We start from the raw sequence: 55,309 nt of genomic DNA on the forward strand, positions 1-55,309 counted from the left end.
AATGCGCGAGTTCCTGCGCCGCGGCGGCCGCGACAAGGCCGGTCTCGACGACCTCGCTCGACGCGTCGCGGAGAAGCGCCGCGAACTGGCGCAGAAGCACAACCTCGACGGCACGCTCGCCGAGATCCGCGAGCTGCTCGACAAGGCCGTCCTCGAGGAGCGCAAGCAGCTCGCCCGTGACACCGAGATGGACGACGGCGACCGGGCCCTGGCCGAGATGCAGCTCGACAACCTCCCGCCCGGGCCGGCCGCCGCGGTCGACGAGCTCTCCGACTACACCTGGCAGAGCCCCCAGGCGCGGGCCGACTTCGAGAAGATCAAGGATCTCCTCGGACGAGAGATGCTCGACCAGCGATTCGCCGGTATGAAGAAGGCGCTCGAGAACGCCACCGACGCCGATCGAGAAGCGATCAACGAGATGCTGGGCGATCTCAACGAGCTCCTCGAATCCCACCGGGCCGGCACGGATTCCCCCGAAGACTTCGATGACTTCATGGAGAAGCACGGCGAATTCTTCCCGGAGAACCCGCAGGACATCGACGAATTGCTCGACGCCCTCGCGCAGCGGGGCGCGGCCGCGCAGCGCATGCGCAACTCCATGACCCAGGAGCAGCGGGACGAGCTCGACGCCCTGGCCCAGCAGGCATTCGGCTCACCCGACCTGATGGACGCTCTGTCCCAGTTGGACGGCAACCTCCAGGCCCTGCGGCCGGGCGAGAACTGGGGCGGACTCGAGCGGATGGACGGCGAGCAAGGCCTGGGGCTCGGTGACGGCACGGGTGTCTTCCAGGACCTCGCCGACCTCGACTCGCTCGCGGAGCAGCTCGCGCAGACCCACAACGGCGCGGGTCTCGACGACCTCGACCTGGAGAAGCTCACCAAGCAGCTCGGCGACGAAGCGGGGGTCGACGCGCGCACGCTGCAGCAGCTCGAAAAGGCGCTCCGCGACTCCGGCACGATGAAGCGCGGCAGCGACGGGTCGCTCAAGTTGACCCCCAAGGCCATGCGCGAGCTCGGCAAAGCCCTCCTGCGCGACGTGGCGGCGACCCTGTCCGGTCGCGGCGGCAACCGCGACATCCGCCAGGCGGGAGCCGCCGGAGAACGCTCCGGCGCCACGCGCGAGTGGGCCTTCGGCGACACCGAGCCCTGGGACGTCACGCGCACGATCACGAACGCGCTGACTCGCACCGCGTCCGCGCGCGATGTCGGGTCGGGTGCAGGATCACGCGTCCGTATCGAGATCGGCGACGTCGAGGTCCAGGAGACCGAGGCACGCACGCAGGCCTGCGTCGCTCTGCTCGTCGACACGTCCTTCTCGATGGCCATGGAGAACCGGTGGGTGCCGATGAAGCGGACGGCCCTCGCGCTGCACACTCTCATCACCAGCCGGTTCCGCGGCGACGAGCTGCAGATGATCGGCTTCGGACGCCACGCCGAGGTCATGGAGATCGAGCAGCTCGTCGGGCTCGACGCTCAGTGGGACAAGGGCACCAACCTCCACCACGCGCTGATGCTCGCGAACCGGCACTTCCGGAAGCACCCGAACATGCAGCCGGTGCTCCTGATCGTCACCGACGGTGAGCCGACCTCCCACCTCGAGCCCGGCGGCGACGTGTACTTCAACTACCCGCCCGACCCGCTGACCGTGGCCTACGCCGTGCGCGAGCTCGACAACTCGATGCGGCTGGGCGCCCACACGACTTTCTTCCGGCTGGGCGACGATCCTGGGCTGGCCCGCTTCATCGACTCGATGGCCACACGCGTCGGCGGCAACGTCGTCGCACCGGACGCCGACGACCTCGGAGCGGCGGTGGTCGGGTCGTACCTCGGGTCGCGCCGGTCGGGCGGGCACTTCGGCGGGTTCGACGGCGGCGGGTTCTCGGCCGGCTCCGACTTCGACGGCATGTTCGGGCGCGGCTGGTACTGAGCGCTGCTGCTGCCGCCGCTGTCGCCGCCGCCGCCGCAACGCGTCTCACGGACAACCCAACCTGCCGCGGCAGGGCTACACGTCCGAGCAACGTTTCGCGGCGGCCGTCGCTGCTGGCCGTGCCACCGCTGCCGCTATGCCGCCTTTGCCGCCGCGGCCGCCAGCGCCGCCAGCGCCGCAACGCGTCTCACGGACAACCCAACCAGCCGCGGCAGGGCTACACGTCCGCACAACGTTTCGCGGCGGCCGCCGCTGCCGGCCGTGCCACCGCTGCTGCTGCCGCTGCCGCTGCCGCAACGCGTCTCACGGACAACCCAACCTGCCGCGGCAGGGCTACACGTCCGCACAACGTTTAGCGGCGGCCGCGGCGCCGATCCCGCCGCTTCCGATCCACGTCGACGCCCGCTGCGTCGCACTCGCATGACCGCGCGATGTGGCCACCTCACGCACGAGCCCATCGCGGGTGACGCCATCGTGCCTGACGGGCTAGAAGATCGGCCAGGGCACCGCGGGCATGTGGCCGTGCGGCGCCGGGAAGCGCCGCTTCGTGAGCAGTCGATCGCAGCGGCCCGCGAAGGCCACGAGCTCGTCCCCGTCGAGCAGCTCGCCGAGGACCCCGCCCAGCCCGCCGGCCAGATCGTCGCGGACGCGCTGGACCCCGGCGAGCTCGTCGTCGTTGAGGTCATCGCCGAGCCAGCCCCACAGGACCGTGCGCAGTTTGTGCTCCACGTGGAAAGTCAGCCCGTGGTCCACCCCGTGGCGGTGCCCGTCAGGCATGGGCAGGATGTGCGCGCCCTTGCGGTCGGCATTGTTGACGACCACGTCGAAGACCGCCATCCGCCGCAGCGCAGCGCTGTCCTCGTGGATCAGGCTGACCGGGCGGTCGTACTCGTCCTCGCCGTCGAACACGGTGCGCCAGCCCTCTTCCGGGACGTCTTCCGGCGCGACGAGGTTCACGGGATCCTGCTCGACGTCCTGCTCCTGGAAGAGCTGCACCATCCCGACGCCGAGCGGGCCGTCACGGAGCCACGTGCGCGGCACGACGTTCCACCCGAAGGCCTCGGAGACGAGGTAGGCGGCCGCTTCGCGGTTCGCCAGGTCGCCGTCGGGAAAATCCCACAGGGGTTTCTCGCCCGCCGACGGCTTGTAGACGACGACCGTCTCGCCGATCGTGGCGAGGAAGGTCGCGTTCGAGGCCGTCGTGATCCTGCCCGTGATCTCCAGCGGGAGCTCGTCGAGCGCCCGGACGTCGACCTCGGGTGGCATCAGAGGTCGTCGGGAAAGAGGTGGATGTGGCCTTCAGGATCGATCGGGGTTCCGCAGACGTCGCAGATCGGCCGACCCGCACCCACGACCTCGAGGGTGCGCTTGGCGAATGCCCGCGCCGTGCCCACGGGGATGCGCACCAGCATGACCTCGGGCGGCTCGACCTCGAGGGGCTCATCGCTGTCGAAGAACGCCTCGGCGTCGGCCTCGTCGACCTCGATGATCGGGTAGGCCTCGATGACGACCTGAGCGGTGGTCGGGTCCCAGCCGAGGCTCAGGGCACCGGTGCGGAACTCCGGCTCGACCGGCTGCTCGAGCGGATCGTTGTCGACCAGTTCGACGGGGGTCGCCGCAGGGACGCTGACCGGGTTGCCGTCTTGCGCCATCAGTTCGTCGAGGATCTCTTCGATCTTCTCCGCGAGCAGAGCCGACTGCTCTTTCTCGAGGGCGATGCTGACGAGCTGAGCGCCGGCGCGGGCCTGCAGGTAGAAGGACCGGGACCCGGGCTGGCCGACGGTGCCGACGACGACCCGATCCGGCCAGCCGAAGCCATGGACGATGGTAGGCATGAGGCCAGTCTACGAGCGGTCGCCCTGTGCCGGTTCAGGGTTGCCGGCACCGCCGCCGACAAGTGCCTCGGCGGCGGGCGGGGCGGCCTTGAGCCAGGAGAGGTCGCCCGAGTCGGTGTTGGTCGACACGACGTCGGGTCGGTTCGACCCGTAGCGGATGATCGAGACGGATGCCGGTCCGACGTTGATGCGCTGGAAGAGGTCGAGGTGCATCCCGTACGCGTCCGCCAGGACCGACTTGATGATGTCGCCGTGGCTCACCGCCACCCAGACCGCTCCGGCGCCGTGCTCCTGCTCGAAGGCTGCGTCGAGCCGGCGGATCGCCGCGACCGACCGCGCCTGCATCGCCGCCAGCGACTCGCCACCAGGGAACGCCGCGGCCGACGGCTGATTCTGCACGACCTTCCAGAGGTCTTCCTTTGCGAGATCCTTCAGCGCACGCCCCTGCCACTCGCCGTAGTCGCACTCGGTGATGGCCCGCTCGATCGGCGTCGCAGGGTGATTCTGATGGTCGTGCTGAAGTGCCAGGATCGCCTTCGCCGTCTGACGGCACCGTTCGAGCGGACTCGAGACGACCCCGACCAGCGGCACCTCTGCGAGGCGTTCGGCCGTGCGCTGCGCCTGCTTGCGCCCCACCTCGTCGAGCTTCACCCCCGGCGTGCGACCCGCCAGGTGCCGCTGGCATTGGCGGTGGTGCGGCCGTGTCGGACGAGGAGGACTGTGGCCATGACGTTCAGCCTAATCGGCTGGCTGGAGTCGTCAGCCGCGGGGCGGGCTGTTCCGGAGAGCCCTCTGCGCGGCGGCGACGGAGTCGGCCGGGCTGGTGTTGAACGCGATGGCGGCCCCCGCCGCTGAGACGTGGACGAGATTCACGATCGCCTCGAAGAACTCGAGGGCGGGTTCCGGCTTGCGGATGCCTCCGCCGATGACGACGGAATCCCAGACCTGCGAACCCAGAGCCTGCTCGACGGTGGCCAACGCCTGGGCATCCGGGGCCACGAGGCATTCGACCAGGATCACGCCAGCCCGGCTCGCGGCATCGCGCGACGCCTCGAAGGCGGCCTCCACCGCGCCGGCGTCGACTCCTGGCGTCGTGAGCGGATCGAAGCCGATGACGAGAACGCGCAGGTCGGTGGTCGTCATCGTGCTTCTTTCGTCCGTCGACCTAGATGGCGGGCTCGGCGAAGCTGATGACCTGCGACGTCGTCCACGAAGCCCGGTCGCCGAAGGCCGCCGCCCGCTCGGGCGAGGCGATGTAGTCGGCCTCCACGGCGAGGAAGTGGTCTCGGTCGCCCGGCAGACTCACCGCCCAGACGAACTCGTTGGTCTCGGGCAGCGCGTAGCCGAACTCGACGGTGAAGTCGAAGGCACGACGGGCCGGAACGAGCAGCTCGTGCCACCAGGCCAGGAACTCGTCGAGCACTCCGGCCTCGAGGACGTAGCGACGCAATTGGACGGTGCGATCGGGTGTGGTCATGCGGAGGGCGTGGGATTCGAACCCACGAGGGTTTTACCCCCACTTGTTTTCAAGACAAGCTCCATCGGCCGCTCGGACAGCCCTCCCGGCACGCGGTCCCGTGGGATCGCAGCCGCTGCGAGTCTATCGGACGGGCCGTCTCGCGATCCTGCGATCACGGGTCGGCGTGAGATGGCCGATTCTGTCGCGTGGGTTCGCTTGTCTCGACAGATCGGGCCATGTCGTGTGGTCGCGCCGAGCGACATCGCAGTTCGACCGCGGAGGCGCGTCGTCCGCGGGCGGAACGTCGATCTCGGCACTCGAGCTCGCGCGTCCGAAGGCCCGCAGGCCGCGGCGCACGGCCCGCGGTGCGCAGGCGCAGGCCGGCGGGCACGCGGGCACGCGGGCACGCGGGCACGCAGGCACGCAGGCACGCAGGCACGCAGGATCCTGAGGCGCCTGCAGGAGCGCAGGCACGCCCGCCGGAGCGCAGGGGCACCGAGGCCCCCGCGGTCGACAGGCAGCGACGGCTAGAGCGTGGCCAACACGGCGGCGAGGCCGTCTTCGATGTCGGGTCCGGTCACCTCGGACGCGACCTCGACCACGTCATCGGGAGCCTGGCCCATGGCGACGCCCCGGCCGCCTCGAGCCGCCCAGCTGAGCATGTCGATATCGTTGCGGCCGTCACCGACGGCCATGACGTGATCGTGGGGAACTTCGAGAAGACCTCGGACCCGCTCCATCGCCGTGGCCTTCGTGACGCCGAAGGGGGCGATGTCGAGCCAGGCCGTCCAGCCGACGTTGTACGAGACCTTGTGGAGGCCCATGCTCTCGACGATCTCGAGGAATTCTTCGAGGCTGTGGCTGGGCGACAGGACGACGACACGGGTCGCGGAGATCGACAGCAGCTCGTCGAACTCGACCTCGCGGCTGGTGTCGGTGATGGCAGCCTGCGGGAAGGTGCCCTTGTAGAACATGTTGCCGTGCGCGTCTTCGACGGCGTAGCCGGCGCCCTCGAGGCTGCCGCTGATGGTGGTTAGGACGTCGCGCGGGTCGAATTCTTCGATGTACACGGGCGTATAACCGGTCTCGCTGGTGTCGTCGCGGCCGAGGGTGATGGCGCCGTTGGAGCAGACGACGTAGTCGGAGGTCAGGCCGAGACGCTCGAGAACGGGCAGGGTCATGTCGACCGAGCGCCCCGTGGCGATCATGACCTGGTGGCCGGCGTCGCGAAGACGGTGGATCTCGCTGCGCACGGCCTCGCTGATATCGCCCCCTCGGTCATGATCGTGCCGTCGACGTCGAGTGCGACGAGCCAAGCGGCGTCGGGCGCAACACGCGACGCGGACGCGGCGTGGCTGGGAGTGCTCACGCCACCGGCTCCATGACTTCGAGCCCACCGAGGTACGGTCTGAGGGCCTCGGGAACGACCACCGACCCGTCGGCCTGCTGGTGCGTCTCGAGAATGGCGACGATCCAGCGCGTGGTCGCCAACGTGCCGTTGAGCGTCGCCACGGGAGCGGTCTTGCCGCTCTCGGTGCGGTAGCGGGTGTCGAGGCGACGGGCTTGGAAGGTCGTGCAGTTGGAGGTGGAAGTGAGCTCGCGGTAGGTACCCTGCGTCGGGACCCACGCCTCGATGTCGAACTTGCGCGCAGCACTCGAGCCGAGATCGCCTGCCGCCACGTCGATCACGCGGTAGCTGAGCTCACAGGCCTGGAGCATGGCCTCCTGGAATCCGACGAGTTTCTCGTGCTCAGCCTCGGCCTGGTCGGGGTGGATGTAGCTGAACATCTCGAGCTTGTTGAACTGGTGAACGCGCAGGATCCCGCGGTTGTCTTTGCCGGCGGCACCCGCCTCGCGCCTGTAACAGGTCGACCACCCGGCGTAGCGGATCGGCCCCTCCGACACGTCGAGGATTTCGTCGGCGTGGTACCCGGCGAGCGCCACTTCGCTCGTGCCCGTCAGGTAGAGGTCGTCGGCGGGGAGGTAGTAGATCTCGTCGGCGTGTGCGCCGAGGAAGCCAGTGCCCGCCATGACCTCGGGGCGCACGAGCGTCGGCGTGATCAGCGGCACGAAGTCTTCGCGGAGGGCGTGGTCGAGCGCCATGTTCATGAGGCCCAGTTCGAGGCGAGCCCCGATGCCCCGGAGGAAGTAGAACCGCGACCCGGAGACCTTCGTGCCTCGCTTGATGTCGATCGCTCCGAGCTTCTCGCCGAGGTCGGCGTGATCCTGCGGTTCGAAATCGAAACTCACGGGTGTGCCGTGCGTTCGCAGCGTGACGAAGTTCTCTTCGCCGCCGGCCGGGACACCGTCGATGATCGGGTTCGCGATGGCGCGGATGGCGGCGTCGAACTGCTCGTCGGCGACGGTCGAGGCGGCGCTGGCCTCCTTCACGCGACCGGCGAGCGCCTGCGCCTGAGCGACGAGCTCTTTCTTCTCCTCTTTCGGCGCCTTGGCCACCGTCTTGCCGAAGGCGTTCTGCTCGGCGCGCAGGTCTTCGAAGGCGGCGATGGCGGCACGACGGGCGATGTCGGCAGCCTGGGCGACGTCGACCGCTTCTGCGGAGTCGCCGCGCGCGAGCTGACTCTTCTTGAGGAGGTCGGGGGCGTCGCGGAGGAGCTGGGGATCGATCACCCGTCCATCCTAAGGAGTCGCGGTGGCGCGCGCAGAGGGTGCGAGCCGGCTGTGGACAAGTCACGGCTGCCGATGCTTTTACACAACCGGCACACAACGGGGTCCGGCGTCGAATACGGTGAACCCATGAGCACTCCGTCCTCCCCGGCGAGCCCCGCAGCCGCCCGAGCGCAGGCGGAGACCTCGCGTAAGACCGCTGCCGTCGTCTACAACCCGATCAAGGTCTCCCTGCGCGACATCAAGAAGTCGGTCAAACGTCACCAGAAAGAGGTCGGCTGGAACGAGACCCTCTACTACGCGACGTCCGTCGAAGATCCCGGCGGGGGTGTCACGGCGCAGGCCCTCGAGGCCGGAGCCGACGTGGTGATCGCGGCCGGCGGCGACGGCACGGTGCGCAACGTCGCCGAGGCCCTGCGCGGTACCGACGCGTCGCTGGGGCTTCTTCCTTCCGGCACCGGCAACCTCCTCGCCCGCAACCTCAAGCTCAGCCTCGACCACCTCGACTCCTCCATCGCCACGGCGTTCCACGGTGTCGACCGTCCCATCGACGTCGGCGTGGTCGACATCGAGAACGCCGACGGCTCCCGCGACCGCCGCGTCTTCGTCGTCATGGCCGGCCTCGGGCTCGACGCCAAGATGCTGGCCAACACCAACGACAAGCTCAAGAAGCGAGTCGGCTGGCTCGCCTACGTCGACGCCATCGTGCGGTCCCTGCGAGACGACAACCGCATGAACATCCGCTACGACCTCGACGGCACCGGCAAGAAGTCCATGCGGACCAACACGATCATCCTCGGAAACTGCGGCCTCCTCCCGGGCAACCTCATGCTGCTGCCCGACGCCGCGATCGACGACGGCATCTTCGACATCGTCGCGCTCCGCCCCGAGCGCAAGATCGACTGGCTCGGCATCTGGCTCAAGATCGTGTGGGAGAACGGCGTGCTCCGCCGGAGCAGAACCGGGCGCCGGATCATGGAACACACGCCAGAGATCAAAACGGTCCGGTACATGAAGGGCTCCGAACTCATCGTCCGCCTCGACGCCCCCCAAGACTTCGAGCTCGACGGCGACTCCCACGGCATGGCCGTCGCGATCAAGGCCTGGGTCGACCCCTTGGCCCTGCGGGTGCGGGTGCCCGCGTAGGGCTCGGGGCTCGGCTTCGCCCTCGCTGTGTGGCGACCCGAAACGCGCGCCAACCCCTCCCGAAATCGAAGGGGATTTTCGAGTTGCGACGGTGCTGAGGCCGATCGGGGCCCGATTCGCGAGAATCCCCTTCGATTTAAGGAGGTGCGGTAGGGGCGGGACGGACGGATGGCCAGGCGACCGTCGGCCAGGTGCACGCGCAGGCTGCAGGGCGCAACGCACCCCCGCGCGCAGGCCGCAGGGCGCAGCGCACCCCCTCGCGCAGGCAGGGCACACGGCACCGCCCACACCCGCCCGCCGAAGCCCGCTGCTTCACCGCGCGACCATGTCGGACACAAGCCTCCCCGAAACGGGCAACGCCGCAACGCCGCAGCGCCGCGGCACGTCACGTCGTCCGGATCGCGTCGGGTTACCCGGGGCCGACGGCGGACGGCCGCCCGTTGCGACCCGCGGGTCGCGCACGGCGGCCTGACCCTGGCCACGCCGGGCGCCGCGCGGCCAGGCCCGGCCCAAGCCGAACGAACGGTTCAGCTAACCCCGGTGACCCTCCGCCAGGTCGTCCGAGACTCGCTCACAAGATCGCACTGCCGCGCAACCCCCGAAGGAGGCCCGCACCGACGACCTCAGCCCAGCGTGAACGACTGCGGCTCTCCTGTGACGAGGCCGCGCAGCCAATCGCGGGCCTCGACGAACGCGGCGTTGTCGTAGCGGGGCGTGACGGTCACGGGCTGTTTGTCGGCGCGGGGGTAAGAACCGAGGAAGATCACTCTCGGGCTGAACCGCTTGAGGCCGAGCAGGGCATCGGCCACACGTTCGTCGAGGATGTGGCCGTCGAGGTCGATCACGAACCGGTACCGGCCCAAGGCGTCGCCGATGGGTCGTGACTGCAGGAGACTCATGTTGATGCCGCGGGTTGCGAACTGCTCGAGCATGTCGAGGAGGCCGCCGGCTCGGTCGTCGGGCAGCTCGGCGATGATCGACGTCTTGTCTGAGCCGGTCGCCGGCGGCACCGCTGAGGTGCGCCCAACGAGCACGAACCGCGTGACGGCGTTGGGGTTGTCGCCGACGCCCTCGGCGAGAACCTCGAGCGGATAGTGCTCGGTGATGCCGGGCGGGGCGATCGCAGCGTCGGCCAGGACGCCGACGACCTCGTCGCCGTCAGCGGGCGGAAGCAAGGCCGCAGCGGCCGCGACGTTGGAGGTGGCGGGCAAGTGCCCGTGATCGGGCAAGGTGCGCTCGAGCCAGAGGCGCGTCTGAGCGTAGGCGACGGCGTGCGCATTGACGACCCTCACGTCTTCGAGCCGGACACCGGGCCGCGCGACCAGCACGAAGTTGACCGGCACCAGGTATTCGCCCAGGATTCGCAGCCCGGGCACGTTGGCGAGAGCGTCTTGCGTGGCGCTCACTCCGCCGTCGATGCTGTTCTCGATGGCGATCATCGCGGCGATGCTCCGTTCGGCGACGACGTCGGCGAGAGCCTCGCCGACGTTGTTGACGCTGCGCCACGTCTTGCCCGCCGCTTCGGGCACCTGCTTGAGCGCAGCCTCGGTGAACGTGCCGGCCGGACCGAGGTAGCTGTAGGTGGTCACGGGGTCGGACGTCGCGTGGTTCTCTGGCATGGATCAGAGCCTAGGGCAGGATCACGAGGCCCAGGCGGCCGCCGCGACCCCTGTGGATAACTCGGCGGAGCCCTGCGGCGAGTGCCACTATGAGAGACATGACCGATCGTGCCGGCACGTACGCCCAAGACTCCGACCTCATCGACCCCGAAGCGGTCTCCGCTGCCTACTACGACCTCATCCCCGATGTGTCCGACCCCGCCCAGAAGGTCGTCTTCGGCACCTCCGGTCACCGCGGTTCCTCGCTCGACGCGGCGTTCAACGAGGCGCACATCGCGGCGATCACGCAGGCCATCGTCGAGTACCGCGCCGGTCAGGGCATCACGGGGCCGCTCTTCATCGGCCGCGACACCCACATCCTGTCCGGGCCGGCCGAGCGCACGGCGCTCGAAGTCCTCGCCGGTAACGGCGTGACGGTCCTGGCCGACGCCGAGGGCGGCTATGTGCCGACCCCGGTCGTGAGCCACGCGATCCTCGTCTACAACAACGATCCGGCCAACGACGACCAGGCTGACGGCATCGTCGTCACCCCGAGCCACAACCCGCCGCGAGACGGCGGCTTCAAGTACAACCCGCCGCACGGGGGCCGGCCGACAGCGATGCGACGGCGTGGATCGCCGCTCGCGCGAACGAGATCATCGCCGGCGGCAACGTCGAGGTGAAGAAAGACATGGGCAGCCCCGGGCGGCACGACTTCCTCCGCGGGTACGTCGGCGATCTCGCGAACGTCATCGACTTCGACGCCATCAAGAAGGCAGGCATCCGCATCGGGGCCGACCCGCTCGGAGGGGCGAGCGTCGCTTACTGGGCCGCCATCCGCGACGCGTACGACCTCGACCTCACCGTGATGAACCCCGGCGTCGACCCGACCTGGCGGTTCATGACGCTCGACTGGGACGAGAAGATCCGCATGGATCCGTCGAGCGCCTCCGTCATGGCGAGCGTCGTCTCCCGCAAAGACGAATTCGACATCGTCACGGGCAACGACGCCGACGCCGACCGGCACGGCATCGTCACGCCCGACGGCGGGCTGCTGAACCCCAACCACTACCTGGCCGTCGCCATCGACTACCTCTACGCGCACCGCCCCGAATGGCGGGCTGACGCTGCGATCGGCAAGACTCTCGTGTCGTCGTCGATCATCGACCGCGTGGCCGAAGACCTCGGCCGGCGGCTCTGGGAGGTGCCTGTCGGCTTCAAGTGGTTCGTCCCAGGGCTGGTCGACGGCAGCGTCGCCTTCGGTGGCGAAGAGAGCGCCGGCGCCTCGTTCCTCCGCCGCGACGGTTCGGTCTGGACCACAGACAAAGACGGCATCATCCTGGCCTTGCTCGCCAGCGAGATCCTGGCCGTCACGGGAAAGACCCCGTCGGTGCTCTACGGCGAACTCACCGAGAAGTTCGGCGCTCCCGTCTACCAGCGCGTCGACGCGGCGGCATCGAAAGAACAGAAGGCGCGACTCGGCAAGCTGAGCGGCGACGACATCACGGCGACAGAACTGGCAGGCGATCCGATCATCGCCAAGCTGAGCGAGGCACCCGGCAACGGTGCTGCTGTCGGCGGTGTCAAGGTCGTGACCGAAAAGGCCTGGTTCGCGGCGCGGCCGTCCGGCACCGAAGACGTCTACAAGATTTACGCGGAATCATTCGAGGGCCCCGAGCACCTCAAGCGCGTGCAGGAGGAGGCCAAGACGATCGTCGACGCCGCCCTCGGCGCCTAGAGTTCCGCGATCCTCGGTCGGCGGAACACCCGCCGATGGCGCTTCGCTCGAGGCCGCGGACTCGAGCGAAGCGCACGCGGCGAGGGTCTTGCGTGTTGGGTGGGCCGCACTCAGCGAAACGCTCGCCCTCGGCGCGGGCCAGCCGCCCTCGGCGCGGGTCAGCCGCCTGCGGCGGGAGCGTCGGCCGCGGGCGAGGGTTGATTCAGCGCAGAGATAATGGCCGATGCAGCGGGGACGGCAACGCCCGTGCAAGCCGCCTCGCCGGCAGTGCTGGCGGCAGAGGTGCCAGCACTGCCACCCCGACCGCTACTTCCCGGTGACCTTGCCCGGGTTGAAGTTGCCCCTCGGGTCGGCCGAGTCGAGCAGGCCCTGCATGAGGGAGAGGCCGGGCAGCGAGACATCCTGACCGAGCCAGGGGGCGTGCTCGAGACCCACGCCGTGGTGGTGCGAGACCGTTCCTCCCTCGGCGATGAAGGCATCCTGAATGGCTTTCTTCACCACGTCGTACTGGCCGAGCGCGTCGGAGCCGTGTTCGAAGGCGAACGTGAAGTAGAGGCAGGCACCCGAGTGGTACGAGTGCGACAGGTGCGCCATGATCAGGCCCTGGACGCCGACCTTGTCGAACGCGCGGTTGGCGGCGGCGTAGACCTCGGTGTAGAGCGGCAGAAGCTTCGACCAGGGGGCGGACGTCTCCGACACGTCGGCCGCGCCGCCGTGGTCGAGGAAGAAGTCGCGGAGGTACGGGGTGTCGAACTTCTTCTGGTCGTAGAGCACGCCCGGGCCCTTGCCGACACCGATGCCGCCGTGCTTCTTGATGATCTTCGAGACGAGCTTCTCGTTGCGATCGACGTGCTCGTCAGTGCCCTCGTACCCGATGAACGACAGGCACATCTTCGAGAGGTCCCAGCCCTTCACCTTGAGGAAGCGCTGCAGGCCCTGCATGACGAGTGCCGAGACGCCCTTGCTCTCCTTGGAGGTCGCGAACGACATCTCGGTCTCGAACTCGTTCGAGACACGGGTCACCGACGGGGTCGCGTCGCTCTCGGCGATGGCCTGCATCGCCGAGAGGCCGGCCTCCCAGGTCGGGAAGAGGTAGGCGAGGATCTCGCGCTTCTCGGGGATCCGGTGCACCTGGACGGTGACCTCGGTGATGATGCCGAGGCGTCCTTCGGATCCGATGATCATCTCGCGGAGCGACGGGCCGGTCGAGGCCGACGGGACGGCGCGGATCACCACGACGCCGTCGGGCCGGACCATGCGCAGCCCCCGAGTGATGTCGGCGATGTCACCGAACTTGTCCGACTGCATGCCGGACGAGCGGGTGGCGACCCAGCCGCCGAGGGTCGAGTGCGTGAAGCTGTCGGGGAAGTGCCCCATGGTCCAGCCCTTGGCGTTGAGCTGCTCCTCGATGTCGGGGCCCTGGGCGCCGGCCTGGATGCGGGCCAGCCCCGAGTCTTCGTCGATGTCGAGTACGCGATCGAGACGCCCCATGTCGAGGAGATCACGATCCGGTCTTCGCCGGGCAGCGGCTCGAGCGAGCCGACGATGTTGCTTCCGCCGCCGAACGGGATCAGCACGAGGTCGTGCTCGACGGCGGCGGTGACGATCTTGGTGATCTCGGACTCGGTGGCCGGATACACCACGGCATCGGGGGTGCGGGGGAAGACGTTGCCGCGGATCCGGATGAGGTCGCGGATGCTCTTGCCGTACGTGTGGACGACACGCTCGAGGTCGCCGGTCACGACGTGGCCTTCGCCCACGATGAGCGAGAGGGCGGAGGCGACGTCGGCGGTGATGCGCGACGCGGGGATGTCGAGCTCGTCGAACGCGGGGGCCGCGGTGACCTCGTGAGACCAGAGGTCGACGCCGACCATCTTCTTGACGAAGGGCGCGAACGCGGGCTTGTCTTCGTGGTGGAAGGCGACGCCGTCGACGCCCCACCCCCACCATTTCATGTGCTTGACGTCGGGACCGTCAGCGGTGCCTGCCGTCGTCTTCGGCTTGAGATCGGTCACGGGCGGGCTCCTTCGGACGGTGCGGACGACCCAAGGATATCGGCCGAATACTGAGATCTGAGTCGCAGGATCTCGGTGCGGAGCCGGTTCGAGAACGCGATGGCCGTTTCATCGGCTTCGGGTCGCATGGGGTCGCCGAACGCGACACCGACGGGGAGCCGACCGGGCCGCGGCCAATTCGAACCGCGCGGATGTGCGATATTGGCGCCGATGAGCGCGAGCGGGACGATCGGAACGTCGCAGGCGGCAGCGAGTCGAGCCGCACCGGGTTTGAACGGGCCCATCACTCCGTCTTTGGAGCGGGTGCCCTCCGGGAAGACGAGGACGGGGAATCCGCGCTGAAGAAGGGACGCCGCGCTCACGTTCGAGTCGTTCGAGCGGGTCCGCGTCTTCGTCGCTCCGCCGCGCCGGCCGCCGCGCTGGATCGGGAACGCGTTGAAGAAGAGGGAGGTGAGGCCGCGCCGCCACCAGACGTCGAAGAAGTAGTCGGCGGCCGCTCCGGTCGCGAGGTACCTCGAGAGTTTGCGGGGCAGAGCCCCGACGATCAGCGGCGCATCGAGATGGCTGGAGTGGTTCGCGACGAGCACGAAGCCTCCCTCGAGCCCCTTCAGACGCTCTCGCCCGAGAACGGTGACGTCCGTGATCGACCACACGGTCGGCTTCATGACCCAGCGCTGCGCCACGAAGCGAGCCATGGCGTGCACGCGCGAGTTGAAGCGGTCGGAGACGTCGACGGCGGTGTCACCGAGCCGATCGCGCACATCGCCCGCCGTGCCGCTCACGCGGCCCGCGACCGCGGCGAGCCGAGGGTGCTGGGAGGCGGCAGGATCCTGCCCGCTGTCGGGGGCGTCCGCGTCGGGCTCGACAGCGGCGGAAGACTTGGGGATCTCGGGCGGTTCGCTCTGCCGATCGTCCACGATCATGCCTCCACCGGTTTTTTCGACTCGACGAGATGGCGCCGGAGACGCTCCTCACAGCGCTCTTGGGGGCGTGCCGGAGCAACCCGACGAGCACTTTGTACCGAACCGTAGGTATGGAAATCACTTTGCCCCTGTCGACGTCGCGAAGGCACGCGGCCACCAGTTGTTCGGCGTCCAGCCACAGGGAGTTTGGGATGCTCGACGTCTTGATGGCGGCCCGCTGATGGAACTCGGTGCGGACCCAGCCGGGCAACACGGCGGTCACGGTCACTCCCGTGCCCTTGAGCTCGACGGACAGGCCCTCGGAGAACGCCGTCACCCAGGCTTTGATTGCCGAGTAGGCGCCCATGGCGAGCAGCCCTGCGGTCGACGAGACGTTGATGATCCTGCCCGCCCCGCGATCGCGCATGCCTCGCGCCGCGGCACCGGAGAGGACGAGCACGGCGCGGCACATGACGTCGAAGCCGAGGTCGAGTTCGTCCTGGCGGCCGGACGTCAGGGGAACATGCATGCCGAATCCGGCATTGTTCACCAGGACGTCGATCGGACGCGTCGGGTCTTCGAGCCTGGCCGCCACCCGATCGACCGCGGCACGGTCGGCGAGATCGGCAGCCAGGATCTCGACGGATCTGCCGAGGGCCCGCAGCGCGCTCGCGGTGGAGTCGAGTCGCGCCTCGTCTCGAGCGACGAGAACGAGGTCGTATCCACGATGTGCGAGCTGGCGGGCGAATTCGGCACCGATGCCGGATGTGCCCCCGGTCACGAGCGCTACAGCCATGCCGCTTACGATACGGTGCTCACGGGCAACTTCGCGCATCGATCACGGCTGACGCCCGCTCCGGAGGCATACGTTTCATGACCACTCGTCACGACCCGCGGAACGAAGAACCCTTCGACATCCGCGAGTTCACGCGCACGGCGCAGGGCAATTTCCGTGCCGAGCTCGATCTCGAGTCGTACGCGACCGCCCCTCTCGATCCGTCGACCCTCGAGCTCGTCCGCTATCTCGAGCGACTCGAGGCAGCGACCATGGAGCATCTGCGCAACCTCCTCGTCACCGCCACCCACAAAGACGCCCGCGTCACCGCTTTCCTCGTGACCTGGGCTTTTGAGAAGTTCTGGATGGCCGACGCTCTCGACGCCGTCCTGGAGGCGAACGGCCTCGAGCGCACCAAGACGATCCCGGAGGGGACGCCGCGGAGGAGCGCCGACGAGGCGATCCAGCGCAGCGGTCCCATCCGTCGGGCCGTTGCCGCAGTCGGTCTCGGCGCACCGATCGTGGCCGTCCACATGACGACGGGCCTCATCGACGAATGGATACTCGAAACGGCATATAACCGCCTCAGAGAGTCGACGTCCTCCGAGCCCCTTCGGTCGACCATCGAGCGGATCCAGCGGATCAAACAGCGTCACGAGCAATTCTTCGCCGACGAGACCGACTGGCGCCTGCGAGATTCGGCTCGAGCCGTCCGACAGGTTCGGGCCGCTCTGGCGACGGCCGCCTGGCCGATCGGCGCCGTCGAGCGCGCAGCCACCGACCGCGACCTGTTCGAGGAATTCGTCTTCGGTGGCGCCGAGGGCAAAGAGCGGGCCGAATCCGTCGGGCGCAGGATCGCGGGTCTCCCGGGCCTGGACGCGCGCATCGGCCAGACCACCGCACGAAAGCTCGTCCCGTGACAGAGCAGAGCCCCCTCCGGGGACAGAAAGGACGACCCGTGACCGATCTCGGCGACCTCACCATCGATCTCGGGACCTCGCACGTCCTCCTCACCGGCGGCACCGGGTTCGTCGGGCAGGCCATCCTCGAGCGCCTCCTCGCCTCCCACCCGGGCACGACCGTGTCGCTCCTCATCCGCACGAAGGGGAGCACCTCGGGCATCGACCGCCTGCGTCACCTCCTGCGCAAGCCCGTCTTCAAGTCGTGGCGCGAGCGGGTCGGCGACGACGCCGTCGAGACAGCGCTCACCACGCGACTCCGCGTGCTCGAAGGTGGGCTCGACTCGGTGCCGGACCTCCCGACCGACCTCGACGTGGTGATCCATTCGGCGTCGAGCGTCTCCTTCGACCCGCCGATCGACCAGGCCTTCGAGACCAACGTCGGCGGCGCCGTCGGGCTCTACGAGGCCCTCCTCGCCACCGGCACCTCACCGCACGTCGTCCACGTCTCCACCGCGTACGTCGGCGGTCTCCGCAAGGGCGTCTTCCCCGAAGCGGCCCTCACCCACGATGTCGACTGGCGAGCCGAGTTCGAGGCCGCCCGCGCCGCCCGCTCCCGGGTCGAGCTGTCATCCCGACAGCCCGAGGTGCTGCGTCGCTTCATGGCCGAAGCGCGCGCCAAGCACGGTAAGGAGGGGCCGCTCGCCGTCTCGCGCGAGGCCGAGGCCGCCCGCATGACGTGGGTCAAGGCGAAGCTCGTCGACCACGGCAGGATGCGCGCCGAGAGCCTCGGCTGGACCGACGTCTACACCCTGACGAAGGCGTTCGCCGAGCGGGCGGGCGAGCAGATGTGGGCCGCTGCCGGCCACCGGCTGTCCTTCGTGCGCCCGGCGATCGTCGAGAGCGCGCTCCGTCACCCGTACCCGGGCTGGATCGACGGCTTCAAGGTCGCCGATCCGCTGATCATGGCGTACGGCCGCGGCATGCTGCCGGAGTTCCCCGGAGTTCCGGACAGCGTCCTGGACGTGATTCCCGTCGACTTCGTCGTGAACGTGATCCTGCTCGTCGCTGCCAATCCGGCGCCGCCGGCGACCCTCGCGGCGCAGTACTTCCACGTGAGCTCGGGAGCCAGCAACCCGCTGCCGATCCACCGGATGTTCTCCAATCTGAGCGCGTTCTTCACGGCCCACCCCGTGCCCACACCCGACAGCGGGTCGATCGCCGCCGCCGACTGGCAGTTCCCCGGCGGTCGCAAGGTCGAGCGCGCGGTGCGCCTGCGCACGCGCATCAACGACACCCGTGAGAAGGTGCTCATCCGGCTCCCGTCGACGGATCGCACCCGGCAGGCACTCGCCGACGTCGACCAGCGCCGGGGCGACCTCGAGTCGTTGCAGAGCCTGACCGACCTGTACCGGCACTACATCCAGTCGGAGATCATCTTCGACGACCGGAGGACACGAGCGCTGCAGGACGCCCTCGTCGCCACGCAACCGGCCGAGGTCGTCGCCGACATCGGCTTCGACGTGACCGACATCCAGTGGGAGGACTACTTCCAGGGCGTCCACTTCCCGGCGATCACGACGATGACGCGCGCTTTCAGCGTCCGACCGACCTCGTCGACCCGCAAGGAGTCCGAGCTGCCCGAACGCAGCGACGTCGTCGCCGTGTTCGATCTCGAGGGCACCGTCGTCGACTCCAACATCGTCGAGCAGTACCTCTGGGTTCGCGGCGCGGGCTTCGGCAAGGCGGCCTGGCCGGGTGAGGTCGCGAGCCTGCTGACGTCGCTGCCGGGCTATCTCCGCGCCGAGCAGCGAGACCGGGGAGAGTTCATCCGGGCGTTCCTCCGCCGGTACGAGGGCATGCCGGTCGCCCGCCTCGACGAGGTCGTGGCGCGCGGCTTCGCGCAGACGATGCTGCGCCACACGATGCCGTCGGCGCTCGAGCGGATCGCGGCGCACCGGGCGGCGGGCCACCGCACGATCCTGGTCACCGGATCGATCGGCGCACTGACCGCTCCCCTCGCCGGACTCTTCGACGAAGTCGTCGCCGGCACCATGCATGCCCGGAACGGCATCTTCACCGGCTATCTCGCCCAGCCGCCGCTGGTCGACGAGGCCAGGGCAGCGTGGCTCACCCAGTACGCCGAGACCAACGGCTTCGATCTCTCAGCTTCGTACGGCTACGGTGACAGTCACGCCGACCTCGTGTGGCTGGAATTGCTGGGAAATCCGAGCGCGGTGAACCCCGACGCCAATCTCTCGCGGGAAGCGCTCCGAAGAAAATGGAGAATCCGTGATTGGAAGCGCGGGCCGTACGAGCTAACCTCGAAGTACGTGAGCAACGCAACACGCGTCGGCGAGTAGACAACCCCGAAGGGAGTGGAAGAAGAATCATATTCTTCTTCCGACATGTAATGGCATTCGACATCGACAAGTACGCCGCGACCTCTGAGCGCCTCGGCTGGGACGACCTCGATCTCGACCACTTCCGCGAGCAGCCCCTGTCGGCCGACACGCTGCGCACCCTGCGGTACATGGCCGACGTCGAGTACCACACCGTCTGCTACACCCGCGACCTCCTGACGACGCCCTCGCACAAGGAGGGCGACATCTCGACCTTCATGACCATGTGGAACCGCGAAGAGTTCTGGCACGGTGAAGCACTCGGAGCGGTCCTCGAGGTCCACGGCATCACGGTCGACTACGACGCCCTGCGCGCCTCCCGCCTCAAGCTCGGCTGGCGCGACCGGCTCGACCCGATCAAGCAGTCGATGCTGGGCAAGATCGTCGGCAGCGACTTCGTGGCCGTGCACATGTCATGGGGCGCAGCGAACGAGTGGTCGGCCGTCAGCGCCTACAAACGCATGGCCGACCTCGAGACCGACCCCGTGCTCGGCGAGCTGCTGCGGCGCATCGCCAGGCAAGAGGCGCGGCACGTCGCGTTCTACGTCTCGCAGGCCCGTGCCCGCCTCGAGAAGAGCAAGCGCGCGCAGAAGCTCACGCGCCTGCTGCTGTCGAAGTTCTGGGCACCGGTCGGCTCCAGCATCATGGAGCGCGAAGACGTCCAGTTCGTGTTCGGGCAGATCATGTCGGGTGTCGAAGGCCGCAAAGAGATGAAGAAGCTCGACAACAACATCGCCAGCCTGCCGGGAATGAAGGGCCTCACGATCTTCGAGAAGGCCCTCGACGGCCTTGGAGTGGCCGCCTGACCCAGGCTGTGGAAGGCCGCCCGGGCCTGTGGAGAACGCCTCGGCGCTCAGCCCGCTTCCGGTAGCGTCGAAGCCATGGATCCCACGGGCACAGACACCGAGCAGCGCACGCGCCGCGCGCCGGTCGCCGTGCTCATCGGTGGGGCCTTGGCCGTGCTCATCGCGGTCGGGGCGGCCGTGGGAGGCTCCCTCCGATTCAGCGGCCCGCGCTGGTTCCCCGGCATCACGACCACGCCCAGGCCGATCGTCCAGAGCAACTCGCCCCAGCCCGTCGCCAGTCAGACGCCACCACCGGCTCCGACGGCGCACGACTACCCGAACCTCACCTGGCTCGTCCTCCTGATCGCCGGGCTGGCGCTGGCGGCCGTCCTCTTCTTCGTCGTCCGCTGGCTGATCCGCCGCCGACGCGACCGCGTCGAGGGTGTCGCAGCCCCTCTCGAGGGCCTCCCCGTGCTTCTCGACCTGCCCGACGACCCGTCGGTCGAGACGAGCCTGCCCTATCTCCGGCGAGGCCTGAGACGGGCGCTGGCGGCTCTCGACGGCGATCGCTCTCCGGCCGACGCCATCATCGAGGCGTGGCTCGGCCTCCAAGAAGCGGCCGAAGACGCCGGCTTCCAACGCGCCGACTCCGAGACACCGACAGAGTTCACGAGCAGGATCCTGCGGCGCGTCGAGGTCGATCCGGTCGCCCTGTCGACACTCCGGCGTCTGTACCTCGCCGTGCGCTTCGGCGATGCTCGGGCGACCTCGGCCGATGTCGCCGCCGCCCGCGGCGCTCTCGAGATCCTCCAGGCCCACTGGGAGTCCGCCGAGCCGTCCGCCGACGGAGGCACCCCGTGAGCGGCCTGCCGACACCACGCCCGCGGCCCCTCCGGCCCGTGCTGCGTCTTCTCCAACCGCCGCTTCGCCGACTCCTCGTCCTCGTCCTGATCGCGGCCGCGGTCATCGGTGGCATCGTCTGGTACTTCGGCCTGGCCGTCCCGGGGGCCGTCCTCGTCGCCGTGGCCGTCGCAGCGGTCGGCAGCACCTGGATCGCCGTCCAGGAGGCCGACGCGGTCGAGTGGCCCACGAAGCCGGCGCACCGCTCGCCCGGCGCCCGGCGCGACGTCGAGACGCTGAGCTGGTCGATGAAGACCCGCGGCGGTGTGCACGAGAAGACGCTGGCCCGCGCCCGCGAGGCTGCCAGGCACCGACTGCTGTTCCTCTACGGTCTCGACCTCTACGACCCTGCCAACCGCGACGAGATCGAACGACTTCTCGCGCCCGGCGTCGTGCGCGTCCTCTTGACGCCCCGGCACTCCAACCTCGACCTCGTGTCGTTCACCCGTCTGCTCGGGGCGCTCGAAGCGCTCGGAGCCCCCACCGAGAGGCCCTCGTGACCACCACCTCGCCCGCCACCACCCCGTCCAGCGCGCTCAGCATCGCCGAGGTGTCCGACCTCAGCCGGCGCATCCTCGACGAGGTCGGCAACCTCGTCGTCGACATGCGGCGCCCCCTCGAGCTCGCCCTGGCCAGCATCCTGGCAGGTGGCCACGTGCTGTTCGAAGACGTCCCAGGCCTCGGGAAGACGCTGGCCGCGCGCAGCCTGGCGCAGGCATCGGGGCTCGACTTCCGGCGCCTGCAGTGCACGCCCGACCTCCTCCCGGCCGACATCACCGGGTCGTTCCTGTACGCGCCGGCCACCTCCGAGTTCGTCTTCCGCCCGGGTCCCGTCTTCACCGGGCTGTTCCTCGCCGACGAGATCAACCGCACCTCCCCGAAGACCCAGTCGGCGCTCCTCGAGGCGATGGCCGAGGGGCAGGTCACCGTCGAAGGGCAGAGCTTCCCGCTCCCGTCGCCCTTCCACGTGATCGCGACCTCCAACCCGATCGAGTACGAGGGCACCTACGCGCTGCCCGAAGCGCAGCTCGACCGTTTCATGGTCCGGCTCGCCGTGGGCTACCCGAGCCGCCAGAGCGAACAGCAGGTCCTCCTCAACCGGGTCGACCGACGCCGCGAGGTCGGGGCCGTCTCGCCGGTCATCACCCCCAGATCCTCCTGGCCATGCAGGCGACCGTCGAGAGCGTGCACGTCGATCCCGACATCGCCCTCTACTGCGTCGACCTGGTCACGGCCACCCGCGGACACCGCGACGTCCAGGTGGGCGCCTCCCCGCGCGGGGCTCAGGGCCTGATGCTCGTCGGTCGCGCTCGAGCCGTGATGGACGGCCGCGACTTCGTCGCCCCCGAAGACATCAAGGCCGCTGCCGTCCCCGTCCTGGCGCATCGCATCTCGCTCACGCCCCAGGCCTGGGCGAACGGGGTCGATGCCGCAGCCGTCATCGGCGGCATCGTCGGCCAGGTGGCCGGGCCTCCCGCCGTCGGCCTGCGCGAACCTGCCGGTGCCGAAGGGTCGAGCGCCGGCACGGCTGCCGGCACAGGTCCTGCAGCGGGCTCTGGCGCCGGCACAGGTCCGGCACAGGGGTCCCGGTGAGCGATACCGAGCCGGCCGCTCCGCGCGGAGACACGACGACCCTCGCGCCGCGCTGGTCGGTCACTCCTCCGGTGGCCTACGGGGCGTCCGCCGCCGTGCTTCTCGCGGGGCTGGCGCTCGTCACCTCGCATCCTGCCTTCGCTCTCCTCGCTCTTCCGCTGTTCTTGACCGTCGCGCTCGGCGTCGATCGTCGGCCCCGACGCGGAGCCCCGGTGATCGCGACGACGCGTCTCACTCCCGACCGCGACGGCAGTGGTGTCGGGTACGAGATCGCCTTCTCACTGCCCGACAGTGTCGAGGGGGTCGCCGTCCTGCTGGTCGCGGCCGACGACCACGAACATCGGTTCGCCGTCGATCGGTCGAGCGCCGCTCGCCTGCGAGGCACGATTCCCATCACTCACTCGGGGCCGCAAGAGATCATCGCCGTTCACTACTCGCTCCTCGGTGCCGCCGGCGACGCGCTCACCACTCCCGACGAGGGGCCGAGCAGTGCGCGCCTCATCCCCGCGCCCCGTCTTCGCATGGCGAGCCTGCCGATGCCTCACCGCGTCGTCGGAATCACCGGCGCGCACGGTTCGGCGACGCCCGGCGACGGAGGCGAATTCCGCGACGTCGCCCTCTTCGCGCCGGGCGACCGCCTGCGCCGGATCGACTGGAAGGCCACCGCGCGCAGAGCACAGCGGCCCGGAGAACTCTACGTTCGTCGGAGCTTCGCGACCGCCGACGCCATCGTCGTCCTGGTGATCGACGACCGCGACGAGGTCGGCGCCGACGTCACACGCTGGGCCGGCGCGAAGGGCAGCGTCACCACGTCCACCTCCCTCGACCTTGCCCGGGAGGCGGCTTCCTCGCTCGCCAGCGCCTACCTCGCCGCGGGCGACCGAGTGGGGCTCCGCGATCTGGCAGGCACCGCCCGCTCGGTGGAGCCGGGAGGCGGCAGCCGCCACCTCGATCGCCTCCAGTCGACGATCGCGACCACCGCGCCGACCGGAGAACCGGTGCGGTCGGTACGCACTCCGCTCGTCCCCGCGTCCTCCCTCGTGGTCGTCCTGTCGACCTTCCTCGACGAGCAGGCCGCCACGATGGCCGTCACCTGGGCGTCCACCGGCCACCGGGTGATCGCGGTCGACGTCCTACCCGAGCCGAGCCTCGAACACGCCACCCGCGAGGAGCAGACCGCTTTCCGCCTGTTGATGCTCGAACGGACCGACCGCCTCGACGGGATGACCGCGTCCGGCGTCGAACGTGTCCGCTGGCAGTCGGCCGACGGGGGCGCCGTGCCGGCCGTGCAACTGCGAATGCTGAGCCGCCCACGGAGGTACCGGTGAGTGCGGCGGGCCGTCGCGGCGGCGGCGCGGCAGGCGCTGGCGCGGCAGGCGGCGGCGCGGCAGGCGCCGGCACGGCAGGCGCCGGCACGGCAGGCGCCGGCACGGCAGGCGGCGGCGCGGCAGGCGGCGGCACTGCAGGCGCTGGCACGGCAGGCGGCGGCGCGGCAGGAGGCCCGATCGCGTCCCGTGGCGGCGGCTCGGGCGGCAGTGCCACGGGCAGCCGCACGACGAGCCGACGCTTCGGGCGCGCCCAGGGCTTCCCTGTCATCGGGCCGACCGTCCCGGCCGCGCTGCTGACCACCCTGACCGCGTGCGTCGGGCTCGCCGCTTCGTGGTTCGTCATCGGGCTCAGCGGCTGGCTGGTCATCGCCCTGCTCCTCGTTCTCGGAGCCGCCGCCGTTCCGCGGGGGCCGTTCGCCGCGATCCTGTCGGTTCTCCTCGCGGCCGCCCTCGTCATCGACGGCTTCGACGGTTACACGGGCCGCTTCGTCCTCCTGCTCGCTGCCGTACACCTGCTGCTCGTGGTGGGTTCGCTCTCCGCGTGGCTTCCGCTGCGCGCGCACGTCCAACTCACCCTGCTCCGGGCTCCGCTCCTCCGCTACCTCGCCGTGCAGGTCGTCGCCCAGGCGGTGTCGTTCGTCGTCGTGACGTTCGTCGCGCCCGCTGGCGGGGCCGGTCCGGGTGCCGGCGCCGTCTGGCTCGGCATCGTCGGCGCCGCAGCAGCCCTCGCGCTGGCGCTGGTCGTCCTGGTGCCTGCGCTGCTGCGCCCTGCCCGCTAGGGCATCTGCCCCGTGGCCGGAGGTCGTGCGAGGTCTGGTCTCGTGAGCTGCACGGCGCGCGACGCACGAGGCCGCCCGCGGCCTTCACGGAACCCGCCGCCGCAGCTCGCGAGATCCAGGCCACGCACGGCCCTCGGCGCGGCCCGAACGTCGGACCAGGCCGCACCAGGTCTCGGGCCCCCACCCCTTAGAGCGAAGCAGGCACCTTGTAGAACCACACCTTCGCGCCCGGGTGATCTTTCGTGATGGTGGTGTCGAGGTCGCGGTAGTCGTAGTCGAGGTTGTGGCCGACGAGCGACACCTTGGTCTGACCGTCGACGCTGGCGACGCGAGAGACGATCATCACGTGATCCGGGACCCCGTTGTCGTTCCAGTCGAAGTAGGCGAGGTCGCCGACCGAGAGCTGGGAGCGCTGCGTGCTGTCGAGGGGCGTGAAGCCGAGCGACGGCGTCGACTTGAGGAGGGTGTCGAAGGCCGGCGCGTATCCCCACGATTCGCTGTGGGATCCGGACGAGTTGTAGTACCAGGAGTCGGTCTGCTTGAGCCCTCGCGCGAGGAGAGACTGGCTGACGAAGTTCTGGCAGTCGCCGCCGACCGCGTTGAAGTTGATGTACGACGCGTTGTAGGTGGTCGCGTTCCAGTGCGCGAACGCGTACTGCATCTCGCGGTCGACGCCCGTCTGGGTCGACCAGGTGTACGTGAGCGCCGAACCGGGCACCTGCGCGGACCCCTTGAAGACGGCGACGGCTCCGGCGGACGGCTGGTAGTCGACGGCGGCCGGGACGACGGCGGTCACCGTGCGGGCGTTGACCACGGCGACGTCGGTGGCGGCCACCCCGTTGAAGGTCACCTTGTCGACGCCGGTGAGAGAGGTCCCGGTGATGGTGGCCTTCTCGCCGCTGACCAGGGAGCCGGAGGCGGGGCTGACGGATGCGACGGCGGCAGCTGCGGGAGTACCGGAGCCACCGGGAGAACTCGATTTGAGCGGGGATGCCTCGCCCAGGGTGGCCGGGGCGGTGGCGCCGCCGCCACCCGCGGTGCAGCCCGCCAGAAGCGCGGTCGTGACGATCGCGACGGAGACGACCCCGACCAAGCTTTTCTTCATGCAGTGAAACCCCGCTCTTCCGACGGGCGCAAGATTAGCAGGAGCACTTCCGAACGACGGTGAATCCCGGCTCGCCAGATCCGGAACCGGCCCGTCTAGGAAATGCCGTGACAGTCGTGTAAATTTGCACCGCACGCAACAATCTGTAGCGTCCCCTCCGCCGCCACCGCACGGAGTCGACCACCGGAAGCTCTGACAACGCTTCCGGCTCGGCGCCACGAACTGGTCGCCACCGTCCGCCTCTCGAGGCGTCACACCACTACACAGACAGAGAGATACAGATGTCCCGGGTAGCAACCGCCGGTCCAGAAACGGCACCCGTCGAGCAGCAGGGCCTCATGACTCACAGGCAGATCCTGTTCGTCATCTTCGGCCTCATGGCAGGAATGTTCCTGTCCTCGCTCGATCAGACCATCGTCGGCACGGCGATCCGCACGATCGGCGACGATCTCCACGGCCTCGACCACCAGGCCTGGGTCACCACGGCCTACCTGATCTGCTCCACCATCGCGACGCCGATCTACGGCAAGCTGTCCGACCTGTTCGGACGCCGGCCGCTGTTCATCATCGCGATCGTGATCTTCCTGGTCGGATCCGCCGCAGCGTCGTTCTCGACGTCGATGTACATGCTCGCCGCCTTCCGCGGTCTGCAGGGCCTCGGCGCCGGTGGCCTCATGGCCCTGCCGCTGACGATCATGGGCGACATCCTCGCTCCCCGCCAGCGCGCCAAGTACCAGGGCTACTTCCTCGCCGTCTTCGGCATCTCGAGCGTCATCGGCCCGCTGATCGGCGGCCTCTTCGCCGGCGCCGACCAGATCCTGTTCATCACCGGCTGGCGCTGGGTGTTCCTGCTCAACGTCCCGATCGGCGTCATCGCGCTCGTGATCGTCGGCATCTTCCTGCATATCCCCGGTCAGAAGCGGAAAGACAACATCCGCATCGACTGGTGGGGCGCCATCATGGTCATCGTCGCCGCCGCCCCGCTGCTGCTGGTCGCCGAGCAGGGCCGCACCTGGGGCTGGGGCTCGCTCAACGCCTGGCTCTGCTACGTCATCGGCGGTCTCGGCGTCATCGGCTTCATCATCGCCGAGCGCATGATGGGCGACGCGGCGCTGATCCCGCTCAAGCTCTTCAAGAGCCGCACCTTCTCGATGGCCACCATCCTGGGCGTGCTGGTCGGCTTCGGAATGTTCGGTGCCCTGCTGACCGTCCCGCTCTACCTCCAGCTCGTCAACGGCTCGACGCCCACCGAGTCCGGCTTCCAGATGCTCCCGATGATCCTGGGCCTGATGATCTCCTCGATCGCCTCCGGCCAGATCATCTCCCGCACCGGCAAGTACAAGATGTTCCCGCCGATCGGAACCGGTTTCATGATCCTGGGCTTCGCCTGGTTCACGCAGGTCTCGTACGACAAGCCCTGGTGGTACCTCTCGATCGGCATGGTCCTCGTCGGTCTCGGCCTGGGCCAGCTGATGCAGACGCTGACCCTGGCGTCGCAGAACTCGGTCGGCCCGCGCGACATCGGTGTCGCCACCTCGTCGTCGACGTTCTTCCGTCAGATCGGTGGAACGCTGGGGACCGCAGTGCTGTTCTCGGTGCTCTTCTCGCGGCTCGCGACGACCATCCCGAACGGCTTCAAGGACAAGACGCTCGCCGCCAACCTCGCGAAGGCGACGGCCGATCCCAAGGTGCTCGCCGATCCGAACAACTCCGGCATCCTGAAGCTCCTGCAGGAGGTCAAATCGGGCAATGCCTCAGCCCTCGGAAACGCGCTCAACGGCGACACCTCGTTCTTGAACAAGGCGACGCTCGCCCTCAAGGCGCCGTTCCTCGACGGCTTCGCGAACGCGACGGTCACCGTCTTCACGATCGCCCTCTCGGTGGTCGTCGTGGCCTTCATCCTGAGCTTCTTCCTCCGCCCCGCACCGCTCCGCACGCGGTCCGCGATGGACGAACAGGCCCACCAGGATGCCACGGCCGCCGCCGCGAACGACGCCGAGACCCAGCGTGCAGCGCTGGCCGCCCAGGCCGCCGCCAACACGATGGGCTCACCGGTCTCTCCCGACACGGGCAGCATCCGTGTCATCACGCGCGACGACTCCACCGGCACTCCGACGCCGGAGAAGTAGCGGTGCCTCGGGTCGGCCCGGTCGCGCTCCCTCGTGGAGTGCGACCGGGCCGACGGCGTTCCCGCGTCGGCCGGCACCCCCGCCCCGGAGCCCACGGACCTCGAGAGCCCGCCCCTCCTCCGGCGTGATGAACGAACCGAGCACTGGGGAGTTCGACGACAGGTGTGGCGATAAGCCCCGTGGGGCGCGATTTTCCGGGCTTGTTCGCTCCGCGCACGTGGCCCCGTCCGCTGTCGGTGAAACACAAGGACTTTTCATGAACGGCGCAATCGGGATTCAACAATCGAGTGTCACGATGGAAGCATCTCGTAGGCGAAGGACACCCCGATCATGGCTTTGACCCCGTACTCCCCCGACTCGCAGCTTCTGCGAACCACGTTCTCGTACTTCCCGTCCGGCGTCGTGGCGCTGGCCGCCGAAGTCGATGGAGTCCGTGAGGGGCTGGTCGCCTCCTCCTTCACCGTGGGCGTCTCCATGGAACCGCCGCTCGTGCTCTTCTCCGTCCAGAACACGTCCAGCACGTGGCCCACTCTGAAGCGCGCCGAGCGCATCGGCATCTCCGTCCTCGGCGAGACCCACGGTCAGACCGCCCGCCAGATCGCGGCGAAAGACAAGACCACGCGGTTCGAGAACCTCGAACTCGAGACCAGCGAGGGCGGCGCCCTCTTCGTGCACGGGTCTCCGGTCTGGCTCGAGACGAAGGCCTACGCGGAATACCCTGCCGGCGACCACACGCTGATCCTGCTCGAGGTCACCGGTCTGTTCGCCGACGCGTCGCTCGAGCCGCTCGTCTTCCACGGCAGCGCCTTCAAGCAGCTCCTGAAGACGGCGTAACCCCCTGCCGCAACACGTTTTGTGGACAATTCAACCGGCCGCGGCCGGTTGAATTGTCCACAAAACGTCTTGCGGCGCAGAGGCCCGGGCCTAGACGAACTCCGCGCCGGGGAGGCGGCCACGCATGACGGCGATGGCCTCGGGGTTCGAGTCGACCAGCACGAAGCGGCGCCCGAGAGCTCTGGCAACGGCGCCGGTGGTGCCGGATCCTGCGAAGAAATCGAGGACCCAGTCGCCCTCGCGACTCGACGCCTGCACGATCCTGCGCAGCACGCCCTCGGGTTTCTGGGTGGGGTAGCCGGTCTTCTCGCGGCCCGTCGGCGACACGATCGTGTGCCACCAGACGTCGGTCGGCAGTTTTCCGCGCGCGGCCTTCTCGGGCGTGACGAGCCCCGGCGCCATGTAGGGCTCCCGATCGACGGCCGCCGAATCGAAGTGGTACTTCGCCGGATCTTTCACGTAGACGAGGATCGTGTCGTGCTTCGTCGGCCAGTGGCTGCGGCTCTTGGCGCCGTAGTCGTAGGCCCAGATGATCTCGTTCAGGAACGACGCGCGCCCGAACAGCGCGTCGAGCAGCACCTTCGCGTAATGCGCCTCGCGGTAGTCGAGGTGGAGGTACAGCGTGCCGTCTTCGGCCAGCAGTCGCCAGGCCTCGGCGAGACGCGGTTCGAGGAACGACCAGTAGTCGTCGAACCGGTCGTCGTACTTCATGAGGTCGCCGCGGATCCGCTCGTACTGGATGCCTTTGAAGCCGGCCACGGCGCCCGTGCGCGTCCCGCGAACGGAATGCGTCTCGTGCCGAGTCTGGCTGCGGCCGGTGTTGAACGGCGGGTCGAGGTAGACGACGGTGAACGCGCCGTCCGGCAGGGTCGGCAGGATCTCGAGGTTCTCGCCGTGGGCCACGCGGTCGTCGGAGTCGGGGGTCCAGAGCGCGGGCATGCTCCTATTCTGGTCGTCCTTTCGGGTTGGCCGGACCACGCGAGCGTAGGGTGCTGCCATGACCGTCGAAGTCCGTAACGATGAGGCCCAGAAGCAGTACACGATCCTCGAAGACGACCGCCCCGTGGGCTTCGCCGTCTACGAGATCACCGGCAACGAGATCGCCTTCACCCACACCGAGGTCGACCCCAAAGAGCAGGGCAAGGGCTACGCCGCGATCCTGGTGCAGTACGCCCTCGACGACGTCCGCGCGACGTCGCAGCGACGGGTGATCCCGGCCTGCTCGTACGTCGAGCACTTCGTCGAGAAGCACGCCGAGTACGAAGAGCTCACGCGGCGCTGAGCCGCCGGGTGGCGTCGACGCGACGCCTTCTCGGGAGCAGGCGCGACCCCTGACCTTGCTCTCGCTGTGAAAACCGGGGGCGCAGGATCACGGAACGCGTGCGAGCCACTCCGGCGTCGCGAACTTGGTGCGCACGAGCTCTTCGGCCTGCGCGAGCTCGTCGGCCGTGACGTGACCCTCGGTCGCCCCGTAGAGGCCCGCGAACGTCTGCTTCAAGCGCTCGATGACCTCGGCCCGCGGAAGCCCCGTCTGCGAACGGAGCGGGTCGACGCGCTTGGCCGCCGACGTGGTGCCCTTGTCGCTCATCTTCTCGCGGCCGATGCGGAGCACCTGGACCATCTTCTCGCCGTCCATGTCGTAGCTCATGGTCGCGTGGTGGAGGAGGGCGCCGTTGCCGAGCCGCTTCTGCGCGGCCCCGCCGATCTTGCCCTTGGCGCTCGTGATGTCGTTGAGCGGCTGGTAGAACGCGTCGATGCCGAGCGAGCGCAGGCCGGTGATGACCCACTCGTCGAGGTAGGCGTACGAGTCGGCGAAGCTCATGCCCTGGACGAGGTCGCCGGGGGCGTACAGCGAGTAGGTGACGATCGAGTCGGCGTCCATGAACATGGCGCCGCCGCCGGAGATTCGCCGGACGACCTGGAAGCCGTACTTCTCGGCGTTCTCGGGGTCGACTTCGTTCTTGAGCGACTGGAAGCTGCCGATGACGACGGCGGGTTCGTTCCACTCCCAGAAGCGGAGCGTCGGGCCACGGCGACCGGCGCCGACCTCTTCGGTGAGCACCTGATCGAGCGCGAGGTGCACATTTGGCGAAACGGGACCGTCGTGGATGATCTGCCAGTCGTAGTCGCGCCAATCGGTCGCGCGGCTCAGGCTGCGGCGGATGGCGACGGCGATAGCCTCCGCGGTGACGCCGAGCATCGTGGTGCCCTCGGGCAGACCACGCTTGACGGCGTCGACGATGGTGGACGTGTCGGAAGCGGCGTCGAGCCCGTTGACCGCGCGATCGATGGCCTCGAGGGCGTCGTCCGGTTCGAGGAAGAAGTCGCCCGCGAGGCGGAAACCCGTGATCGTGCCGTCTTTGACATCGAGGTCGACCACGACGAGCTTGCCGCCGGGGACCTTGTACTCACCGTGCATGGGGCAAGCCTACGACCGGGGTCCGACGGTCGTGTCTCGGTGCGGCACGACGCCGTTGGAAACCGTGACGCGCTGGTCGCGCGGCGGCTGGACTACGCCGCCGGAAATCGCTGCCCGAGCCAGTCGACGAGGTCGGCGGTGACTTCGTCGCGGTTGGTCTCGTTGAACACCTCGTGCCGGGCTCCGTCGTACACGATGAGTTCGACGTCGCTCAGGTGGCTGCGATTCAGGTAGGCGTCCGCCAGCCTCTCGGCGCTCTTCGTGCCGCCCAGCGGGTCGTCGCTGCCCACCTGGATGAGCAGCGGCAGGTCGCGCTCGAGCTGCTTGGCCGGGCGCCCGTAGAGGCGCAGGGCGTCGCGCAGCCCGAACAGTTTCAGCACGCTGGCCTCGACCACGAGCGGGTCGACCGCCATCGCCGCGGCGACGGCAGGATCCCGGCTGAGCCACTCGAACCCCGTGCTCCCGAGGTGCGCGTGGCGCTTGTTCAGGTCGCCGCCGTTCATACTCGTCGGAGTCCGGTACGCCGTACCGGTCAGCACAAGCCCGTCGAAGTCGCCGGCGTGGTCGTCGACGATGATCTGGGCCATGAGCGAACCCCACGAGTGGCCGAGCAGGATCACGGGTACCCCGTCGTTCTCCTCGCGGACGATCGTCGTCAGGTGCCGGATCGCGGCCATCGTGGCGCGGAGCCCACCGGCACCCAGGTGCCCGAGCTGCCCGCTGCCTTCACCCCACTGCCCCACGCCGGTGCGCCCGTGCCCCCGGTGATCGTCGGCGTACACCGAGTAGCCGGACCGCACCAGATTCTGAGCCAGCTCCTCGTACCGGAGCGCGTACTCGCCGACGCCGTGCGCGATCTGCACGACGGCGCGAGGCTTGGCGGCCTTCCACGCGTAGTAGTGGATCGTGACGCCGTGGCCGTCGACGAACTCGTAGTCGCCGCGGGCGGTCTCGAAGGTAGGCACGGCGCCAGTCTGTCACCCCTTTGGTGGTGGGTTGGGGTTGGCGTGGGGTGGGGTGGCGTGGGTGGGGTGGGTGGGGTGGGGTGGGTGGGGTGGGGTGGGTGCGGTGCGCGGCCCCGTCCTGGCGCTCGTCCGCGAGTTCGGCCGCCCAGAGCGCCGGCCCCGGTCGCGAGATGGCCGGTTCTGTCGGGTCGGCGCGTCCCACCCGACAGAACCGGCCATCTCGCGGCCCGCGGACTGGGCCCCACGGCTTGGCTGTGCGCGACGACGCCGGGAGGCGGTCGCGAGGTCGCACTCGAGCCAACCGGCGCCCCGCCTGACGGGGCGGGGCGCAACGCGGCGCGGCGCGACGGGGCGGCTTCACCCGCGCTGCGGCAGGGTGGCGTGTCGGCCGCCGACGTCGCGGCGGGCGGGGCGGCGACCGCAGGCGACGCGGTAGCGTGCGGCGGGGCGGCCGTCGGCGCCGCGGCAGAGCCGTGCGCTCCGCGCGCCCGCCGCGAGATCGCACTTCGGCCGGCCAACTGGCCGAGCGGGAGGGCGCACAGCAGCGCCACCCGACGGAGGCCGAGCAGCGCTGCTGGATCGGAAGCGGGGCAGAGGCTAGTCGTCGGAGCCGTGGCCGCCAGAAGTACCAGAGCGATCACCGCCGTGGTCGTCGACGCCGGCGTCGCCGCCGTGGCGACCGGAGCCCGAGTGGTGCGCGCCGTCGTCGCCGCGACCGCTGGACGCCGAGCCGTGGTGACCGTGGTCGTCGGTACCAGGGGCGTGTACGCCGTGGTCGTCGGCGCCAGGCGCGTGGTGGCCGTGGTCGTCCGTGCCGGGCGCATGTACTCCGTGGTCGTCCGTGCCGGCGGCGTGAATGCCGTGGTCGTCGGTACGCACGGAGGAAGCCGCACTGGAGGAAGCCGCGCTGGCGGAGGACGGGGTGGCGAAGGGGGCCACGACCGCGGTCACGGCGTGGTGGGACCGGTCGTCGCCCGAACGGGAAGGGGAACGGGAGCCGGAGCCGCGGTGGTGGTGGACGGTCTCGCCGGCGCCGTGGTGGCCGTGGTCGTCGATGCGCGGCGCGGCGGATGAGGACGGGGTCGAGCTGGCCGAGGCGTGGGGCGCGGTGTCGTCGGCGCCCTGCGAGGCGAAGGCGACGCCGGTACCGCCGAGGACGAGAGCCGCGGCGGCAGCGCCGCCGACGATCCACGTCGAGGGGCGGGCGAGAACGGGACGCGACGGCGCGGAGCCGGACTCGGCCGATGCGCCGTCGGCGTGAGGTTCGACGGGACGGGAGAAGATGCGGAGCTTGTTCATGGTGACCTCCTTGTTGGGTGAGGTCACTTTCACAGGGCGGCGCTGAAGTGATCCTGAAGCGATCTGAAGATCTGTTCAGGTGGCGTCGGCCCGGTCGACGGCCGGTAGATCGCGAACCGGCAGGATCACCTCGAAGCGCGCGCCGGACAGCTCACCACTCGTGACTCGGACGGTTCCGCCGTGGCCCGACACGATGCCGCGTACGATCGCGAGGCCCAGCCCGCTGCCGCCCGACTCGCGCGCCCGAGCCTCGTCGAGCCGAACGAAACGCTCGAAGACGCGCTCGCGCTCGTCCGGCTCGATGCCGGCGCCGTCGTCTTCGACCGCGAGGACGACTCGAGTGCCCTCGTCGTGCAGCTCGAAGCGGACCGTGCCGGCGGCATGCCGGGCCGCATTGTCGGCGAGGTTTCGGACGACCTGCGACAGCAACCCGGGATCGCCCCGCAGGCGAGCGGCGGAGACGCCGGACGACTCGACGACCAGCTGCCCCGATGCTCTCAGGCGAGCCGCCTCGGCCAGCACGAGGTCGTCGAGGTCGACGGCGTGGACGACTCCGGCCAGTGCCCCCTCGTCGGCGCGCGCCAGGAGAAGCATGGCGCTCACGAGCTCGGCGAGTCGACCGCCCTCGGTGAGGACCGTATCGGCGAGCTGGCCCGGCGGCAGTTGCTCGGGGTACGACATGGCGACCTCGGCGTGCTGCCGCATCACGGCGAGGGGGATCGGAGCTCGTGGGAGGCGTCGGACACGAACCTGCGCTGCGCGGTGGCCGACGAGTCGAGACGGTCGAGCATGTCGTTGAGGGTCGAGGCGAGTCTCGAGATCTCGTCGGCCCCGCCCGGATCGGGGAGTCGCGTCTGGAGCTGAGAGGCGGTGATCCCGGCCACCTCGCGCCGCATCCGCTCGACCGGCCGCAGGGCTCGACCGACGACCGACCAGGTGGTCGCGGCCATGACGAGAAGCAGGATCGGGATCACGACGGCGAGCGTGGTGATCGTCGCGCGCTCGGTCGCCTCGGCGCCGGCGGTCGATCGCGCTGCCAGGACGAGGTACTGCGCTGTCGGCGAGTCGGCGGCCGCCGGAGCAACGGACGCACCCGCGGGCGTCGCACCGGCTGCCGCCGGGCCAGCCGAGGTCGAGCCACCGGTGGACCGGCCCGCGGCGGCCTCACCGGCGGCGGAAGGACCAGATGACGGCGTGTCCCCGGCGGACCCGACAGCCGCGGACCGGTCGACCGCGCCCGCGGAGAGGCCTGAGCGGTCGGGGTCGGCCGAAGGCACCCACCAGGACGGCCGAAGGAAAGAGAGCGCATCGTCGGAGCCGCCGTCGCCCGAACCTCCGGAGCTCTTGCCCGAACCACCGGAACCGGAATCGCCAGAACCGGAGCCCGAGCCGGAGCCGGAGCCCGAGCCACCCGACGTCGAGTCGTCGGAGCCGGACCCGGCTCCCCGGATCCCGAACCACCCGAGCTCTTGCCCGAGCCTCCCGATGCGGAGTCGTCCGGCTCGCTGCTCGGCACCCCCGACCGGCCGCCCGAAGTCGAGCCGGAGGTCGAACCGGACGACCCGCGGCGGTCGTCGGAGTCGTCGGCCGGGGGCGTGATGGTGACAGTGGGCGCGGGCGTCGACTGATCGGTGGCATCGGAGGACGAGACGAGGTACCGCTGACCGTCGAGCACGAGAGTGCCGCTCTGCGGCGAGGGCGCGGAGGCCTGGTAGAGCCGCACGGAATCGGGATCGCCCGAGATGGCGAGCACGACCCCCGTCGACGCGGAGGCGACGACGACGAAACCGTCTTCGAGCGAGTCGTCGACTGCGGCCGCCGCGTCGGGAGCCGCCCCCGTCTCGAGACGAGCGAGCACGCGCTCCGCGTCGGAGGTGGCCGTCGAGCGGATGCCCTGTTCGAGCACGATCCGCTGGACCGTTGCGAACACGGCCGAAGCACCGACCAGGGTGATGCCGACGATGGCGATCGCAGCGAGCGTGATCCTGAGCCTCAACGAAGCGCGGCGGGGTCGAAACCGCGACGACGGGCGCCCCTCGTCACCCACCGTCGGCCGCCAACCGGTAGCCCGCGCCGCGCACGGTTTCGATGGAGTCTCGGCCGAACGGGCGGTCGAGCTTGTTGCGCAGGTGCCGGACGTAGACCTCGACGATGTTGGGGTCGCCTTCGAAGTCGGTGTTCCAGATGTCGTCGAGCATCTGACGTTTGGTCACGACGACACCCGCGTTACGCAGCAGGAACTCGAGGACGGTGTACTCGCGAGTGGTCAGCTCGATGAAGACGTCGCCGCGCCACACTTTTCGGGAGGCAGGATCGAGACGGAGATCGCCTGCGGTGAGGACGGTCGGTCGTTCACGAGCGCCGCGACGGACGAGAGCGCGGAGCCGAGCGAGCAGGACCGCGAACGAGAACGGCTTGGTGAGGTAGTCGTCGGCGCCGGTGTCGAGGCCCTCGACTTCGTCCCATTCACCGTCTTTGGCGGTGAGCATGATGACAGGGGTCCAGTTGCCGGCCTCGCGCATGGAGCGGCACACGCTGTAGCCGCTCAACCCCGGCAGCATGATGTCGAGGATGACTGCGTCGTACTCGTTCTCTTGGGTGTGCCAGAGGCCGTCGGGGCCGTTGGCGGCGTGATCGACAGCAATGCCCTCGGCCTCGAGCCCGAGCCGGAGGCCCTCGGCGAAACCGGCGTTGTCTTCGACCACGAGCACTCGCACGCTGCCTCCCACCTGCTGTCGTGCGCCCATCATGGCGGTTGGGCGCTGAAGCTGGGCTGAAGCGGCTGGAAAACCCGTCGATGGTGCGCACAATGCCGCCCATCGGGACGATGAGCGGCACGTTGCGCCCGACCAAGGCACCAAGGCGCCGGCAAGCAGCAAGGCAGCAGCAAGGCAGCACCGAGCAGCAGCAGGCCAGCGCCCTAGCGAGCCGAGTAGCCGCCGTCGACGAGGTGGTACGAGCCGGTGATGAACGACGCCTCGTCGCTGAGGAGGAACAGCACCAGCGCGGCGACCTCCGCGTCGGTGCCGAGACGCCCGGAGGCGTGCTGCCCCTCGAGGGCGGTCAGCTGGTCGGCGGACATGGAGGAGCGGACGAGCGGCGTGTCGATGAAGCCGGGCCCGACGGCGTTGGTGCGCACGCCCTTGGCCGTGTATTCGAGCGCCGCGACCTTGGTGAGGCCGACGAGCGCGTGCTTGGAGGCCACGTAGGCGGCGTTCTGCGCGATGCCGACGGAACCGAGCACCGAGCTCATGTTGACGATGGCGCCGCCGCCCGCGGCGACGATGGCGGGCAGCTGGTAGCGGAGGCCGTAGAAGACGCCGCTGAGGTCGACGCCGACGACGCGATCCCACGCGGCGATCTCGTAATCGCCGATGTCGGAGGCCGGAGCGCCGATGCCGGCGTTGTTGACGGCGAGGTGCAGGGCGCCGTAGGTCGACACGGCGAACGAGACGGCCTTGTCGCTGTCGGCGGCGACGGCGGTGTTGCCGGAGAACGCCGCGGCGGTGCCGCCTGCGGCGACGATCTCGTCGACGACCCGTTGGGCGGCGTCGAGCTTGATGTCGGTCACGACGACCGAGGCGCCTTCGGCGGCGAGCGCCTTCGAGATTCCCTCGCCGATCCCGGAGCCTCCGCCGGTGACGATCGCGACCTTGCCTTCGAACGTGCTCATGGTGTTCCTGCAGCTTTCTTTAATCAACAGTTGTTGTCTAAAAAGAAGAGTACGCCCAAATCATTTAGTTAGCAAAGCTAATTTGTTAGGCTAAGCATCAATGACCAACGCAACAGAGCCCGCGACCACTACAGGCGCCGTCCGCACCGTTCCCCACGCCCAACTCGCCACCGATGTGCGGCAGGGCGTCCTCCGGCTGTCACGACGCCTGCGCCAGCAGAAGGCCGACACCGGCGTGAGCGACGCGCAGATGGCCGCGCTCGGGTTCCTGCTGCAGAACGAGCCGCTCACGATCGGCGCCCTGAGCGAGCACGAGGGGGTCACTCCCCGTCCATGAACCGCACCGTCAACGCCCTCGTCGAGCTCGGCTTCGTCGAGCGCGGCACCGACGCCGACGACAAGCGCAAGGTGGTGCTCCGAACGACGCGCGACGGGGCGAGCTTCGTCCTCGAGACGCGCCGACGCCGCGATCAGTGGCTCGTTCCACGCCTGGCCCGGCTGAGCGCCGACGAGAGGCGCACGCTTGCCGAGGCGACCGTGATCCTGCGAGAACTGGCCCGCTCGTGAGCGCCACTTTCCGTTCTCTCGCCGTCCCGAACTACCGGCTCTGGTTCGGAGGCGCCCTCGTCTCCAACACCGGCACATGGATGCAGTCGACCGCTCAAGACTGGGTCGTCCTGACACAGCTCACGAACCACAACGCCACGGCTCTCGGCGTGACGATGGCGCTCCAGTTCCTCCCCCGATCCTGATGATCCCCATCACCGGCCTGATCGCCGACCGCTACGACCGGCGCAGGATGCTGATGCTCACCCAGGGCGCGCTGGGCACCCTCGGCCTCGCGCTGGGCCTGCTCGTCGTGACCGGCGTCGTGCAGCTGTGGATGGTCTGGGGCTTCGCCCTGCTCCTCGGCATCGTCCAGGCGATCGACGCTCCGATCCGGCAGAGCTTCGTCTCCGAGCTCGTCCCACCGGAGCACCTGTCGAACGCGGTGTCGCTCAACTCGGCGTCGTTCAACGGCGCCCGTCTGATCGGCCCGGCCGTCGCGGGCGTGCTCATCGCCGGTGTCGGGTCGGGCTGGGTCTTCCTGATCAACGCCGCCTCCTTCCTCGCCGTCCTCACCTCACTGAGGTTCATCCGGGTCAGCGAACTCCAGTTCAAGCCGAAGGTCGCCCGCGCGAAGGGTCAGATCAAGGAGGGGTTCCGCTACGTCAAGGGGCGGCCCGACCTCGTGGTCGTCTTCGTGATGATCTTCATCATCGGCACCTTCGGCATGAACTTCCCCATCTTCACGTCGACCATGGCGACCCAGGCGTTCGGCGTCGGCGCCGACGGGTTCGGGCTCCTGACGAGCGCCGTGGCGGTCGGATCGCTCGCGGGCGCCCTGTTGTCGGCGCGGCGCGAGCGCCCGCGGATGCGGATCCTGGTGCTCGCTTCGATCTCCTTCGGCGTCACCTGTGCCGTCGCCGCCGTGATGCCCACCTACTGGACCTTCGCAGCCGTCCTGGTGGCGGTCGGCCTCTCGTCGATCACCTTGATGACCACCGCGAACGGCACCGTCCAGCTCGGGGCCGCTCCGCAGATGCGCGGCCGCGTGATGGCGCTCTACATGGCGATCTTCACCGGCGGTACTCCGATCGGCGCACCGATCGTCGGCTGGGTCGCGAACACGTTCGGGCCTCGTGAGGCGATCGGCGTGGGCTCGGCGGCCGGTTTCGCGGCCGCAGCCGTGGCGATCGTCTGGCTCGTCCGGCGGCAGCACCTGCGCCTGCGGCACGACGACGGCCTTCACTTCCGCGTGCGTCACGACGGCGACGGACTCCCGCCCACCGGCCTCATCCCGCTCCCCGGCGCGGCGCAGAAGGCCCAGGTCGCCGCCACCGAGCTGGCCGCCGAAGAGACGCTCGCCCGCAAGTAGGCGTCCGGCGGAGCACCCGGCGAAGCACCTCGAAGCGACGGGGATCGCTGTCGCCGCCGCCGACGGTGACGAGGTGGCCGAAACGTGACCGACTCGGGGTTCCGCAGGGCGACGACCCGGGCTACATTGCTCCCATGACGAACGCTCACGTCATGGTCGGCCGCGAAGCGCCGACTCCTCCGAGCGAACGGATCGTCGCGAAGGAGCGGCACCATGAGCAGGTCAACAGCAGCCGGGATCACGGCGGTATTCGCGGTCGTCGCCGGCGTCTCCGTCTCCGCCTGGGCCGCGTCCACCCTCAATTCGGAGGGGATCTGGACCGAGCACGGGATCGCAACGGGCCACCTCGATTTCACCGTCGCAGCGGTTCTGCTGATCGGGCTCGCTCTTCTGCTGACCGGGCTGATCCTGCTGCTCGCGACCCTCGCCGACTACTGGATCGACAAGCAGGATCTGCGCGACGCCCAGCTCGAAGCTCGAAGCCGGCGACAGGAGGCCGAGCGCTACCGCTTGGCGGCGAGCCTCGCCGAGACCCGACCCGACACCTCCCACAGCGTCGCCCACTGAGGCGGAAACGCGGGCACCTGAGCTCGCCCCTTTAGGCTGCTGCCATGAGAGCCCTGCGCGGAGCCACCGTCTTCACCGTCGCCCTCGCCGGGCTGCTCGTGCTCGCCGGCTGCAGCCCGGCGAGCCACGGCGGCAGCCAGTCGAACGACACCGGCGCCCCGACCATCACCACCGGCGGCCCGGCGAGCAGCACGAGCACCGCCCCGGCCGGCCGGGTCGACGCGAACGGCGTCACCCTTCCCCCGACGACGGGCCGCTTCGACTATCAGCTCGGTGGCGGCTACACCCCGCCCGAGGGCGTGACCGTCGTGACCCGCGACAGCACGGACGCGCCCGCCGAGGGCGTCTACTCGATCTGCTACGTGAACGGGTTCCAGACGCAACCCGGCGTCGCGTGGCCGGGATCGCTGATCCTGCACACCGCTTCCGGCGCTCCCCTGGTCGACCCGGGCTGGCCTGACGAGCACCTCATCGACACCTCGACGGCCGCCAAGCGGGACCAGGCGGCGAGCAGGATCGGCACGACCATCACCGAGTGCAGAGACAAGGGCTTCAAGGCGGTCGAGTTCGACAACCTCGACTCCTACTCGAGGTCGAAAGCGGCGTTGACGCTGGACGACGCCGTCGCGTTCGCGAAGCTGCTGGTCGCCCGAGCGCACGCCGACGGTCTGGCCGCATCGCAGAAGAACACCGCGGAGCTCGCGTCACGCGGTAAGAACGACATCGGCTTCGACTTCGTCACCACCGAGGAGTGCGACCGCTATTCCGAGTGCGGCAGCTTCACGAAGGTCTACGGCAAGCTCGTGTACGACATCGAGTACACCGACGACCTGAGGGGCTCGTTCACGACGGTCTGCGGGCGGAAGGCCACGCCCGCCCTCACGATCCTGCGCGACCGCGACCTGGTGACGCCGAAGAGCAAGGCCTACGTGTACGAGGCGTGCTGAGCCGCCGGATCAGACCTCGCGGGTGATCTCCACCGTGACGAACAGCTTCGAAGTGCGACTGCCGCCGTACACCCCGCGCAGCGGCGGGACGTCGTTGTAGTCGCGCCCGTGGCCGACGACGACGTGGCGCTCCCCGATGTCGATGAGGTTGGTCGGGTCGTAGCCGTTCCAGCTGCCGCAGAAGTACTCGACCCAGGCGTGGGATTCGCCCACGATCGTCTCGTGCAGCTCGGCCGACGGTTTCGGGTGCAGGTAGCCGCTGACGTAGCGCGCCGGGATCCCTGCGGAGCGCAGTGCCCCGACGGTGATGTGCGCGATGTCCTGGCAGACGCCCGCCTTGGCCTTCCAGGCGTCGGCGGCCGTCGACTTCACATTGGTCACGCCGCGCAGGTACTGCACCTGGTCGCCGATCTGCTCGCAGATGGCCAGCGCGGCCTGGCACGGTTTCGTGCTCGCCGCGACGGCCGCCTCGGCGAGGTGTCTGACCTCCGCCGGCGGTGCCGTGAGCGGCGTCTGCTCGAGCTGCTCGACGAACTCGGCACGCCGACCGGCGGCAGCGGCGAGATCGTCCCAGTCGAGATCGTGCTCGGGGTGGCTCACGGCTCGCACTTCGACGAGTGAGGTCGACGTGAGGGACAGCTGCTGGTGCGGCTGGAGCACCTCGAACGACGACACGCGCGTGCCCCAGTAGTCGAGGTACTCGTGCGCGCCCGAGTTCGGCTCGATCCGGAGGTTCGACGAGAGCACGAACTGCGTCTCGGTCGACGCCGGAAGCATCCGGGCCTCGTTGTAACTCGCCTTGGCTTCGCCCTCGTACTGGAAGCCGGTGACGTGCCGGATGCGAAGGCGGCTCATGAACGCTCCCCCACCCACGTCGGGGCGGCGGAGGTGGGGAAGTAGCGCTGCCGGATCGCCTCCGACGCCGCCGAGGTCGCCGACTGCACGGCGTCCATGTGGGTCGGGAGATCGTCGAGGATCTCGGCGATCGGCTTGTACTCGAGCTCGCTGCGCATCTGACCGAGGATACGAACCCCGGCATCGGACGAGAACGTCCGCGCGGTGTTGGGCTCGACCTCGCGGAGGCACGCCTCGGCCCGGGAGATCGCGAACAGCACCGACCTCGGGAACAGCCGGTCGAGAAGGAGGAATTCCGCGGCGTTGCGAGCGCTCGGCACGCCCCGGTACGTGCGCAGATAGGCCTCGTAGGCTCCGACGGAGCGCAGGATCGTGGTCCACGACGGTCCGGAGGCCTCCGTCAGTGTGCGCGTGGCCAGGAGCCGGGCGGTCATGTCGGCTCGCTCGATGCTGCGGCCGAGTGTGAAGAACTGCCAGACCTCGTCGCGGCTGGTGGCCGACTCGATGATGCCGACGGCGAGCGCCGAGCGCTCGCGGACCCAGGCGAAGAACTCGTGCACCTTGTCGCTCGACACCTTGCGCGGCATCCGAGCCCGCGTCGTGTTGAGGCACTCCCAGAGCTCGGTCGACACGATCTCGCGGGCACGGCGCGCGTTCTCGCGGGCGGCACCGAGCGAGTAGGCGATGGACGCCGGGTTGTGGCGGTCGACGGCGAGCATCGAGAGCACGTCGGCGCGGGTCAGCTCGACGTCGTCCGGCGCGTCGCTCCCCATCACGGACAGGAGGGAGCGGCAGGCGGCATCCTCTTCGATCCAGGGATCCTCGAGGAGCAACTGCAGGTGCACGTCGAGGATCCGCGCGGTGCCGTCGGCCCGCTCGATGTACCGGCCGATCCAGAAGAGGCTCTCGGCGATCCGGCTCAGCATGATTCTCCCTGGGTCTTCTGTTGCTGTTGCTGCGACTGCTGGTCGCGCTTCGGGTCGTCCTGCGGCGAGTGGTCCGGCACGTGGTCGGCCGCGACGATCGGGATCGACGCGGTGGGGGTGGCCTGCTCGGTCACGAGGGCCCCGACGCTCTGCCCGGCCATCCAGGTTCCCGCGTCGACGCCGACCACCCAGGTGTCCTTCGATCCGCCGCCCTGGCTGGAGTTCACCACGAGCTGCCCCTCGGGCAGCGCCACTCGGGTGAGGCCGCCGGGCAAAACCCAGACCTCGTCGCCGTCGTTGACCGCGAACGGCCGGAGGTCGGCGTGCCGCGGGCGCAGCCCGTCGTCCACGAGCGTCGGAATGGTGGAGAGCTGGATCACGGGCTGCGCGATCCAGCCTCGAGGGTCTTTCTTCAAGGTGGTGCGGAGGGAGTCCAGCTCTTTGGCACTGGCCGCGGGCCCGACGACCAGCCCTTTGCCGCCGGAGCCGTCGACGGGTTTCACGACGAGTTCGTCGAGGCGGTCGAGCACCTCCTCCAGCGCTCCCGGATCCTCCAGCCGCCAGGTGTCGACGTTCGGCAGGATCGCGTCCTCGCCGAGGTAGTAGCGGATCAGGTCGGGTAGGTAGGTGTAGACGAGTTTGTCGTCGGCGACGCCGTTGCCCACCGCGTTGGCGATCGTGACCGTGCCGAGGCGCGCCGCCATCAGCAGGCCGGGCGACCCGAGCACGGAGTCGGCCCGGAACTGCAGCGGGTCGAGGAACTCGTCGTCGACGCGGCGGTAGATCACGTCGACGCGCTGCGGACCGGCGGTGGTGCGCATCCAGACGCGACCGCCCGAGCAGTAGAGGTCGCGGCCCTCGACGAGCTCGACGCCCATCAGGCGAGCCAGGAGCGTGTGCTCGTAGTACGCCGAGTTGAACACACCGGGTGTGAGCACCACGACCGTCGGATCCTCGACGCCGACCGGCGCGCTCTTCCGCAGCGCGTGCAGGAGGCGGTTCGGGTAGTCGCCGACCGGCCGCACGCGCATGGAGACGAACAGTTCGGGCAGGGTCTGCGCCATCACGCGCCGGTTCGAGATGACGTAGCTGACACCGCTCGGCACTCGGACGTTGTCCTCCAGCACCCGCCAGGCGCCGACCTCGTCGCGGACGAGGTCGATTCCGGAGACCTGGATCCGGACGCCGTTGGCCGGTTCGATCCCGGCCGCCTGTCGGTGGAAGTGATGAGACGAGGTGATCAGCGAGGCCGGGATGACACCGTCCGCCACGGCCCGCTGCGGCCCGTAGATGTCGGCGAGGAACGCTTCGAGGGCCTTCACCCTCTGCTTCACGCCGCGCTCGACGTCGACCCACTCGGCCTGCTCGACGACGCGGGGGACGGCGTCGAGCGGGAACGGGCGCTCCTCGCCGGCGAAGTCGAAGGTGACCCCCTGCGCGAGATACGAGTCGGCCAGGGCCGCCGTCCGGCCGCGCAGTTCGTCCTGCGTCATGCTGTCCAGCGCGGCGTGGATCTCGCGATACATGTCGCGCGGCGATCCCGGCCCCTGGAACATCTCGTCCCAGGCTCCCGGGCCGCGGGGGCGGATGCTCCGGCTCGTCACGCCGGCGTATCCGTCGAAGAGGTCTCCCATGTGTTGAACCTAGGCCCGGGGTGTTGCGGGGGTGTTTCGGCCAGTGGGCGGGGATGTGACGGGCCCGGCGACGCTCGGGTCGACCGTGACTTTGTACCCCGTTCCTGAGAAGACTGTGAGAGTGAAACTGAGCGGTGCGCTAGCGTCTCCCGGGTAGTTCGAAGCACACCCCCGGTTTCGGCAGATCACACAACGATTGGACCCATCACCATGGGCGTCATCTCATTTCTCATCTTCGGCCTCGTCGCCGGCATCGTCGCGCGCCTCATCCTCCCGGGCAAGCAGCCCGGCGGCTGGATCGCGACGCTGATCCTCGGCGTCATCGGCGCGTTCCTCGGCGGCTTCATCGGAAGCCTCATCTTCCACGCGGACTTCGGCACGTGGAGCCTCGCCAACTTCATCCTGAGCGTCGTCGGGGCGATCATCGTCCTCGTCATCTACGGCGCCATCACGGGTCGCGGCACCAAGCGCGCGTAGCGCTCGCGATCCACGCGCCCTGCGCGCACCCGAGCAACACCGAAGGGGCGCCGTCACCTCCGTGGCGGCGCCCCTTCGCGCGCGTGGGCGGGTCTCCGGAGGTTCTGGCGGGTCGGCGACGACGCGCCGACGCCTGCGGCGGCCCGCCGACGCGACGCCCTAGACGGCATGGGACGATCTGGCAAGACCTTGCATCCTGCCGGATCTCGCGTAGACCTGAGTGATGAAACGGATCAGCTACGACGGACTCACCCTGGTGACGGGCTCGGACACCGCCGACGCCCTGGTCAGGTACGCGGCCACGGCCTTCTCGCGCGGCGACGCCGTGAACGTCGACCTCCCGGTGCTGGAGGCCGACGGATTCGTGCGGGAGCACACCGTCGTCATCGGGCCGGCCGGGGGCCTCGACGTGGTCGACGTCGACGTGCGCGCCGACGAGACGCGGGAGTTCCCGGTGCCGGTGTTCCCGGTGCTGCGGCGGGCGGGCCGCGCTCTGCCTCCGGAGGAGATCCTCGACCTGGAGTGGTCGGAGAGCGCCTGACGCGGTGACCGAGGAGCCCTCGACGGGGCGCCCGTCGATCGAACGCCGCGCGACCGGAACGCCGCTCGACCAGGACCTCGCGAAGGGCGGTTACGCGATCAGGTCCAGCGACACGTCCCAGAGCCGCTCGGCCGACTCGGGGTCGAGCGCGTAGGCCTTGACCCCTTCGCCGGGGACGCCGGATCGTACGGCTCGGCCTCGTTCACGTCCTCGAAGTAGCGGCCGGTCACGCCGTCGACCAGCGGTGATCCTGCGATCAACGTCGAGGTGGCGGCGCCCTGCTCGGGCGTCTTGAAGGCGGCGTTCTGGTTGCCTTCCTCGTCGACCCAGCCGCGCTGGACGAACTCGGCCGGGTCCATGTGACGCTGCAGGTTCGTCATGATGCCCCCGGGTGCACGGCGTTGGCCGTGATGCCGTCCGCGGCCCAGCGCTGGCCGACGCCCACGGCGAAGAGCGAGTTGGCTGTCTTCGACTGGCCGTAGCCGAGCCAGGGGTCGTATTCGCGACGCTCGAACATGAGGTCGTCGAAGACCACGTCGGAGCGGAGGTGCCCGGTCGACGTGAGCGAGACGATGCGGGCGCCGCCGGCTTCGGCGAGAGCGTCATGCAGGGCGAGCGCCAAGGCGAAGTGACCGAGGTGGTTGTTTGCGAACTGGAGCTCGTACCCCTCGGGGGTGCGCGTGAGGGGAGTCGCCATGATGCCCGCGTTGTTCACGAGGATGTCGAGCGGCCCGTTCCACTCCGAGGCGAACGCGGCGAGAGTGGGTCGGTCGGAGAGGTCGAGGTACGCAGCCGTGACCCGCTCCGAGCCCGTCCTGGCGCGGATGTCGGCGACCGCTTCGGCGCCGGCATCGAGGTTGCGGACGGCAAGGGTGACCTCGGCTCCCGCGCCCGCGAGGGCCCGTGCCGTTTCGATGCCGATGCCCGAGGCGCCACCCGTCACGACGGCGCGTTTGCCCGAGAGGTCGACCCCTTCGAGAACGTCGGCTGCGGTGCTGGTGGCTCCGAACGGAGTGGTGAGACGAGTCATTGCCTCAGGCTATGCCGGTCGCCCTCAGGCTCGTTCGGCCGTTCGCCGGTAGCGTTGCGTGCGTGGGGATCCTCTTTGCACTGCTCGCGGCCGTCGGCCTGGCCGTCGGCACCGAGTTGCAGCACCGCGGCGTACGAGCGCAGGGCGGCAACGCGTCGCCCACGTCGGTGCGCGGTTTCCGTGCTCTTCTCGCCCAGCCGGTCTGGTTGCTCGGTGCCCTGCTCATCGGCATCTCGATCGTTCTGCAGCTCAGCTCGCTCCTGCTCGCGAACCTCGCCGTGGTCCAGCCGCTCGGCGCGATCGGGCTCCTCGTCTCGGCGTACCTGCAGGCGAGGCGCACGCGCCGCCCGCTGGCCCCGATCAAACGGCTCGGCATCGCCCTCTGCATGGCCGGGATCGCCACCTTCGTCATCATCGCCCTCGTGGTGGGGCGCCCCGAGAAGGTCACGACCGGCTCGCTCGTCGGGGTGTTGATCACGCTCGGCATCCTGCTGGTGGCCGCCTTCCTGCTCCTCCGCGTCCGCAAGACCGCCCTCGCGACGGCCCTGTCGGCCGCGGTGATGTTCGGCTTCGTGGCGACCCTCGCGCAGATCGTGCTCACCGACCTCATCAAGAACGGGATCACCCCCGTCTCCATCGCGGCCGGAGCAGGCCTCGCGGCCGCCGGCATCGCCGGATCCCTCTGGGTCCAGACCGCGCACTCACAGGGCAGTTCGACGCTCGTCCTCGCCGGGCTGACGGTCATCGACCCGCTGACCGGCGTCATCCTGACCAGCGTCTTCTTCGGCACGCTGGCCGGAGCGAGCGGAGGCGGAGTGCTGGGCATGCTGATCGCCGGCGTGGTCGCGACGAGCGGCGTCCTGCTCGTGGCGCGCGACTGAGCGGAGAGCGCCGCGCGGGCAGAGTGCCACGGCCCGCTGGGCGGCGGGCGCGAGCGACGCAGGCACGACGAGGTCGGAGCGGGATCCTGCGCTCCCCGCGCGAGCGAGCGGATAGCCCCACTCGTCGCGCTCGAGGAGCTCCGGCAGCAGTTCCGTGCACAGCCCGCGGCCGTCGCAGAGCGTCCAATCGATGTGCAGTACCCGATCGGGCGCCGGTCGCTTCTCCCGGCGACTCATCTCGCACGGCCGGAGGCCACGGGGCGCGCCTCGCAGCGGCCTGCGAGGTGGGCGGCGACATCGCTCTCGAAGACGGTCAGGGCGCTCAGGACCAGTCGCGACGTCCCGTCCGGGTGATGGCAGGATCCGCGGCCGGTCACGATCCCTGCGAGCCGTTCGATCTCGCGGGGCAGCCACGAGACGCGCTCCTTCGCCGCGAGGCGGTGGAGCACCTCGGCCAGCCGCGGCAGCCCGTTGGCACAGGGACCACACTGCCGAGCCGACTGTCCGGCGAGGTAGGTCGTGATCTCGGCCGATGCCTCAAGCCCGCAGCGGTGCGCCCCGAGGGCCATCAGGACTCCGGCGCCGGGTGCCGCCCCGAACGGGGCGAGTGACCCAGGTGAAAGCGGTACGTCGAGCCGATCAGCCGGAACCCAAGCGCCGTGATAGCCGCCGACGAGCACCGCGCGGAGCGAGTCGGGTGCGGCTCCGGACGCCGTGAGCGCGTCACTGAGCGGCGCACCGCCCGGCAGCTCGAGCACCCGCGGTGCCGGCAGGTCGCCGCTGACCGACACCAGCCGGGTCCCGGGATCGTCCGGCGACCCCTGGGAGCGGAACCAGGAGGCGCCGAATCGCGCGAGAAGAGCGAGGTGCGCGAGGGTCTCGACGTTCTGCACGAGGGTCGGCGCACCCCCGAGACCCCGCTGGGTCAAGCGCTGCACGTGGTCGCGAGGAAGAGCCGGGCCGCCGCCAACGGCGTTCACCACGGCGGACGCTTCACCGGAGAGGAACGTGTCGGAAGCGGTCACGAGCCGGACGCGGGAGGCATCCTGCCGATCGGCCACGGCTCTCGCCACGCCCTCGAGCGTGCCGGCCGTCGAATACAGCACGACGTCGCGCGCGCCGATCGTGTCCGCGGCCAGGAGCAGACCGTCGAGCACGAGGTGAGGCGCGCAGCGGAGCAGGGTCTCGTCCTTGCGGCTGAGCGGCTCACCTTCGGCGCCGTTCGCGATGACCACGGCCCTGCGGCCCGGCGTGCGTTCCCGCCCGACGCCGGCGATCAGCCCGTTCGCCTGCGCCGCGGCCATCAGCTTCCGCCAGGTCGGGAAGCCGGCGCCGCCGCGACCCGCGAGGCCGGAGTCGTCGAGCTCGGCGAGGAGGTGGCCGATGTCGAAGGCGGCCGGCATCGGTCCGAAGACCTCGAGATGCGACCGGACGTCGGCGGCGCGAGCGGCGAACAGGCGGCGCACGCCCGTCGGGCCGGGGACGCTGGTGCGGATGGGCTGGGTCATGGTCATGAGGTCTCCCCGAGACGGAGGCTGTGGAATTCGATGAAACGCGCCGAGAGGCGCCACGCGCAGGCGGCGACCACGACGAGGACGGACGCTGCGGCCAGCGCGAGGAACCAGCCCTCGGTGCCGTTCGTCCCGGTGCCGATGGCGTGCGCGAGGGCGATCGGCCACAGCGCGTAAGACGCCCAGTGGATCGCCTTGAAGGTGCGCGGGCCGAGTCGACCGCGCAGGAGTCCGGTGGCGACGAGCACGACGACGAGGTCGAACCCGACGGTCCCGAGTCCTTGCCAGAAGGGCCGGTAGCTGCCGAAGAACGGGACGACCGTGTCGAGGAGGTCGAGTTGAGCGTAGGGGTCGAAGAACAGGCTGACGAGGTGGACGAGGAGGAAGAGGGTCGCCGCCAACGACACGTTGCGATGCACCAGCGTGATCGAGAAGCGCGGCAGGCCGGGTAGCGGCCGGCCGGAGCGCGTGACGATGCCGAGCACGACCGAGACGGTGAACAGGACGAGGGCGGCGATACCGGTCCCCCGGCCGATCGCCCAGAGAGCGTCGTCCATGTCAGCCCGCGCGTCTCAGCGTCGTCTCGGCGCCCGACGCCGCCAGGGCGGCGGTGGTGGTGGTCACCCGGCGTCGACGGCGCGGGGCCGGGTCGACTTCGTCGTCGGGCCATCCGCCGAGGTGGATCACGTGGCCGTGCGTGTCGACGAGGCGGGCAGCAACACCCTCCCGAGTGAGCCGGTCGACGGCACGCCGCCCCTGGACGACGGCAGCGGTCGACAGGGTGTTCGCGCGATAGCAGTTCTCGGCGGCCACCGTGACGCTCCGCCAGACGGGCGGCGCGGGGAGGCCGAGCCGCGGATCGAGGATGTGGTGGAGCTGTCGTCCGTCCTGGATCCAGCGCCGCTTCTGCGTGCTCGACGTGGCGACCGCGAACCCGTCGGCCAGGGTGATGGTCGTCTCCGGATCATCCGGCAGGTCCCGGACCGTGACCTGCCAGCCGTCGTCGCGGGACCGTCCGGCCGTGGCGATGTCGCCCCCGAGGCTGACCAGCGCTCCACAGTGCAGCTCGTCGGCGATCGCCCTGGCGCAGAGATCGGCGGCGACCGCCTTGGCGGTGGCGCCGAGGTCGAGTCGGAGATCGTCCGGGACGCGCAGGATCCTGCCCTCGAGCGAGATCCTGGTCCAGCCCGGTTCGCGCGGCGTCGCCACCGACATCGAGAACGAGGCCTCGTCACCGTGCTGGCCGTGAGGGAGCAGGTGCACCTCGCGGCCTCCGCCGAGAGCGTCCAGGACGCCGCCGAGCGTGGGGTCGACGTCGCCCTGCGTCACCCGCGCCGCATCGATCGCGCGCTCGACCAGCGCTGCGAGCATCTCGCTCACCTCGATGCCGTCCGCGGATTGGCCCGCGAGGGCGGACAACTCGGAGTCGGTTCGGAATCGACTGCAGGCCCGTTCGACGTCGAGCAGGATCCGGTCGGCGATCCGGCGAGCGCGAGTGAGGGCCACGGCGTCGGTCACGACGAGTCGGGCGGAGGTGCTCCACAGGGTCCAGTCCTGCGCGGCGTTCCGCGTGACGGCCACGCTCGGGTGATGCTGAGTCATCGTGCGTCCTTCCTTCGGGGAGCTCTACCCTCGCGGGCGGACCTGTCGGCCGGCTTCCACCATTCGATACGTCGCCTATGAAGGCGCAGCACGATCGCTGGAGGTTTCCTCGTCAGGAGCCGGACGACGTCGCGTCGGACGAGGTGCCACTGGCGCCGCCCGAGACGGCGCTGCCGGAGGGCGCGGTCGTCGCGGACGACGACGGAGCGGTGGTGTCGGCACTCGTCCCGCTGCCCTCCGTGGTGCTCGCACCGGAGTTGCTTGCGCTGCCGTCGCTCGAGCCCGCGCTCGAGTCGGTGCTCGCGCTCCCGCTCGGCGACGACGAGGCGCCGGCCGAGTTGCTCTCGCTCCAGACGGCGATCCCGCTCACGGCGGCTATCGCGACGCCCGCGGCACCGACCGCCGCGGTCGCGACCCGGGCGCTCCGAAGCCCCTTGATTCGGACGTTCATCGCTCCACCTCTCGCTCGGGACTGCGGACGTTTGACACGTCAACGATCGGGCGCACACCTTTCGGCGGCCTGGAGAGTTTCGATGTGCGGGCTGGGGCGTGTCTCGCAAGCCGCCGCAGATCGCGCGATCCAGGGCACACACGACCCGCGGTGAACCGGGAGACACGCCCCGGCAGTCACCCGGCGAGAGCTACGCGGGGCGAGCAGACGGCCGTGCCAGCGGCAGCTACGACGCCCGAGCCGGGCCGGCCGCACCGGAGGGAGCCGTACCGACGACCGGGGAGCGCTGCCAGAGCGTCACGAGCCCGCGCGCGTTGCGGGCCATCGCCAGGTAGTGCCCCACGACCCCGAGGACGAACAGGGCGAAGCCCACACCGACGAGGCCGCGCTCGAACGCCGGCACGGCCTCGCCGAACAGCATCATGAACAGCCCGACGAAGAGCAGGGCTGTGCGCACCTTGCCGACCTTCGACACCCGCACGTCGGGTGCGCCGTGGAACGACAGGACGGCCCACACCCCCGACAGCACGTCGGGGATGAGCAGGATCACGACGAGCTGCCACGGAACCACGGCCGACGCGGCGAAGGCGGCGACGACGAACACGACCGTCAGCCGGTCGGCCACCGGATCGAGCCAGGCACCGAGGGCGGAGGTCTGGTGGAAGCGGCGAGCGATGAAGCCGTCGGCGAAGTCGGTGAGGAACACGATGAGCAGCACGATGATCGAGGCCCAGAACAGGTGCACGACGAGCAGGATTCCGAACACGGGCAGCAACAGGATGCGGAAGGCCGAGATGACGTTCGGCACCGTGCGCCAGTCGTCGTCGCCGAACAGGCGATCGCGGAGGCTGGTCACCGGGCCATCGGGGTGCGGCGTCATGCCCGCGACCGAGGAATCGCCGAGCACCCGGCGCGGATCGCCGGCGGGGAGACGCAGGGCAGCGACGCGTACCAGCAGGTAGACGACGCCGAGGACGACGAGGACGGCAACGACGAGCCACCCGGACACCCCGAGGTACGGCTCGCTGATGTGGAAGGACGCGCGCACCAGCACCCCGACCGTGACGTAGAGCGCCGACCAGCCGAGGGAGGCGACGGCGCTCGCGATCACGAAGGCGCCGGTCGGGACGCCGGAAGCGCCGGCCGCGGCCGGCGCGAGGGCGCGCGGGACGGGCACGAGGCGCGCCAGCAGGACGGGCAGCGGGCCGCTGCGACCGAGCACGCGGACCGACTCGTCCCAGTGGTCGGTGCCGAGTCTCTGGACGACCGCGCTCGCCCGGAGGGCCTCGCCGCGCCTGCGGCCGAAGGCGAAACCGATGCCGTCGCCGAGGAGGCGCCCGGCCGCCACGACGACGAAGAGCAGCAGGATCGCGGGCGGAGAATCGAGCGCGGCGGCAGCCACGATCACGACCGGCCCGCCGGGAACGAAGCTGACGAGCCCGAGGGCCGACTCGAGCAGGGCGAGGACGAAGGCGACGCCGAGCACCAGCCCGAGCGGAAGCACCGCGCGAGACTCGTTCAGCCAGTCGACGATGCTCACCCGACCATTGTTCCCTGTGCGACCGACAGCCGCGGACCATCGGCCCCGTCACGACCGTTCGTGTCGGTCGCGAGTGTGACGAATCGAGACGAGCGCGCTCGGGCGCAGCCGCCGCTCGCCGTACCGTGGACGGCACACCCCGGGAGAGGACAGCATGGTCGGAGAGGTCGAGACCCTCGTCGTCGGCGGCGGCGCCATGGGCTCTGCCACCGCCTGGGCGCTCGCCCGTCGCGGACGCGAGGTCCTGTTGGCGGAGCGCTTCGAGCCGGGCCACGCGATGGGAGCCTCCCACGGCGAGTACCGCAACTTCAACGTCGCCTACGCCGAGCCCGACTACGTCCAGCTGCTGGTCGAGGCCCGGCGACTCTGGGGCGAGCTCGAGGCCGACTCGGGCGAGGCCCTGCTCGAGCTGGTCGGCCTGGTCAATCACGGCGAGGCGGCGGCCCACCAGAGGAGCGGATCGAGCGGGGGCGACACCTTCGACACGGTGCACGCGGCGCTCGACGCCGCCGGCATCGCCAGCGAGTTCCTCAGCGCGTCCGAGGCGCACGAGCGATGGCCGGGCATGCGATTCGAGACGCGGGTGCTCTTCTCGCCCGAGTCAGGGCGGGTGAAGGCCGATGCGTCGGTGGCCGCGCTGCAGCGACTCGCCGCCCGGCTCGGCGCCGAGGTGCGGCACCGCACCCGCGCCGTCGGCATCCGGGTGCTCGACGACGACTTCGTCGAGGTCGACCTGGAGTCGGGCGACGGCGACCTCAGCACGGTGCGCACCCGGTCCCTCGTGGTGACCGCAGGCGCCTGGACCGAGAAACTGCTCGGCGCGCGACTGACCCTGCCGCGGCTGGTCGTGACGCAGGAGCAGCCCGCCCACTTCGCCCCTCGCGATCCTGCGCTCGCGTGGCCCTCGTTCAACCACCAGCGCGACCTCGGCCCCGGGGGCGACTACTGGTACAGCGGCGTCTACGGCATGCTCACGCCCGGTACCGGGGTGAAGGCCGGCTGGCACGGCACAGGTCTGCCGATCGACCCCGACGCCCGGACCTTCACCTCCGAGCCGGCGCAGCTCGCGGCGCTTCAGCGCTACGCCCGCGAGTGGCTCCCCGGGGTCGACCCCGAGCGGTTCGAGGAGATCAGCTGCACCTACACTTCGACCGACACCGCCGACTTCGTGCTCGACCGGGTCGGGCCGATCACCGTCGGCGCCGGGTTCTCCGGGCACGGCTTCAAGTTCACCCCCGCGGTGGGCAGGATCCTGGCCGACCTCGCCACCACCGGGACGCGTCCCGCCGCGCGGTTCGCCCTGCAGCGCTGACCGCTCCGTGGCTCGGTCTCCGCGGGGTCCTACCAGTGCCTCCCTCGACGCGATGCCGAGCCACTAGCGTCGAAGACACACCGCAGCGACAGGAGACCCGTGTGAACCGCCGCCTCACCCTCCTCTTCGCGATCGCCGGCGGAGCAGCGGTCGGCAACCTCTACTGGTCGCAGCCGCTGCTCGACTTCATCGCCTCCGACCTCAGGACCGGCACCGCGTCGGCCGGGTGGCTCGTGACGGCGACCCAGATCGGATACGCCGTCGGGGTCCTGCTCTTCGTCCCGCTCGGAGACGTGCTGAGCCGCCGGATCCTGGTCCCCATCGCGCTCCTCTGCGCGACCACCGCCCTCGTGGCCAGCGCGCTGGCGCCGACGTTCTCCGTGCTCCTGATCACGCTCTCCCTGGTCGGGCTGACGACGGTGTCGGGGCAGATCCTCGTGCCGCTCGCGGGCGATCTGGCCGACGACTCGAACCGGGGCAGGATCGTGGGAACGGTCGTCTCCGGGATTTTGATCGGGATCCTGGTCTCCCGCACCGTGTCCGGGCTGGTTGCAGCCGCCGCGGGCTGGCGGGCGATCTACTTCGCGGCGGCCGCGCTGGCGTTCCTTCTGGCGATCCTGCTGTTCTTCGCGATTCCGCGGGTGCCGGTCCGGGCGGCGCTGCGCTATCCGGCACTGATCGGCTCGGTGTTCGCTCTCGTCCGCCGCGAGCGAGCGGTCCGCTGGAGCCTCGTGCTCGGCGGCACGTCGTTCGCGGTGTTCACGATGTTCTGGACGTCGCTGACGTTCCTCCTGAGCGCCCCGCCGTTCTCGTTCTCGGTCGACGTGATCGGGCTGTTCGGGCTCGTCGGGCTCGCGGGCGCTGCCGCGGCTCAGCGCGTCGGACGCCTGAACGACCGGGGCTTCGGCCTCCCGGCGATCGGGGTGGCCTGGGTGCTGATCCTGCTGGCCTTCGTCATCGGTGGTCTCGGCTCGACATCGGTGCCGGTCATCATCGTGGCCATCCTGGTGCTGGACGTGGCCATCCAGGGGCAGAACATCACCGTGCAGTCGCGGATGTTCCAGATCGATCCGCAGGCGCGCAGCCGACTCAACACCGCGTTCGTCGCCAACAACTTCATCTGGGGCGCGGTCGGGTCGGGGCTGTCGTCGTTCCTCTGGGAGCACGGCGGCTGGACGGCGATCATGGTCGCCGCGGCCGTCCTCTCGGGATTCGCTCTGACCGTCTGGTTCGTCGGGCGACGCGGGCCGCTCCGGCTCCAGCAGGATGCCGCTCCGCGGGTGGTCGCGGCCCGCTGATCCGTGAGCGCCGGCAACCTCCGCCAGCCGGGCGCTCAGCGGGCGCGGGAGTAGTGCAGCAGCAACATCCCCGACGAGTTCAGAACGTGATCGAGCGCAAGGGCCCGGAGGTCGATCGGGGCGGCGCCTCCGGAGCGCCTCGTGATCCTGCCGCCCTGACCCCCTCGAGATTCGGGCTGATCGTCAGCGCTAGGGCGTCGAGCACGTCCGCTTCGATCAGCGCACCGAGCAGCGACGGGCCCCCTCGCAGTGCATCTGCAGCAGTCCCCGGTCGACGAGTTCGGCGACCAGGCGCTCGGGCTCGACCGTGTCCGCGCCGCACGCGACGACGTCGGCCACCTTCTCGAGCGCGGCACGCCGCTCGGTCGGCGCACTCTCGACCGTCAGAACGATCGGACGGACGGGAGCCTTCGCGAAGACGTCACTGGCAGGATCGAGATCGAGGCTCCCCGTCACGATCGCGAACGGCGGCTGCGGCGGCAGGCCCGCCGAGACCCGCCACCCCTCGGCCTCGGCGGAGAGGCGCATCGCCCCGTACCCTTCGTCGCGGAGAGTCCCGGCCGCGACGACGACGACGTCGGCCAGCTGCCGCTGGAGGTCGAACACCCTCTTGTCGGCGGGGCCGCCGAGGGCGCCGGACAACCCCGATGCCGTCGCAGAGCCGTCGGCACTGGCGATGAAGTTGA

Annotated in this window: 52 protein-coding genes, 1 tRNA gene and 7 pseudogenes (2 of these 60 cut by a window edge); 25 read left to right on the forward strand and 35 right to left on the reverse strand. The window is 69.8% G+C overall.

Annotated features, from left to right (window positions below):
* A pseudogene (locus QUE79_RS01185) lies at positions 1-1,927 on the forward strand (hypothetical protein); it begins 148 nt to the left of the window's first position.
* 486 nt (positions 1,928-2,413) lie between these two features.
* Here the strand turns inward: QUE79_RS01185 and QUE79_RS01190 are convergent.
* The 9 genes and pseudogenes from QUE79_RS01190 to serS all read right to left on the reverse strand — a co-directional run bounded on the left by QUE79_RS01190 (position 2,414) and on the right by serS (position 7,852).
* Complete coding sequence (locus QUE79_RS01190) at positions 2,414-3,193, reverse strand: SCO1664 family protein (protein WP_286345057.1); 780 nt, start codon at positions 3,191-3,193, stop codon at positions 2,414-2,416.
* The gene (locus QUE79_RS01195; RefSeq protein ID WP_286345058.1) at positions 3,193-3,762 is read right to left on the reverse strand and encodes a DUF3090 domain-containing protein; all 570 of its coding nucleotides are present in this window, start codon (positions 3,760-3,762) and stop codon (positions 3,193-3,195) included. Before QUE79_RS01195 ends, QUE79_RS01190 begins: the two co-directional genes overlap by 1 nt.
* 9 nt (positions 3,763-3,771) lie before the next feature.
* Positions 3,772-4,490, reverse strand: a pseudogene (locus tag QUE79_RS01200) (histidine phosphatase family protein).
* 31 nt (positions 4,491-4,521) lie between these two features.
* Positions 4,522-4,905 (reverse strand): hypothetical protein, encoded by a 384-nt coding sequence (locus QUE79_RS01205; protein ID WP_286345059.1) that lies wholly within the window; start codon positions 4,903-4,905, stop codon positions 4,522-4,524.
* Positions 4,906-4,927: 22 nt separating this feature from the next.
* Positions 4,928-5,239 carry a hypothetical protein gene (locus QUE79_RS01210; protein ID WP_286345060.1) on the reverse strand — a complete coding sequence of 104 codons (312 nt, stop codon included), beginning with the start codon at positions 5,237-5,239 and terminating at the stop codon, positions 4,928-4,930.
* 1 nt (position 5,240) lies between these two features.
* Positions 5,241-5,325, reverse strand: a tRNA-Ser gene (locus QUE79_RS01215).
* 423 nt (positions 5,326-5,748) lie between these two features.
* On the reverse strand, positions 5,749-6,474 hold the full coding sequence (locus QUE79_RS01220; protein ID WP_286345061.1) for an HAD family hydrolase: 726 nt from the start codon (positions 6,472-6,474) through the stop codon (positions 5,749-5,751).
* Positions 6,426-6,590 (reverse strand): hypothetical protein, encoded by a 165-nt coding sequence (locus tag QUE79_RS01225; protein ID WP_286345062.1) that lies wholly within the window; start codon positions 6,588-6,590, stop codon positions 6,426-6,428. The genes QUE79_RS01220 and QUE79_RS01225 overlap by 49 nt, the downstream gene beginning before the upstream one ends.
* Entirely contained in the window at positions 6,587-7,852 is a 1,266-nt protein-coding gene (gene serS, locus QUE79_RS01230) for a serine--tRNA ligase (RefSeq protein ID WP_286345063.1), read from the reverse strand. Before serS ends, QUE79_RS01225 begins: the two co-directional genes overlap by 4 nt.
* Before the next feature lie 126 nt (positions 7,853-7,978).
* Here serS and QUE79_RS01235 point away from each other — a divergent pair, with 126 nt between their 5' ends.
* A complete protein-coding gene (locus tag QUE79_RS01235; RefSeq protein ID WP_286345064.1) occupies positions 7,979-8,995 on the forward strand; it encodes a diacylglycerol/lipid kinase family protein in 1,017 nt (338 codons plus the stop codon).
* 623 nt (positions 8,996-9,618) lie between these two features.
* Here QUE79_RS01235 and pheA read toward each other — a convergent pair.
* Positions 9,619-10,614 (reverse strand): prephenate dehydratase, encoded by a 996-nt coding sequence (pheA, locus tag QUE79_RS01240; protein WP_286345065.1) that lies wholly within the window; start codon positions 10,612-10,614, stop codon positions 9,619-9,621.
* Positions 10,615-10,712: 98 nt separating this feature from the next.
* Here pheA and pgm point away from each other — a divergent pair.
* A pseudogene (pgm, locus tag QUE79_RS01245) lies at positions 10,713-12,331 on the forward strand (phosphoglucomutase (alpha-D-glucose-1,6-bisphosphate-dependent)).
* Positions 12,332-12,637: 306 nt separating this feature from the next.
* Here pgm and QUE79_RS01250 read toward each other — a convergent pair.
* The 4 genes and pseudogenes from QUE79_RS01250 to QUE79_RS01260 all read right to left on the reverse strand — a co-directional run bounded on the left by QUE79_RS01250 (position 12,638) and on the right by QUE79_RS01260 (position 16,083).
* Positions 12,638-13,822, reverse strand: coding sequence for an FAD-binding oxidoreductase (locus QUE79_RS01250; RefSeq protein ID WP_350271612.1), 1,185 nt, complete (start codon positions 13,820-13,822; stop codon positions 12,638-12,640).
* Positions 13,823-13,887: 65 nt separating this feature from the next.
* A pseudogene (locus QUE79_RS25025) lies at positions 13,888-14,286 on the reverse strand (FAD-binding oxidoreductase); the annotation flags it as partial.
* 56 nt (positions 14,287-14,342) lie between these two features.
* Positions 14,343-15,041, reverse strand: a complete 699-nt coding sequence (locus tag QUE79_RS01255; protein ID WP_350271731.1) for a lysophospholipid acyltransferase family protein — start codon at positions 15,039-15,041, stop codon at positions 14,343-14,345.
* Positions 15,042-15,087: 46 nt separating this feature from the next.
* Positions 15,088-16,083 (reverse strand): SDR family NAD(P)-dependent oxidoreductase, encoded by a 996-nt coding sequence (locus QUE79_RS01260; protein WP_350271613.1) that lies wholly within the window; start codon positions 16,081-16,083, stop codon positions 15,088-15,090.
* Between the two features lie 38 nt (positions 16,084-16,121).
* On the opposite strand from QUE79_RS01260, the gene QUE79_RS01265 reads away from it, so the two are divergent.
* From QUE79_RS01265 to QUE79_RS01300, 8 genes and pseudogenes are all read left to right on the forward strand, one after another.
* On the forward strand, positions 16,122-16,943 hold the full coding sequence (locus QUE79_RS01265) for a hypothetical protein (protein WP_286345067.1): 822 nt from the start codon (positions 16,122-16,124) through the stop codon (positions 16,941-16,943).
* A gap of 38 nt (positions 16,944-16,981) precedes the next feature.
* Positions 16,982-19,285 carry an SDR family oxidoreductase gene (locus QUE79_RS01270; protein WP_286345068.1) on the forward strand — a complete coding sequence of 768 codons (2,304 nt, stop codon included), beginning with the start codon at positions 16,982-16,984 and terminating at the stop codon, positions 19,283-19,285.
* A gap of 50 nt (positions 19,286-19,335) precedes the next feature.
* Entirely contained in the window at positions 19,336-20,130 is a 795-nt protein-coding gene (locus QUE79_RS01275) for a ferritin family protein (RefSeq protein ID WP_286345069.1), read from the forward strand.
* 75 nt (positions 20,131-20,205) lie between these two features.
* Complete coding sequence (locus tag QUE79_RS01280; protein ID WP_286345070.1) at positions 20,206-20,970, forward strand: DUF4129 domain-containing protein; 765 nt, start codon at positions 20,206-20,208, stop codon at positions 20,968-20,970.
* 38 nt (positions 20,971-21,008) lie between these two features.
* Entirely contained in the window at positions 21,009-21,509 is a 501-nt protein-coding gene (locus QUE79_RS01285; RefSeq protein ID WP_286345071.1) for a hypothetical protein, read from the forward strand.
* Positions 21,506-22,602: pseudogene (locus tag QUE79_RS01290) on the forward strand (AAA family ATPase). The gene QUE79_RS01285 and the pseudogene QUE79_RS01290 overlap by 4 nt, the downstream one beginning before the upstream one ends.
* Positions 22,599-23,930 carry a DUF58 domain-containing protein gene (locus QUE79_RS01295; protein ID WP_286345072.1) on the forward strand — a complete coding sequence of 444 codons (1,332 nt, stop codon included), beginning with the start codon at positions 22,599-22,601 and terminating at the stop codon, positions 23,928-23,930. The pseudogene QUE79_RS01290 and the gene QUE79_RS01295 overlap by 4 nt, the downstream one beginning before the upstream one ends.
* Complete coding sequence (locus QUE79_RS01300) at positions 23,927-24,709, forward strand: hypothetical protein (protein ID WP_286345073.1); 783 nt, start codon at positions 23,927-23,929, stop codon at positions 24,707-24,709. The genes QUE79_RS01295 and QUE79_RS01300 overlap by 4 nt, the downstream gene beginning before the upstream one ends.
* A gap of 187 nt (positions 24,710-24,896) precedes the next feature.
* Here QUE79_RS01300 and QUE79_RS01305 read toward each other — a convergent pair whose 3' ends face one another.
* Complete coding sequence (locus QUE79_RS01305) at positions 24,897-25,814, reverse strand: amidase domain-containing protein (RefSeq protein WP_286345074.1); 918 nt, start codon at positions 25,812-25,814, stop codon at positions 24,897-24,899.
* A gap of 338 nt (positions 25,815-26,152) precedes the next feature.
* On the opposite strand from QUE79_RS01305, the gene QUE79_RS01310 reads away from it, so the two are divergent.
* The gene (locus tag QUE79_RS01310; RefSeq protein ID WP_350271614.1) at positions 26,153-27,943 is read left to right on the forward strand and encodes an MDR family MFS transporter; all 1,791 of its coding nucleotides are present in this window, start codon (positions 26,153-26,155) and stop codon (positions 27,941-27,943) included.
* 330 nt (positions 27,944-28,273) lie between these two features.
* Positions 28,274-28,777: a flavin reductase family protein gene (locus QUE79_RS01315; RefSeq protein ID WP_286345076.1), complete on the forward strand. Its 504-nt coding sequence runs from the start codon at positions 28,274-28,276 to the stop codon at positions 28,775-28,777.
* A gap of 90 nt (positions 28,778-28,867) precedes the next feature.
* On the opposite strand, the gene QUE79_RS01320 is transcribed toward QUE79_RS01315, so the two are convergent.
* Entirely contained in the window at positions 28,868-29,716 is an 849-nt protein-coding gene (locus tag QUE79_RS01320) for a DNA-methyltransferase (RefSeq protein WP_286345077.1), read from the reverse strand.
* 58 nt (positions 29,717-29,774) lie between these two features.
* Between QUE79_RS01320 and QUE79_RS01325 the strand changes: the two genes are divergently transcribed.
* A complete protein-coding gene (locus QUE79_RS01325; RefSeq protein WP_286345078.1) occupies positions 29,775-30,059 on the forward strand; it encodes a GNAT family N-acetyltransferase in 285 nt (94 codons plus the stop codon).
* Between the two features lie 87 nt (positions 30,060-30,146).
* Here the strand turns inward: QUE79_RS01325 and lplAB are convergent, their stop codons facing one another.
* The 5 genes from lplAB to QUE79_RS01350 all read right to left on the reverse strand — a co-directional run bounded on the left by lplAB (position 30,147) and on the right by QUE79_RS01350 (position 34,737).
* Complete coding sequence (gene lplAB / locus QUE79_RS01330; protein ID WP_286345079.1) at positions 30,147-31,196, reverse strand: lipoate-protein ligase LplAB; 1,050 nt, start codon at positions 31,194-31,196, stop codon at positions 30,147-30,149.
* Positions 31,197-31,288: 92 nt separating this feature from the next.
* Positions 31,289-32,161, reverse strand: coding sequence for an alpha/beta fold hydrolase (locus QUE79_RS01335; protein ID WP_286345080.1), 873 nt, complete (start codon positions 32,159-32,161; stop codon positions 31,289-31,291).
* Positions 32,162-32,758: 597 nt separating this feature from the next.
* On the reverse strand, positions 32,759-33,460 hold the full coding sequence (locus tag QUE79_RS01340) for a hypothetical protein (protein WP_286345081.1): 702 nt from the start codon (positions 33,458-33,460) through the stop codon (positions 32,759-32,761).
* 75 nt (positions 33,461-33,535) lie between these two features.
* Positions 33,536-34,165, reverse strand: a complete 630-nt coding sequence (locus tag QUE79_RS01345) for a sensor histidine kinase (protein ID WP_286345082.1) — start codon at positions 34,163-34,165, stop codon at positions 33,536-33,538.
* On the reverse strand, positions 34,165-34,737 hold the full coding sequence (locus QUE79_RS01350; RefSeq protein WP_286345083.1) for a HAMP domain-containing protein: 573 nt from the start codon (positions 34,735-34,737) through the stop codon (positions 34,165-34,167). The genes QUE79_RS01345 and QUE79_RS01350 overlap by 1 nt, the downstream gene beginning before the upstream one ends.
* 192 nt (positions 34,738-34,929) lie before the next feature.
* Here QUE79_RS01350 and QUE79_RS01355 point away from each other — a divergent pair, with 192 nt between their 5' ends.
* On the forward strand, positions 34,930-35,088 hold the full coding sequence (locus tag QUE79_RS01355; RefSeq protein WP_286345084.1) for a hypothetical protein: 159 nt from the start codon (positions 34,930-34,932) through the stop codon (positions 35,086-35,088).
* Positions 35,089-35,499: 411 nt separating this feature from the next.
* On the opposite strand, the gene QUE79_RS01360 is transcribed toward QUE79_RS01355, so the two are convergent.
* Positions 35,500-36,177 (reverse strand): response regulator transcription factor, encoded by a 678-nt coding sequence (locus QUE79_RS01360; RefSeq protein ID WP_286346812.1) that lies wholly within the window; start codon positions 36,175-36,177, stop codon positions 35,500-35,502.
* A gap of 203 nt (positions 36,178-36,380) precedes the next feature.
* A complete protein-coding gene (locus QUE79_RS01365; RefSeq protein ID WP_286345085.1) occupies positions 36,381-37,133 on the reverse strand; it encodes an SDR family NAD(P)-dependent oxidoreductase in 753 nt (250 codons plus the stop codon).
* A gap of 100 nt (positions 37,134-37,233) precedes the next feature.
* Between QUE79_RS01365 and QUE79_RS01370 the strand changes: the two genes are divergently transcribed.
* The 5 genes and pseudogenes from QUE79_RS01370 (at position 37,234) to QUE79_RS01390 (ending at position 40,565) form a co-directional block, all read left to right on the forward strand.
* Complete coding sequence (locus QUE79_RS01370) at positions 37,234-37,470, forward strand: hypothetical protein (protein WP_286345086.1); 237 nt, start codon at positions 37,234-37,236, stop codon at positions 37,468-37,470.
* The gene (locus tag QUE79_RS01375) at positions 37,467-37,700 is read left to right on the forward strand and encodes a helix-turn-helix domain-containing protein (protein WP_286345087.1); all 234 of its coding nucleotides are present in this window, start codon (positions 37,467-37,469) and stop codon (positions 37,698-37,700) included. Before QUE79_RS01370 ends, QUE79_RS01375 begins: the two co-directional genes overlap by 4 nt.
* Positions 37,697-39,051, forward strand: a pseudogene (locus QUE79_RS01380) (MFS transporter). The gene QUE79_RS01375 and the pseudogene QUE79_RS01380 overlap by 4 nt, the downstream one beginning before the upstream one ends.
* A 213-nt stretch (positions 39,052-39,264) precedes the next feature.
* Positions 39,265-39,618 carry a hypothetical protein gene (locus QUE79_RS01385; RefSeq protein ID WP_286345088.1) on the forward strand — a complete coding sequence of 118 codons (354 nt, stop codon included), beginning with the start codon at positions 39,265-39,267 and terminating at the stop codon, positions 39,616-39,618.
* A gap of 44 nt (positions 39,619-39,662) precedes the next feature.
* Positions 39,663-40,565, forward strand: coding sequence for an endo alpha-1,4 polygalactosaminidase (locus tag QUE79_RS01390; RefSeq protein ID WP_286345089.1), 903 nt, complete (start codon positions 39,663-39,665; stop codon positions 40,563-40,565).
* A gap of 9 nt (positions 40,566-40,574) precedes the next feature.
* Here the strand turns inward: QUE79_RS01390 and QUE79_RS01395 are convergent, their stop codons facing one another.
* The 3 genes from QUE79_RS01395 to QUE79_RS01405 are packed head-to-tail and all read right to left on the reverse strand — an operon-like array spanning position 40,575 to position 43,980.
* The gene (locus QUE79_RS01395; RefSeq protein WP_286345090.1) at positions 40,575-41,420 is read right to left on the reverse strand and encodes a transglutaminase family protein; all 846 of its coding nucleotides are present in this window, start codon (positions 41,418-41,420) and stop codon (positions 40,575-40,577) included.
* The gene (locus QUE79_RS01400) at positions 41,417-42,346 is read right to left on the reverse strand and encodes an alpha-E domain-containing protein (RefSeq protein WP_286345091.1); all 930 of its coding nucleotides are present in this window, start codon (positions 42,344-42,346) and stop codon (positions 41,417-41,419) included. The genes QUE79_RS01395 and QUE79_RS01400 overlap by 4 nt, the downstream gene beginning before the upstream one ends.
* Positions 42,340-43,980 carry a circularly permuted type 2 ATP-grasp protein gene (locus QUE79_RS01405; protein ID WP_286345092.1) on the reverse strand — a complete coding sequence of 547 codons (1,641 nt, stop codon included), beginning with the start codon at positions 43,978-43,980 and terminating at the stop codon, positions 42,340-42,342. Before QUE79_RS01405 ends, QUE79_RS01400 begins: the two co-directional genes overlap by 7 nt.
* 210 nt (positions 43,981-44,190) lie before the next feature.
* Here QUE79_RS01405 and QUE79_RS01410 point away from each other — a divergent pair, with 210 nt between their 5' ends.
* Together QUE79_RS01410 and QUE79_RS01415 are read left to right on the forward strand one after the other, a co-directional pair.
* Positions 44,191-44,457, forward strand: coding sequence for a GlsB/YeaQ/YmgE family stress response membrane protein (locus tag QUE79_RS01410; protein WP_286345093.1), 267 nt, complete (start codon positions 44,191-44,193; stop codon positions 44,455-44,457).
* Between the two features lie 223 nt (positions 44,458-44,680).
* Complete coding sequence (locus QUE79_RS01415; protein WP_286345094.1) at positions 44,681-44,998, forward strand: hypothetical protein; 318 nt, start codon at positions 44,681-44,683, stop codon at positions 44,996-44,998.
* A gap of 98 nt (positions 44,999-45,096) precedes the next feature.
* Here QUE79_RS01415 and QUE79_RS01420 read toward each other — a convergent pair whose 3' ends face one another.
* Complete coding sequence (locus QUE79_RS01420) at positions 45,097-45,378, reverse strand: SDR family NAD(P)-dependent oxidoreductase (RefSeq protein WP_286345095.1); 282 nt, start codon at positions 45,376-45,378, stop codon at positions 45,097-45,099.
* A complete protein-coding gene (locus QUE79_RS01425; protein WP_286345096.1) occupies positions 45,375-46,028 on the reverse strand; it encodes an SDR family NAD(P)-dependent oxidoreductase in 654 nt (217 codons plus the stop codon). Before QUE79_RS01425 ends, QUE79_RS01420 begins: the two co-directional genes overlap by 4 nt.
* Positions 46,029-46,090: 62 nt before the next feature.
* Between QUE79_RS01425 and QUE79_RS01430 the strand changes: the two genes are divergently transcribed.
* Positions 46,091-46,909: a DMT family transporter gene (locus QUE79_RS01430; RefSeq protein ID WP_286345097.1), complete on the forward strand. Its 819-nt coding sequence runs from the start codon at positions 46,091-46,093 to the stop codon at positions 46,907-46,909.
* Between the two features lie 60 nt (positions 46,910-46,969).
* On the opposite strand, the pseudogene QUE79_RS01435 reads toward QUE79_RS01430, so the two are convergent.
* The 6 genes and pseudogenes from QUE79_RS01435 to QUE79_RS01460 all read right to left on the reverse strand — a co-directional run.
* Positions 46,970-47,146 (reverse strand): annotated as a pseudogene (locus QUE79_RS01435) (ferredoxin); the annotation flags it as partial.
* A complete protein-coding gene (locus QUE79_RS01440; RefSeq protein ID WP_286345098.1) occupies positions 47,143-48,423 on the reverse strand; it encodes an NADH-ubiquinone oxidoreductase-F iron-sulfur binding region domain-containing protein in 1,281 nt (426 codons plus the stop codon). The gene QUE79_RS01440 and the pseudogene QUE79_RS01435, both read right to left, overlap by 4 nt.
* Entirely contained in the window at positions 48,420-48,977 is a 558-nt protein-coding gene (locus tag QUE79_RS01445; RefSeq protein ID WP_286345099.1) for a ferric reductase-like transmembrane domain-containing protein, read from the reverse strand. The genes QUE79_RS01440 and QUE79_RS01445 overlap by 4 nt, the downstream gene beginning before the upstream one ends.
* A 1-nt stretch (position 48,978) precedes the next feature.
* A complete protein-coding gene (locus QUE79_RS01450; protein ID WP_286345100.1) occupies positions 48,979-50,022 on the reverse strand; it encodes an FAD:protein FMN transferase in 1,044 nt (347 codons plus the stop codon).
* Between the two features lie 112 nt (positions 50,023-50,134).
* Positions 50,135-50,473, reverse strand: a complete 339-nt coding sequence (locus QUE79_RS01455; RefSeq protein WP_286345101.1) for a hypothetical protein — start codon at positions 50,471-50,473, stop codon at positions 50,135-50,137.
* Positions 50,474-50,699: 226 nt separating this feature from the next.
* Positions 50,700-52,013, reverse strand: coding sequence for a CDP-alcohol phosphatidyltransferase family protein (locus QUE79_RS01460; RefSeq protein ID WP_286345102.1), 1,314 nt, complete (start codon positions 52,011-52,013; stop codon positions 50,700-50,702).
* A gap of 154 nt (positions 52,014-52,167) precedes the next feature.
* On the opposite strand from QUE79_RS01460, the gene QUE79_RS01465 reads away from it, so the two are divergent.
* Positions 52,168-53,325, forward strand: coding sequence for an FAD-dependent oxidoreductase (locus QUE79_RS01465; protein ID WP_286345103.1), 1,158 nt, complete (start codon positions 52,168-52,170; stop codon positions 53,323-53,325).
* A 101-nt stretch (positions 53,326-53,426) separates the two neighbouring features.
* Positions 53,427-54,623: an MFS transporter gene (locus tag QUE79_RS01470; protein WP_286345104.1), complete on the forward strand. Its 1,197-nt coding sequence runs from the start codon at positions 53,427-53,429 to the stop codon at positions 54,621-54,623.
* 216 nt (positions 54,624-54,839) lie between these two features.
* On the opposite strand, the gene QUE79_RS01475 is transcribed toward QUE79_RS01470, so the two are convergent.
* Positions 54,840-55,309, reverse strand: the 3' portion of a protein-coding gene (locus tag QUE79_RS01475; protein WP_286345105.1) for a dihydrofolate reductase family protein. 103 nt of this gene lie beyond the right edge of the window; only the last 470 of its 573 coding nucleotides appear in the window; the start codon falls outside the window, past its right edge; its stop codon occupies positions 54,840-54,842.

The sequence above is a fragment of the Frondihabitans sucicola genome, from assembly GCF_030296615.1.
GTDB lineage: Bacteria > Actinomycetota > Actinomycetes > Actinomycetales > Microbacteriaceae > Frondihabitans > Frondihabitans sucicola.

What these genes read in the sequence shown, in the direction of transcription:
- QUE79_RS01190 (WP_286345057.1), bottom strand. Translation starts at nt 3,193, where the DNA reads ATGCCACCCGAGGTCGACGTCCGGGCGCTCGACGAGCTCCCGCTGGAG.
- QUE79_RS01195 (WP_286345058.1), bottom strand. Translation starts at nt 3,762, where the DNA reads ATGCCTACCATCGTCCATGGCTTCGGCTGGCCGGATCGGGTCGTCGTC.
- QUE79_RS01205 (WP_286345059.1), bottom strand. Translation starts at nt 4,905, where the DNA reads ATGACGACCACCGACCTGCGCGTTCTCGTCATCGGCTTCGATCCGCTC.
- QUE79_RS01210 (WP_286345060.1), bottom strand. Translation starts at nt 5,239, where the DNA reads ATGACCACACCCGATCGCACCGTCCAATTGCGTCGCTACGTCCTCGAG.
- QUE79_RS01235 (WP_286345064.1), top strand. Translation starts at nt 7,979, where the DNA reads ATGAGCACTCCGTCCTCCCCGGCGAGCCCCGCAGCCGCCCGAGCGCAG.
- pheA (WP_286345065.1), bottom strand. Translation starts at nt 10,614, where the DNA reads ATGCCAGAGAACCACGCGACGTCCGACCCCGTGACCACCTACAGCTAC.
- QUE79_RS01250 (WP_350271612.1), bottom strand. Translation starts at nt 13,822, where the DNA reads ATGGGGCGTCTCGATCGCGTACTCGACATCGACGAAGACTCGGGGCTG.
- QUE79_RS01255 (WP_350271731.1), bottom strand. Translation starts at nt 15,041, where the DNA reads ATGGCTCGCTTCGTGGCGCAGCGCTGGGTCATGAAGCCGACCGTGTGG.
- QUE79_RS01260 (WP_350271613.1), bottom strand. Translation starts at nt 16,083, where the DNA reads ATGCGCGAAGTTGCCCGTGAGCACCGTATCGTAAGCGGCATGGCTGTA.
- QUE79_RS01265 (WP_286345067.1), top strand. Translation starts at nt 16,122, where the DNA reads ATGACCACTCGTCACGACCCGCGGAACGAAGAACCCTTCGACATCCGC.
- QUE79_RS01275 (WP_286345069.1), top strand. Translation starts at nt 19,336, where the DNA reads ATGGCATTCGACATCGACAAGTACGCCGCGACCTCTGAGCGCCTCGGC.
- QUE79_RS01280 (WP_286345070.1), top strand. Translation starts at nt 20,206, where the DNA reads ATGGATCCCACGGGCACAGACACCGAGCAGCGCACGCGCCGCGCGCCG.
- QUE79_RS01305 (WP_286345074.1), bottom strand. Translation starts at nt 25,814, where the DNA reads ATGAAGAAAAGCTTGGTCGGGGTCGTCTCCGTCGCGATCGTCACGACC.
- QUE79_RS01310 (WP_350271614.1), top strand. Translation starts at nt 26,153, where the DNA reads ATGACTCACAGGCAGATCCTGTTCGTCATCTTCGGCCTCATGGCAGGA.
- QUE79_RS01315 (WP_286345076.1), top strand. Translation starts at nt 28,274, where the DNA reads ATGGCTTTGACCCCGTACTCCCCCGACTCGCAGCTTCTGCGAACCACG.
- QUE79_RS01320 (WP_286345077.1), bottom strand. Translation starts at nt 29,716, where the DNA reads ATGCCCGCGCTCTGGACCCCCGACTCCGACGACCGCGTGGCCCACGGC.
- QUE79_RS01325 (WP_286345078.1), top strand. Translation starts at nt 29,775, where the DNA reads ATGACCGTCGAAGTCCGTAACGATGAGGCCCAGAAGCAGTACACGATC.
- lplAB (WP_286345079.1), bottom strand. Translation starts at nt 31,196, where the DNA reads ATGCACGGTGAGTACAAGGTCCCCGGCGGCAAGCTCGTCGTGGTCGAC.
- QUE79_RS01340 (WP_286345081.1), bottom strand. Translation starts at nt 33,460, where the DNA reads ATGAACAAGCTCCGCATCTTCTCCCGTCCCGTCGAACCTCACGCCGAC.
- QUE79_RS01345 (WP_286345082.1), bottom strand. Translation starts at nt 34,165, where the DNA reads ATGCGGCAGCACGCCGAGGTCGCCATGTCGTACCCCGAGCAACTGCCG.
- QUE79_RS01365 (WP_286345085.1), bottom strand. Translation starts at nt 37,133, where the DNA reads ATGAGCACGTTCGAAGGCAAGGTCGCGATCGTCACCGGCGGAGGCTCC.
- QUE79_RS01370 (WP_286345086.1), top strand. Translation starts at nt 37,234, where the DNA reads ATGACCAACGCAACAGAGCCCGCGACCACTACAGGCGCCGTCCGCACC.
- QUE79_RS01375 (WP_286345087.1), top strand. Translation starts at nt 37,467, where the DNA reads ATGAACCGCACCGTCAACGCCCTCGTCGAGCTCGGCTTCGTCGAGCGC.
- QUE79_RS01385 (WP_286345088.1), top strand. Translation starts at nt 39,265, where the DNA reads ATGAGCAGGTCAACAGCAGCCGGGATCACGGCGGTATTCGCGGTCGTC.
- QUE79_RS01390 (WP_286345089.1), top strand. Translation starts at nt 39,663, where the DNA reads ATGAGAGCCCTGCGCGGAGCCACCGTCTTCACCGTCGCCCTCGCCGGG.
- QUE79_RS01395 (WP_286345090.1), bottom strand. Translation starts at nt 41,420, where the DNA reads ATGAGCCGCCTTCGCATCCGGCACGTCACCGGCTTCCAGTACGAGGGC.
- QUE79_RS01400 (WP_286345091.1), bottom strand. Translation starts at nt 42,346, where the DNA reads ATGCTGAGCCGGATCGCCGAGAGCCTCTTCTGGATCGGCCGGTACATC.
- QUE79_RS01405 (WP_286345092.1), bottom strand. Translation starts at nt 43,980, where the DNA reads ATGGGAGACCTCTTCGACGGATACGCCGGCGTGACGAGCCGGAGCATC.
- QUE79_RS01410 (WP_286345093.1), top strand. Translation starts at nt 44,191, where the DNA reads ATGGGCGTCATCTCATTTCTCATCTTCGGCCTCGTCGCCGGCATCGTC.
- QUE79_RS01415 (WP_286345094.1), top strand. Translation starts at nt 44,681, where the DNA reads ATGAAACGGATCAGCTACGACGGACTCACCCTGGTGACGGGCTCGGAC.
- QUE79_RS01420 (WP_286345095.1), bottom strand. Translation starts at nt 45,378, where the DNA reads ATGACGAACCTGCAGCGTCACATGGACCCGGCCGAGTTCGTCCAGCGC.
- QUE79_RS01425 (WP_286345096.1), bottom strand. Translation starts at nt 46,028, where the DNA reads ATGACTCGTCTCACCACTCCGTTCGGAGCCACCAGCACCGCAGCCGAC.
- QUE79_RS01440 (WP_286345098.1), bottom strand. Translation starts at nt 48,423, where the DNA reads ATGACCATGACCCAGCCCATCCGCACCAGCGTCCCCGGCCCGACGGGC.
- QUE79_RS01445 (WP_286345099.1), bottom strand. Translation starts at nt 48,977, where the DNA reads ATGGACGACGCTCTCTGGGCGATCGGCCGGGGGACCGGTATCGCCGCC.
- QUE79_RS01450 (WP_286345100.1), bottom strand. Translation starts at nt 50,022, where the DNA reads ATGACTCAGCATCACCCGAGCGTGGCCGTCACGCGGAACGCCGCGCAG.
- QUE79_RS01455 (WP_286345101.1), bottom strand. Translation starts at nt 50,473, where the DNA reads ATGAACGTCCGAATCAAGGGGCTTCGGAGCGCCCGGGTCGCGACCGCG.
- QUE79_RS01465 (WP_286345103.1), top strand. Translation starts at nt 52,168, where the DNA reads ATGGTCGGAGAGGTCGAGACCCTCGTCGTCGGCGGCGGCGCCATGGGC.